The 57,671-nt window shown below is 63.2% G+C and carries 49 protein-coding genes and 4 pseudogenes (1 of these 53 running past the window's edge); 16 read left to right on the top strand and 37 right to left on the bottom strand.

From position 1 onward, the window contains the following. Positions 1-567 carry the 3' portion of a CoA transferase gene (locus tag ABH939_RS29485; RefSeq protein WP_151097191.1) on the top strand. The gene continues 1,773 nt to the left of window position 1, outside the view, so the window shows 567 of its 2,340 coding nt (coding positions 1,774-2,340); its start codon lies beyond the left edge, outside the window; the stop codon is at positions 565-567. A 53-nt stretch (positions 568-620) separates the two neighbouring features. Then, positions 621-1,739: an MFS transporter gene (locus ABH939_RS29480; RefSeq protein WP_159419704.1), complete on the top strand. Its 1,119-nt coding sequence runs from the start codon at positions 621-623 to the stop codon at positions 1,737-1,739. Between the two features lie 187 nt (positions 1,740-1,926). On the opposite strand, the gene ABH939_RS29475 is transcribed toward ABH939_RS29480, so the two are convergent. The 8 genes from ABH939_RS29475 to ABH939_RS29440 all read right to left on the bottom strand — a co-directional run bounded on the left by ABH939_RS29475 (position 1,927) and on the right by ABH939_RS29440 (position 9,614). Further along, positions 1,927-3,381, bottom strand: coding sequence for an aldehyde dehydrogenase (locus ABH939_RS29475; protein WP_151097195.1), 1,455 nt, complete (start codon positions 3,379-3,381; stop codon positions 1,927-1,929). A gap of 22 nt (positions 3,382-3,403) precedes the next feature. Then, positions 3,404-4,504, bottom strand: coding sequence for an NAD(P)-dependent alcohol dehydrogenase (locus tag ABH939_RS29470; protein WP_151097197.1), 1,101 nt, complete (start codon positions 4,502-4,504; stop codon positions 3,404-3,406). Positions 4,505-4,544: 40 nt separating this feature from the next. Continuing rightward, positions 4,545-4,865 carry a 2Fe-2S iron-sulfur cluster-binding protein gene (locus tag ABH939_RS29465; RefSeq protein ID WP_054780820.1) on the bottom strand — a complete coding sequence of 107 codons (321 nt, stop codon included), beginning with the start codon at positions 4,863-4,865 and terminating at the stop codon, positions 4,545-4,547. Continuing rightward, positions 4,862-6,097 (bottom strand): NAD(P)/FAD-dependent oxidoreductase, encoded by a 1,236-nt coding sequence (locus ABH939_RS29460; protein WP_243580664.1) that lies wholly within the window; start codon positions 6,095-6,097, stop codon positions 4,862-4,864. The genes ABH939_RS29465 and ABH939_RS29460 overlap by 4 nt, the downstream gene beginning before the upstream one ends. After that, positions 6,094-7,419 (bottom strand): cytochrome P450, encoded by a 1,326-nt coding sequence (locus ABH939_RS29455; RefSeq protein WP_151097200.1) that lies wholly within the window; start codon positions 7,417-7,419, stop codon positions 6,094-6,096. Before ABH939_RS29455 ends, ABH939_RS29460 begins: the two co-directional genes overlap by 4 nt. Before the next feature lie 156 nt (positions 7,420-7,575). Then, positions 7,576-8,490: a LuxR C-terminal-related transcriptional regulator gene (locus ABH939_RS29450; protein ID WP_054780819.1), complete on the bottom strand. Its 915-nt coding sequence runs from the start codon at positions 8,488-8,490 to the stop codon at positions 7,576-7,578. A 192-nt stretch (positions 8,491-8,682) separates the two neighbouring features. Next, positions 8,683-9,123, bottom strand: coding sequence for a MaoC/PaaZ C-terminal domain-containing protein (locus ABH939_RS29445; protein WP_243580663.1), 441 nt, complete (start codon positions 9,121-9,123; stop codon positions 8,683-8,685). A 2-nt stretch (positions 9,124-9,125) separates the two neighbouring features. Beyond that, a complete protein-coding gene (locus tag ABH939_RS29440) occupies positions 9,126-9,614 on the bottom strand; it encodes a MaoC family dehydratase N-terminal domain-containing protein (RefSeq protein ID WP_054780818.1) in 489 nt (162 codons plus the stop codon). Between the two features lie 144 nt (positions 9,615-9,758). On the opposite strand from ABH939_RS29440, the gene ABH939_RS29435 reads away from it, so the two are divergent. Next, on the top strand, positions 9,759-10,934 hold the full coding sequence (locus ABH939_RS29435; protein WP_151097202.1) for a CaiB/BaiF CoA-transferase family protein: 1,176 nt from the start codon (positions 9,759-9,761) through the stop codon (positions 10,932-10,934). Positions 10,935-11,627: 693 nt separating this feature from the next. On the opposite strand, the gene ABH939_RS29430 is transcribed toward ABH939_RS29435, so the two are convergent. The 3 genes from ABH939_RS29430 to ABH939_RS29420 are packed head-to-tail and all read right to left on the bottom strand — an operon-like array spanning position 11,628 to position 15,066. After that, positions 11,628-12,650: an NADP-dependent oxidoreductase gene (locus ABH939_RS29430; RefSeq protein ID WP_151097206.1), complete on the bottom strand. Its 1,023-nt coding sequence runs from the start codon at positions 12,648-12,650 to the stop codon at positions 11,628-11,630. Further along, entirely contained in the window at positions 12,644-13,399 is a 756-nt protein-coding gene (locus ABH939_RS29425; protein WP_151097208.1) for an SDR family NAD(P)-dependent oxidoreductase, read from the bottom strand. Before ABH939_RS29425 ends, ABH939_RS29430 begins: the two co-directional genes overlap by 7 nt. Continuing rightward, positions 13,396-15,066 (bottom strand): acyl-CoA synthetase, encoded by a 1,671-nt coding sequence (locus tag ABH939_RS29420; protein ID WP_151097210.1) that lies wholly within the window; start codon positions 15,064-15,066, stop codon positions 13,396-13,398. The genes ABH939_RS29425 and ABH939_RS29420 overlap by 4 nt, the downstream gene beginning before the upstream one ends. A 191-nt stretch (positions 15,067-15,257) precedes the next feature. On the opposite strand from ABH939_RS29420, the gene ABH939_RS29415 reads away from it, so the two are divergent. Further along, positions 15,258-16,058: an enoyl-CoA hydratase/isomerase family protein gene (locus tag ABH939_RS29415; RefSeq protein WP_054780813.1), complete on the top strand. Its 801-nt coding sequence runs from the start codon at positions 15,258-15,260 to the stop codon at positions 16,056-16,058. 686 nt (positions 16,059-16,744) lie between these two features. On the opposite strand, the gene ABH939_RS29410 is transcribed toward ABH939_RS29415, so the two are convergent. Both ABH939_RS29410 and ABH939_RS29405 read right to left on the bottom strand, forming a co-directional pair. Continuing rightward, on the bottom strand, positions 16,745-17,947 hold the full coding sequence (locus ABH939_RS29410) for an NAD(P)/FAD-dependent oxidoreductase (protein WP_151097212.1): 1,203 nt from the start codon (positions 17,945-17,947) through the stop codon (positions 16,745-16,747). Between the two features lie 4 nt (positions 17,948-17,951). Then, complete coding sequence (locus ABH939_RS29405) at positions 17,952-19,004, bottom strand: amidohydrolase family protein (protein WP_151097214.1); 1,053 nt, start codon at positions 19,002-19,004, stop codon at positions 17,952-17,954. Positions 19,005-19,220: 216 nt separating this feature from the next. Between ABH939_RS29405 and ABH939_RS29400 the strand changes: the two genes are divergently transcribed. Then, on the top strand, positions 19,221-20,024 hold the full coding sequence (locus ABH939_RS29400) for an IclR family transcriptional regulator (protein ID WP_256083120.1): 804 nt from the start codon (positions 19,221-19,223) through the stop codon (positions 20,022-20,024). Positions 20,025-20,078: 54 nt separating this feature from the next. Here the strand turns inward: ABH939_RS29400 and ABH939_RS29395 are convergent, their stop codons facing one another. Next, positions 20,079-21,143 (bottom strand): extradiol ring-cleavage dioxygenase, encoded by a 1,065-nt coding sequence (locus tag ABH939_RS29395; protein ID WP_054780809.1) that lies wholly within the window; start codon positions 21,141-21,143, stop codon positions 20,079-20,081. 171 nt (positions 21,144-21,314) lie between these two features. Here ABH939_RS29395 and ABH939_RS29390 point away from each other — a divergent pair. Next, positions 21,315-22,167, top strand: a pseudogene (locus tag ABH939_RS29390) (2-keto-4-pentenoate hydratase). A 392-nt stretch (positions 22,168-22,559) separates the two neighbouring features. On the opposite strand, the gene ABH939_RS29385 reads toward ABH939_RS29390, so the two are convergent. The 3 genes from ABH939_RS29385 to ABH939_RS29375 all read right to left on the bottom strand — a co-directional run bounded on the left by ABH939_RS29385 (position 22,560) and on the right by ABH939_RS29375 (position 25,700). Continuing rightward, on the bottom strand, positions 22,560-23,426 hold the full coding sequence (locus ABH939_RS29385; protein WP_054780807.1) for an alpha/beta fold hydrolase: 867 nt from the start codon (positions 23,424-23,426) through the stop codon (positions 22,560-22,562). A 37-nt stretch (positions 23,427-23,463) separates the two neighbouring features. Continuing rightward, the gene (locus ABH939_RS29380; protein ID WP_151097216.1) at positions 23,464-24,435 is read right to left on the bottom strand and encodes an alpha/beta fold hydrolase; all 972 of its coding nucleotides are present in this window, start codon (positions 24,433-24,435) and stop codon (positions 23,464-23,466) included. 65 nt (positions 24,436-24,500) lie between these two features. Continuing rightward, positions 24,501-25,700, bottom strand: a complete 1,200-nt coding sequence (locus ABH939_RS29375) for an NAD(P)/FAD-dependent oxidoreductase (RefSeq protein ID WP_191908623.1) — start codon at positions 25,698-25,700, stop codon at positions 24,501-24,503. Between the two features lie 181 nt (positions 25,701-25,881). On the opposite strand from ABH939_RS29375, the gene ABH939_RS29370 reads away from it, so the two are divergent. Then, positions 25,882-27,540, top strand: a complete 1,659-nt coding sequence (locus ABH939_RS29370; RefSeq protein WP_243580660.1) for an FAD-dependent monooxygenase — start codon at positions 25,882-25,884, stop codon at positions 27,538-27,540. Positions 27,541-27,584: 44 nt separating this feature from the next. Here ABH939_RS29370 and ABH939_RS29365 read toward each other — a convergent pair whose 3' ends face one another. Next, positions 27,585-27,908: a non-heme iron oxygenase ferredoxin subunit gene (locus tag ABH939_RS29365; protein ID WP_054780805.1), complete on the bottom strand. Its 324-nt coding sequence runs from the start codon at positions 27,906-27,908 to the stop codon at positions 27,585-27,587. An 88-nt stretch (positions 27,909-27,996) separates the two neighbouring features. After that, entirely contained in the window at positions 27,997-28,854 is an 858-nt protein-coding gene (locus ABH939_RS29360; RefSeq protein ID WP_243580659.1) for an alpha/beta fold hydrolase, read from the bottom strand. Between the two features lie 175 nt (positions 28,855-29,029). On the opposite strand from ABH939_RS29360, the gene ABH939_RS29355 reads away from it, so the two are divergent. From ABH939_RS29355 to ABH939_RS29345, 3 genes are read left to right on the top strand one after another with little or no spacing between them, the layout of a single operon-like run. After that, the gene (locus tag ABH939_RS29355) at positions 29,030-30,442 is read left to right on the top strand and encodes an FAD-dependent oxidoreductase (RefSeq protein ID WP_191908624.1); all 1,413 of its coding nucleotides are present in this window, start codon (positions 29,030-29,032) and stop codon (positions 30,440-30,442) included. A 49-nt stretch (positions 30,443-30,491) separates the two neighbouring features. After that, positions 30,492-30,995 (top strand): nuclear transport factor 2 family protein, encoded by a 504-nt coding sequence (locus tag ABH939_RS29350; RefSeq protein WP_151097221.1) that lies wholly within the window; start codon positions 30,492-30,494, stop codon positions 30,993-30,995. Further along, complete coding sequence (locus tag ABH939_RS29345; protein ID WP_151097223.1) at positions 30,992-31,891, top strand: SDR family NAD(P)-dependent oxidoreductase; 900 nt, start codon at positions 30,992-30,994, stop codon at positions 31,889-31,891. Before ABH939_RS29350 ends, ABH939_RS29345 begins: the two co-directional genes overlap by 4 nt. Before the next feature lie 76 nt (positions 31,892-31,967). Here ABH939_RS29345 and ABH939_RS29340 read toward each other — a convergent pair whose 3' ends face one another. From ABH939_RS29340 to ABH939_RS29315, 6 genes are all read right to left on the bottom strand, one after another. Next, positions 31,968-32,981: an NADP-dependent oxidoreductase gene (locus tag ABH939_RS29340; protein ID WP_151097225.1), complete on the bottom strand. Its 1,014-nt coding sequence runs from the start codon at positions 32,979-32,981 to the stop codon at positions 31,968-31,970. Positions 32,982-33,120: 139 nt separating this feature from the next. Beyond that, the gene (locus ABH939_RS29335) at positions 33,121-34,431 is read right to left on the bottom strand and encodes an ABC transporter substrate-binding protein (protein ID WP_151097227.1); all 1,311 of its coding nucleotides are present in this window, start codon (positions 34,429-34,431) and stop codon (positions 33,121-33,123) included. A gap of 162 nt (positions 34,432-34,593) precedes the next feature. Then, on the bottom strand, positions 34,594-35,712 hold the full coding sequence (locus tag ABH939_RS29330; RefSeq protein WP_151097229.1) for a branched-chain amino acid ABC transporter permease: 1,119 nt from the start codon (positions 35,710-35,712) through the stop codon (positions 34,594-34,596). Continuing rightward, entirely contained in the window at positions 35,712-36,602 is an 891-nt protein-coding gene (locus tag ABH939_RS29325; protein WP_151097231.1) for a branched-chain amino acid ABC transporter permease, read from the bottom strand. Before ABH939_RS29325 ends, ABH939_RS29330 begins: the two co-directional genes overlap by 1 nt. Positions 36,603-36,614: 12 nt before the next feature. Continuing rightward, positions 36,615-37,325, bottom strand: coding sequence for an ABC transporter ATP-binding protein (locus ABH939_RS29320; protein WP_151097233.1), 711 nt, complete (start codon positions 37,323-37,325; stop codon positions 36,615-36,617). After that, complete coding sequence (locus ABH939_RS29315; protein WP_151097235.1) at positions 37,322-38,086, bottom strand: ABC transporter ATP-binding protein; 765 nt, start codon at positions 38,084-38,086, stop codon at positions 37,322-37,324. The genes ABH939_RS29320 and ABH939_RS29315 overlap by 4 nt, the downstream gene beginning before the upstream one ends. A 450-nt stretch (positions 38,087-38,536) precedes the next feature. Between ABH939_RS29315 and ABH939_RS29310 the strand changes: the two genes are divergently transcribed. Beyond that, positions 38,537-39,511 (top strand): zinc-binding dehydrogenase, encoded by a 975-nt coding sequence (locus ABH939_RS29310; protein WP_054780795.1) that lies wholly within the window; start codon positions 38,537-38,539, stop codon positions 39,509-39,511. Positions 39,512-40,112: 601 nt separating this feature from the next. Here the strand turns inward: ABH939_RS29310 and ABH939_RS29305 are convergent. The 4 genes from ABH939_RS29305 to ABH939_RS29290 form a co-directional block, all read right to left on the bottom strand. Beyond that, the gene (locus tag ABH939_RS29305) at positions 40,113-41,429 is read right to left on the bottom strand and encodes an aromatic ring-hydroxylating dioxygenase subunit alpha (RefSeq protein ID WP_151097237.1); all 1,317 of its coding nucleotides are present in this window, start codon (positions 41,427-41,429) and stop codon (positions 40,113-40,115) included. 153 nt (positions 41,430-41,582) lie between these two features. Continuing rightward, positions 41,583-42,323: a dienelactone hydrolase family protein gene (locus ABH939_RS29300; protein ID WP_151097239.1), complete on the bottom strand. Its 741-nt coding sequence runs from the start codon at positions 42,321-42,323 to the stop codon at positions 41,583-41,585. A gap of 91 nt (positions 42,324-42,414) precedes the next feature. Continuing rightward, entirely contained in the window at positions 42,415-43,974 is a 1,560-nt protein-coding gene (locus tag ABH939_RS29295; RefSeq protein WP_191908625.1) for a long-chain-fatty-acid--CoA ligase, read from the bottom strand. A gap of 120 nt (positions 43,975-44,094) precedes the next feature. After that, positions 44,095-44,928 (bottom strand): IclR family transcriptional regulator, encoded by an 834-nt coding sequence (locus ABH939_RS29290; RefSeq protein ID WP_151097243.1) that lies wholly within the window; start codon positions 44,926-44,928, stop codon positions 44,095-44,097. A 332-nt stretch (positions 44,929-45,260) separates the two neighbouring features. Between ABH939_RS29290 and ABH939_RS29285 the strand changes: the two genes are divergently transcribed. Beyond that, positions 45,261-45,386: a hypothetical protein gene (locus ABH939_RS29285; protein ID WP_256083121.1), complete on the top strand. Its 126-nt coding sequence runs from the start codon at positions 45,261-45,263 to the stop codon at positions 45,384-45,386. A gap of 282 nt (positions 45,387-45,668) precedes the next feature. Here the strand turns inward: ABH939_RS29285 and ABH939_RS29280 are convergent, their stop codons facing one another. From ABH939_RS29280 to ABH939_RS29265, 4 genes and pseudogenes are all read right to left on the bottom strand, one after another. Then, positions 45,669-46,007, bottom strand: a complete 339-nt coding sequence (locus tag ABH939_RS29280; RefSeq protein WP_243580658.1) for a hypothetical protein — start codon at positions 46,005-46,007, stop codon at positions 45,669-45,671. A 56-nt stretch (positions 46,008-46,063) separates the two neighbouring features. Next, a pseudogene (locus ABH939_RS29275) lies at positions 46,064-46,225 on the bottom strand (hypothetical protein); the annotation flags it as partial. A gap of 443 nt (positions 46,226-46,668) precedes the next feature. Beyond that, entirely contained in the window at positions 46,669-47,472 is an 804-nt protein-coding gene (locus tag ABH939_RS29270) for an SDR family NAD(P)-dependent oxidoreductase (RefSeq protein ID WP_151097247.1), read from the bottom strand. Then, a complete protein-coding gene (locus ABH939_RS29265; RefSeq protein ID WP_054781261.1) occupies positions 47,469-47,993 on the bottom strand; it encodes an aromatic-ring-hydroxylating dioxygenase subunit beta in 525 nt (174 codons plus the stop codon). The genes ABH939_RS29270 and ABH939_RS29265 overlap by 4 nt, the downstream gene beginning before the upstream one ends. A 174-nt stretch (positions 47,994-48,167) precedes the next feature. Here ABH939_RS29265 and ABH939_RS29260 point away from each other — a divergent pair, with 174 nt between their 5' ends. Then, positions 48,168-49,445 (top strand): acyl-CoA dehydrogenase family protein, encoded by a 1,278-nt coding sequence (locus ABH939_RS29260; protein ID WP_151097249.1) that lies wholly within the window; start codon positions 48,168-48,170, stop codon positions 49,443-49,445. Between the two features lie 253 nt (positions 49,446-49,698). Here ABH939_RS29260 and ABH939_RS29255 read toward each other — a convergent pair whose 3' ends face one another. From ABH939_RS29255 to ABH939_RS29240, 4 genes and pseudogenes are all read right to left on the bottom strand, one after another. Beyond that, positions 49,699-50,457 (bottom strand): SDR family NAD(P)-dependent oxidoreductase, encoded by a 759-nt coding sequence (locus ABH939_RS29255; RefSeq protein ID WP_054781252.1) that lies wholly within the window; start codon positions 50,455-50,457, stop codon positions 49,699-49,701. Then, positions 50,454-51,614 carry an acyl-CoA dehydrogenase family protein gene (locus tag ABH939_RS29250; RefSeq protein WP_151097251.1) on the bottom strand — a complete coding sequence of 387 codons (1,161 nt, stop codon included), beginning with the start codon at positions 51,612-51,614 and terminating at the stop codon, positions 50,454-50,456. The genes ABH939_RS29255 and ABH939_RS29250 overlap by 4 nt, the downstream gene beginning before the upstream one ends. Then, positions 51,611-52,534: a crotonase/enoyl-CoA hydratase family protein gene (locus ABH939_RS29245; RefSeq protein WP_151097253.1), complete on the bottom strand. Its 924-nt coding sequence runs from the start codon at positions 52,532-52,534 to the stop codon at positions 51,611-51,613. Before ABH939_RS29245 ends, ABH939_RS29250 begins: the two co-directional genes overlap by 4 nt. A gap of 162 nt (positions 52,535-52,696) precedes the next feature. Beyond that, positions 52,697-54,228: pseudogene (locus ABH939_RS29240) on the bottom strand (AMP-binding protein). A 130-nt stretch (positions 54,229-54,358) separates the two neighbouring features. On the opposite strand from ABH939_RS29240, the gene ABH939_RS29235 reads away from it, so the two are divergent. From ABH939_RS29235 to istB, 3 genes and pseudogenes are all read left to right on the top strand, one after another. Beyond that, positions 54,359-54,733: an SDR family NAD(P)-dependent oxidoreductase gene (locus tag ABH939_RS29235; RefSeq protein ID WP_151097400.1), complete on the top strand. Its 375-nt coding sequence runs from the start codon at positions 54,359-54,361 to the stop codon at positions 54,731-54,733. Positions 54,734-55,317: 584 nt separating this feature from the next. Continuing rightward, a complete protein-coding gene (gene istA, locus ABH939_RS29230) occupies positions 55,318-56,574 on the top strand; it encodes an IS21 family transposase (protein WP_151097255.1) in 1,257 nt (418 codons plus the stop codon). Positions 56,575-56,645: 71 nt separating this feature from the next. Further along, positions 56,646-57,401, top strand: a pseudogene (gene istB / locus ABH939_RS29225) (IS21-like element helper ATPase IstB). Positions 57,402-57,671 lie beyond the last annotated feature (270 nt).

Below are 57,671 nucleotides of genomic sequence, written 5' to 3'. Positions count from 1 at the left end.
ACGGGAAACGACCGGCCGGGGACCGTACCGCAGGGTGTCTATCGCGGTGCCGACGGTAACGAATTCGCAATATCGGTCGTGGACGACGAGCAATGGTCCGCCCTCGCCGCGCTGCCGTGGGCCAAGACATGGGCAGACGAGCGATTCGCCGACGTGGCTGGTCGCGACGCGCTGGGCGCCGAGCTCGACGGTCTGCTGCGGCAAGCCTTCGCCGAGCTCGACTCGGAACAGATTGTCTCCGACCTCAGGGCAGCCGGCGTCCCCTCGGCGCACCTTGAGGTCGGAGACAAGCTGGTGCGGCACCGCCAGCTGCTCGCCCGTGAACGGGTCGTGGAAATCAAGCACCCCGTCATCGGGTCGCAGGAATACCTGGCGGGACCGGTCCGGTTCGTCGAGGGACCTGATATGGTGCCGCGTGATCCGGCCCCTCTGTTCGGGCAGCACAACGACGAGATCCTGACTCGGCTGGGTCGCACGACGGAGGAGATTGCTGCACTTCGCGAGGACGGACTGATCTCGGATTCGCCGTTCAACGCTCCATTCGACCGCACCGCGTCCTTGCAGTGATTGTCAGGGAGCCTTGCGAGCAACGGCTTTGGACGGTTCCATACGCCACGACGGTGGCTGCGACCGCGCTGATCTTCATCTCGATCGGCATCACGATTCCGGTGCTGCCGTTCTTCGTGACCGACACCCTCGATGCCGACGAGAGTGCCGTGGGTCTGGTGTTCGCAGCGGCCGCCGTCTCGGCAGTGCTGTGCCGTCCCGCGCTTGGTTGGATCGGCGACAACCGGGGTCGGCGAATTCTTCTGCGCCTGGGCTCGGTCCTGTGCGCTGCGGGTCTGCTCGGGCACTTGCTCGCCTCCGACATGACGAGCTTGGTGGTGGCCCGCCTTGTCGTCGGGGCAGGCCAGGCCGGCGTCATGGTCGCCGCTACGACCTTGGCGATCGACCTCTCGCCGAAGGGTCGTCGGGGCGAGGCGTCGAGCTATCTGTTCATCGCGCTTCAGGTTGGTTTGGGGACTGGCCCGGCGATCGGTGAGGGCTTTCGGCATTTCGGTGCCGATGCCGTGTGGATCGCCGCGACGGCCACGTGCCTACTCAGCGCCGGCTTCGCCTCGACGCTTCCCCGCGTCCGGCGCCGCAGTTCGAACGAGCGAGCGGCCGACGGTAAGCGTGTCAACGTCGACTACGGCGTCGCGATCCGTATCGGGCTGCTTGCCGGGCTCGGAACGCTGGGCTTCGCCGGCTACCTCGCGTTCCTGCCGCTGTATTCGTCGGAAATCGGCGTTGCCAGCACCGCGGGGATCTTCCTGCTCGCCTCCGGCACCATCGCCATTGTGCGCTTGTCCGCCGCCAAGGTGCCCGACCGGCTCGGCGCACGACGCGTCGCGCGGGCGTCGCTGGTCATGCTGACAATCGGCTTCATCGTGATCGCCGCATGGCACAGCCTCCCGGGTTTGCTGGTCGGGACGGTTGTGATGGCCGCTGGGATGTCCTTACTCGTGCCGTCATTGGTGCTGAGCGCGACAGCGGGTGTGTCCGAGGGCGAGGAGACCCGCCGGATGAGCGCGTTCACCCTGTTCCTGGACCTGGGTGCCGCGCTCGGCCCAGCCATGCTCGGCATCGTCGCGACAAGCGGATCGTACGCCACCGCGTTCGCGGTCTGCGCCGGCGCAGCCGGCGTCGCGCTGGTGCTGCTCCTGCGGTGGGTCCCGGCAAGGTCGCAGGCTGGTTAGTTCATGTCTCGGCAAGTTCAGTATTCAGGTTACGTCGTGTATGAGTCGTTGATCTCGCCATTGGGCGCGTCGTCGCACCCCTTAAAGTGATCAGGGACGGGATTCGGCAGCGATCGACGAGGCCACCGGCCCCAACTGGCGCCCCCGGAGGCACGAACATCTCGCGACTCGGGGCCCACCAGTGAAGTCAGTTCGACATCGGATCGCGGTAGATAGACTTCACGACTTGGTACGACTGCAGCGCTTCGGGCCCCATCTCACGCCCGAGGCCGCTGTTTTTGACACCGCCGAACGGCGCGGTCGGATCCTGCGCGTACGCATTGATACCGATGGTGCCCGTGTGCACTCTGCGGGCGATGGCCTCACCACGTTCGCGGTCGGCGGTCCAGACCGTGCCCCCGAGACCGAAATCGCTCGCGTTGGCGATCGCCACGGCCTCGTCGTCGTTCTCGTAGGGGATCACGGCCAGCACCGGACCGAAGATTTCCTCCTGGGCGATTGTGGACCCATTGTCAACGTCGGCGAACACTGTCGGCTGGACGAATAAACCGCTGTCGAGACCCTTGGGACGCCCGCCGCCAGTGACGAGCCGGGCTCCGTCGGAGACTCCCTTGGTGATGTAGCCCTCGACACGGTCGCGCTGCGCCTGCGAGACCAAGGGGCCCATCTGTGTCATCGGATCGAGCGGATCGCCGACAACGACTGATTCGGCGAATCCGACGATCGTGTCGAGGACGTCCGAGTACCGGCTGCGCGGCACCAGTATGCGGGAATTCATATAGCAGATCTGCCCGGCATGGATGAATGAGACGTTGAAGAAGGCCTCGAGGTGAGCTGACAAGTCCGCATCGTCGAGGACGATCGCTGCCGACTTTCCACCGAGCTCAAGCGTGACCGGACGCAGGAGTCGACCGCACGTCTCCGCGATCGCACGGCCCGCATCCGTCGAACCGGTGAAGGAGACCTTGTCGATACCTGGGTGTCCGACGAGGTAAGCCCCGATGTCCCGCCTGCCGGGCACGATGTTCAGCACCCCGTCGGGAAGTCCCGCCTCAATTGCGATCTCACCCAGCAGTTGGGCGTCGAGCACCGTCTCGGGCGCCGGCTTGAGTACAACGCTGCAACCCGCGGCAAGGGCTGGAGCCAGCTTTAGGAACGAGATGCCCTGCGGCACGTTCCACGGGACGACCGCAGCCACCACTCCTACCGGCTCACGGATCACCCTGCTGCTGCCGCCGAACATCCCCGGTCGCAGTTCCTCTTGGGGCAGGTCCTTCATCATTTGCGCGTAGAAGCGCACCATGAGCGCCGGAACCGCCGCTTCGAGAGCGTTAGCGAGCGAGATGGGCATGCCATTCTGCACCGATACACGCTCCGCCATGGTGTTCCCGTGCTTCTCGAGCGCTGCGGCAAATCGTTCGAGGGCTGTGCCCCGTCGCTCCGCGTCCCACTGAGACCAGCCAGTGGGATCGTCGAACGCCCGTCGGGCAGCCGCAACCGCACAATCGACATCATGGGTGTCAGCTTCCGGCACCAAACCGACCGTCTGGCCGGTAGTGGGAGAGGTAACGACGATCGTGCTGCCGCTGGACGTCTGACGAAACTTTCCGTCAATGTAGAGCTTGTCGTAATCGATAGTCATGGGTGTCCTTTGGTTCGGGGTATCAGGGAGTGAGGACAACCTTGAGAACGTCACCGCGATGCTGCTGCGCGATGGCCTCGTTAAGTTGTTCGAACGGGAACGTGGTGATGAGCTTCTCCAGCGGGAGTTGTCCGCGACGATGCATCTCCAGGAGCTCCGGGATGAAGGTGTCCGGGTTGCTATCACCTTCGACAACGCCGATGATCCGAAGTCCCAGGCCTTGGCAGTAGAGCAGCGGAAGAGGCAGGGTTGCCTCCGGGTTGCTGGGCACGCCCAGCAGTACGACCGTCCCCCGTTGTGTCATCGAGAGCACCACCTCGCCGAGGACGTCGGCGATGGCCACCGTGTCGATTGCGTAATTGACGCCGGCCGGGACGATGGCTCGCACCTGCTCCGACAATGGCCCGTCCGCAGGGTCAAGGACATGGGTGGCTCCAAGCTCGAGAGCGAGCTGTCGTCGGATCTCATACGTCTCGAGCACGATGACGGTCTCCACGCCGCGCGCGGCCGCAGCCATGACGGCTGAGAGTCCGACCGCCCCTCCTCCCACGACCAGCAGGGAGCTGCCGGGCTGGCAGTCCAACGAGTTCAGCACCGAACCTGCGCCAGTCTGTACCCCGCAGCCCAGCGGACCTAACAGCTCAAGCGGAGCATCGTTAGCCACCTTGACCACGTTCCGCTCGTGAGCGATCGCATGCGATGCGAAGGACGACTGACCGAAGAATTCGGACCCGAGTGGCGCACCATCTCTGGTGATCGGGGAGGTACCGTCGACCCGGCCACCGCCGAAGTTCAGCGGGGCGAAGCTCGGGCAGTACCCCGGAGCGTCGTCTTTGCACTGGGGGCATATGCCGCAGCTATTGAAGGACAGGACCACCTTGTCACCAGGTGCGACCTTGGTGACCGCGTGACCGATTGCTGTCACGGTGCCACTGCCCTCGTGTCCCAGGACCGCGGGGAACGGGAACGGCAGATGGCCGTGTCTGACAGCCAGGTCGGTGTGACACAGCCCCACTCCTGCGATCGCCACGACGACCTCGTCGGCGGCGGGTTCTGCCAGTTGTACCGTCTCGATCGTGAAGTCGGCACCGATTTCGGAAATGACTGCTGCTGTGATGTCCACGAGGTGAAAACCTTTCGCGCTACTCTGATGGTGTGGTTGGTCAGTTGTTGCTGTCTGGAACCATGACCCCGATCTCCGGGCATTCGCCGCGAAGTATTAGCTGGCACGCCAGCCTTGAGGTGGTCCTGGTGCCCTCGGTGAACTCGAGGAGTTCGCGCTCCTCGTCCGACGGCGGGTCGAAGGCCGCAGCGCATTCCGGGTCAAGGTAGACATGACAGGTCGCGCATGAGCAGCTCCCGCCGCAGTCGGCCACGATGCCCGGCAGATTGCTCTGCACCGAGCCTTCCATCACGCTCTGCCCGTCGCTCACGTCGACCTCGTGGACGGATCCGCTGCTGAGTCTGTAGCGAACTATCGTCATGCGCGCACCTGCGGCTGGGTCACGATCGCTTGCGCCGGGCTCGTTGCCGTATTGGCGAGCAGCGTCGGGTCTATGACCATCGCGCTGCCGATAAGTTTCTTGGCTGCCATGAAATCTCCTGAAGAGTTGACGGTCTCCGCTGCGGTGACGATGCCGTCAGCGTGGTGATAGGCGGCGAACCGGCCCACACCCGGATCGTTGCGCAGCACCACCGAGTCACCGGCCCGTACGACACCGGCGATCTTGATCTTGAGGTCTCCCTGGTCCGACCAGAACCACGGCACCTCGGAGGGGGGTGGGGCGCTGCCCATGATCACGGAGCAGGCCTGCCGGGCCTGCTCCGTGCTGCTGGGAATGCTCTCAAGGCGAGATCGACCGGGTAACATGCCGACGGGACGCCGGGTGACGTCGCCGATCGCCATGATGCTCGGATCGTCCGTGCGGGCACTGTTATCGACCAGGATGCCTTCGGAGCATTGAAGCCCTGCTGAGACGGCGAGGTCGTCGAGCGGCAGGGCACCAATGCCGACCAGCACGACGTCACAGTCGACCGAGGTTCCGTCGCCGAGGACGACCGACGTCACCCGACCGTCGCTGCCCTCGAAGCAGGTCACCTCGACGCCAGTCACGATGGTCGTACCGGCGGCACGATGGTGCTCGGTCAGGAATGCTGAAAGCTCGGCGCTGGCCACGCGGGCCAGGACTCGTTGCTCACGCTCGAGGATCGTGACCTCGGCGCCAGCGCCGACGGCCATGGCCGCCACTTCCAGGCCGATGTAGCCTCCGCCCACCACGACCAGTCGACATCCGGGTTGCGCTAGGAAACCACGGAGTTCGCGGGCGTGCCCGAGGGTCCGAAGCGTCAGGACACCCTCGAGCTCGGCGCCCGGCACGTCCAGCGACCGCGGCACGGCACCTGTGGCCAGCACCAGGTGGTCGTAGCCGACCCGCCGACCGCCCACCTCGACGACTTCGTGTCGCACTCGGTCGATCCGGTCCACCACGGTCCCCAGTCGTAGGACGATGTCATGGTCGCTCCAGAAATGGTCGGGTCGCAGTGGCTGCTCCGCCTCCGGCTCGTGGAGGTTTTTCGACAACGGCGGCCGGTGGTAGGGGGCGTCGTCCTCCGCCGACATCACCATGACCTCGCCGTCGTATCCGGACTGCCGAAGCAGAGCAGCCAACGTCACTCCTGCGTGCCCGCCGCCCACGATCACCACACGATCGGTCAACTTAGTTCCAGCCGTACCGGCAGGTGCTTGAGTCCGCCCACGAAGTTGGTCTGGATGACCTTGCGATCTCCGGCTGGCTGCAGGCTGCGGATCCTTGGCAGCAGCTCTTCGAGCATGATGCGGAGCTCCTGCTTGGCCAGGTGCTGCCCGATGCACATATGCGGCCCGTAGCCGAAGGCGATGTGGCGATTAGGCTTGCGTGTCATATCGAACACGTCGGGATCCGCAAACACCTCGGGATCGCGGTTTGCTGATTGGAACAGAAGCATGAATCGGTCCCCTGGCATGATCTTCTGGCCGCGGAGCGTGTACTCGCTTAACGCCTGCCGGGTGAAGCTCTTTACCGGCGAGACCCAGCGGAGGCCCTCGTTGACCAGGTCGGGAACCAGCGAATGATTGGCCTGCACCTGGGCGAGCAGATCGGGCTGGTGAGCCAGCATCTCGACGATTCCCGACAGAGTGCTCGACGTCGTGTCGTGCCCGGCCGTGGCGATCGCCACGAACCAGCCGTAGGCGAACGACTTGGGGAAGTACTCACCATCAGCTTGGCGTGCGTTGGCGATGACCGTCGCGAGATCGTCCTGGGGGTCGACTCGCCGACTCTCGACCACATGGTCGAAGTAGGTGAAGTAGTCCTGCAATGTGGCGGCGAACTGGCGCGCCGAAGAATCCTCACCACCTGCCTCGACGTCCTCGCGCACGTCATCGGGATCGGAGGCACCGAAGAAGTCCTGGGTCAGTGCCATCATCCGCGGCTCGTCCTCGGCTGGGACACCGAACAACGACATGATGACATGTAACGGATAGTGGATCGCGAAGCCTTTGACGAAGTCGATCTCGTTGACGCCAGGCTTGAGGAACCGGTCGATGCCGTCCAGGGCCATCTCGCGGATCCGGTCTTCCCACTTCTTCAAGTTGATGGGGCGGAACCAGTCGGCGGCCACCCCACGGACCGCGGTGTGCTCAGGTGGGTCCATCGACGTCAGCACGTCCAGTATGCGCAAGCTGCCTCCGTTTACCTCCCGGAAGTAGTCGTCGCCGACCTTCGGCAAGAGTGTCGAGTTGTGCGAGCCCTTATCTTCGCCCCCGCCGTTCGTGAAGATCTCGGGCTGCCGCTCGATCTCCATGATGTCGGCATGCTTGGATACCAGGTATAACGGGTCGTACCCCTCGACGTGGACCTGGGCCAGGGGTGCGTTCTCACGCAACCACGCATAGGCCTGGAACAGCGTCGTGTCGTCGCGATGACCTTCTGGCAGCACCACCGTGCGTGCGATCTCATCCGGGACGTCATGAACTGTGGGAATGTCGAAAGTCGTCATGTCTCTCCGAGGTTTCTGGCGAGACGGCATCGCGTCGACGGTGCCGCAGGTCGCGTGGAGGCGGCCTCACTCCACACTGACCGAACGAGACGTGAATCACATCTCTCTCTATGGGGGAGATTTATCCCCTCTACCGGCAGAGCCGTGGCGGTGAGCTCAGGCCAAAGGGGCGCACGCCTCGGCGTCCGCGCACACCCCGCAGCATCCAGCCGCCTCCTGGGTTGCTAGGTGCCGAAACCGCGAGACCGCTTGGTCCCGCGAACTCACCTCAAGCTTGCGCAGAATGCTCTTGACATGGGTCTTGACGGTGCCCACGGAGATAAAAAGCCGTTTGGCGATCTGCGGATTGGTCAAACCTGGACCGATCAAGCGCAGCACGTCCAGCTCACGACGGGTCAGCCCCGCAGGCGCCTCTGGCCCGAACATGGGGTCTCGTTCGATGATTGGCAAGGCGCACCGAGGTCCGAACACCGCTCCGCCCATGTCGGTGGGGCCCAGCAGCTGAGTCTTTCCGACGACCTGCTGGTGGTAGTGGTGCACGCGCTCCCGGAGGCTTGCGTGTTCGAGCACCGCCCCCATGCCTTCAGCGAAGAGCGCCAGGATCGCCCTGTCGAACTCGGCGACGGCAGGCGTGTCGCCGACGCGGTCGACGTGGATCATGCCGATCACCTCGTCTCCCACGATGATAGGTGCCACGACGTAGGTTTCCGTTCTTGTGAGGTCGGCCAACCTTCTATGCACGTCAGCACGGGTTCGTGCGCCAGTGACAAGCAAAGCCGCGCGGTCCCGGATCGCTGCGGATTCCGGATCCTCGCGACCTATCTTTCCCGGCACCGCCTGACTGAGCTGGAGGACCGCGACGGCGATCTCGGTGTTATCCGCGGCGTAGGCCGAACGTGCGATCCAATGCTCTTCATGCAAGCGCGAGACCATGGACCGGGTGTACCCGAGACCGGCCAGTCGCTGCGGCGTCTGTTGAACAATGTCCGAGACCGTCGAGAGTTGGCGCAGATGCCGCAACGATCCGTGGACATGGGCCACCGTCCAAGCGTGATCGAGTTCCATGGCCATATCCGCACCTCTTCCTGGTCGAATCCTGCGGTGTGGCAGGGACTCGACGCCAGCACCTGTCACACCGTTCCGCACTCAGCGAGCACAAATCAACGTGGATCGTCCGAGTGCCGCTACCTTCCGATAGAACAAATCAGGTCCAGGGTCTGACAACCTTCAGGCGGTTCCACGGAGCGGAATAGACCGCGTGAGTCAGTCCCCGGACATACCTTGACAACCCACGATGCCCGACCCGACGAACACCACAGCACCATCCTGGCGCGCCGTCGCGACCTTCACCATGGCGCGCTGCTCACCGTCCTCCTCCAACAGTTCGGTAACCGTTGCCGTGACCGTCAACGAGTCACCCGGCCACACCTGCGTCACGAAGCGGCCACCGAAAGCCCGCAAGTTCTGCGGGCCGAAAACATCGGTCAGGATGCGTCCCGTCATGCCCATCGTCAACATGCCGTGTGCGAACACACCTGGGAAGCCAGCGATCTCGGCAGCATAGGTCGCATCGGTGTGCAGGGCGTTGAAGTCGCCGGAGGCACCGGCGTATTGGACGATCTGCGTTCGGGTGAGGTTCTCCACCAGAACCTGCTTGTGAGTGTCTCCCACTGCAACGGTCATGGAGGTCTGCTGCTCGATCACGGTCAGTTCTCCTTGGGCTGGTGCTGTGTAGAGACACCGACGACGCGAGCCGTCACGACGAGTTCGGCCGCCGCATCGTGGTAGTCAGTGATGATCTCGAAGAAGCGCAGCTCGCCGCCGCGCCGGCCTAGCTTGGTCCAGGTGTCGCCATCGCGGACGGTCGCCGTCAGAACGTCGCCCACGAGCAGGGGTCGGTGGTAGACGAAGTGCTGCTCACCATGCAGCATCCCGCCAGCGGTGTCCTCGTCGTCGGGGCCGTAGCCGGTCGCCTCACGCCCCGATCCGAACCAGGGCCTGTCCGGGTGCGGGCGCAGCGGATAGTCAGGGTCGAAGTGCGCGCTCGCCTGAACATATGTCGGCGGCGCCGGGATCGCGTCCAGGCCCGCAGATATCGCGACTTTCGGGTCCGTGAAGACCGGGTTGACGTCGCCGAGCGAGCGCGCGAACTGCAGGACCTGTCCTGCCTCGACAGGGAATCGGCCGATGGCCATGGGTGCCTCCTCGTGGAATTCACATGGACTGTGGCACGGAACGACTACGCAATGCCTCAAGTTTTCCACGGGTTGGAAAGTTGCCGCACCCGGCGTCGACCACGCCACTAGCGTGCCATCAACCCAACAGGAGAGGTATACAACATGTCAGGACCCATGCAGGGAACACGCGTCGTAGAGCTGGGGATCTGGGTAGCAGCGCCCTCGGGTGGGGCAATCCTCGCCGACTGGGGTGCTGACGTCATCAAGCTCGAGCCGCCGACCGGTGACCCGCTGCGACAAATCCGCCACGTCCTCGGGCCGGATATCGTGGACTGTCCGTTCTTCGACGCCGACAACCGCTCCAAGCGCAGCGTGGCCCTCGACCTGCGAAGCTCCGAGGAACTGGCCTCGGCGCTCGAGTTGATCGACAGCGCCGACGTCTTCCTGACCAACATCCGGCCCGCTGCCCTCGAACGCCTCGGCCTAGACAGCCGCACGCTGCTCGAGCGCAAGCCGGATCTGGTCTATGCGATCGTCACTGGCTACGGCCTTGAGGGCCCTGATGCGGCCGCCGGTGCCTACGACATGGGGGCCTACTGGGCCCGCGGTGGAGTCGCCGACTCGTTGACACAGCCCGGCGGCGAGACCCCGATCCAGCGCAGCGGCATGGGTGACCACGTCACGGGCATCACAGTGGCCGGCATGATCAGTGCGGCACTGCTTCACCGCGAACGGACGGGTGAGGGCCAGCTCGTCTCGACGTCGCTGTTGCGGGTCGCAGCTTGGCAGATCAGCAGCGACATCAACATGCGTCTGATGCTCGACCGCGAGCCGACCCGCAACCAGCGCACGACCGAGGCCAACCCGGTTTGGAACAACTACAGCGCCGGCGACGGCAAGAAGTTCTGGTTGATGGGTGTCGAGGCCGACCGGCACTGGCCGAAGCTACTGCGCCTGGTTGACCGTCCCGAGTGGGCCACCGAGCCGCGCTACGCGACTCCTGCCCTCCGGGGCGAGAACGCCGTCGAGATCATCGCCCTCCTCGACGAGATCTTCGTGACCCGCACTCGGGCTGAATGGGGTGCGTTGTTCGACACTGAACGTGACTTCTTCTGGTCACCTGTCAACACCGTGGATGAGGTCATCTCCGATCCGCAGACCCACGCCAGCGGCTCGATCATTGACGTACCCAAGGGTGACACGACTGTCGCAATGGTGGCCAGTCCGGCCGACTTCCATGGCACTCCTGCGGCCCCGAGCAGATTTGCTCCCTTGCTGGGAGAGCACACCGACGAGCTGCTGACCGAGCTGGCATCTCGCCGCGCAACGACACGATGATCCGCTCCCCGGGTCGTCGTGCTGGCCGAGCACAGTGTGGGTGCCGCGTGTCGTCGACCATCCGGTTCTTATCCCTGGTAGCGGGCAAATCCGCATACCGATGCTGGCCTGCGGCATCTGCGGCTCCGACGACCACATCATCGACGGCTCGACCGTCCCACCGATTCTCCCCGTCGCCCTCTGTCATGAGGCCTCCGATGTCGTAGACCAGCGCGTTTCGAGGTCATAGGGCTGCAGGTAGGTGATCGCGTGAGGATCAACCCCATGATCAACTGTGTCTTGCCGGCCGTGCGCGACGTGACGCGCCAACCTCCGCCGCGCGTTCACAGTGATGGTGGGTTACCGGTATCGACGGGGCCAACCCTCTCTTCCCGTCCGGCAACGTCATCGCCCTGCCCGACTCGGTCGGGTTCGCCTCCGGGCGATCGTCGCAGCACCCCTACATGCGATCTCCCGGGCTGGGATCCGTCCCGGTGACACCGCCGCGTTGTCCGAGCTCGTCGGCTCACTGGGTGTAGTAGAGAAGGCCACACGCTTGTGGCCTTCGGGGGCCGTTGCGTCGCAGTCGGTGTGGGGGCGGAGCGGCTAGGCCTCACAGTCCTGCAGGAGACACTGGCTTGCCCGCTGCGGGATCGCTCTGCCGCCACGATCCTCGTCGTCATCACCAACCAGCCGAAGAAGCTCAAGCCGCAATCAACGGGTCAGGCGCACCATCGTCTTACCAGCATTCTCCCCGGCGAGGAGCCCCAGGAGCGCACGTGGCGCGGAGTCGAGCCCGTCGTATGGGTTCTCCAACGGCAGCAGCCGACCGTCCGCGAGCCAGCCATTCATCACCTGGCTTGCGAACGGCCACCGGTCCATCCAGTCGAGGACGATAAAGCCCTCCATGCGGATACGGCGAGAGATCAACGCTCCAGGAACGACCTCGGCGAGTCGACTCTCCGGGTCGTACGTGTAGTGAGTCACCGAACCGCAACATACGACCCTCCCGTTCTGGTTCATTCGTCGCAGCACCGTCTCAAGGATGCGTCCACCGACGTTGTCGAAGTAGACGTCGATCCCTTTTGGACACGCTGCTTTCAAGTCGGCCCGGAAAGTCTCGCTGCGATGGTTCACGGTCGCGTCGAAACCGAGGTAGGACTCGAGCATCAGGTTCTTCTCGTCCGAACCGGCGATACCGACAACGCGAGCACCTCGGATGCGCGCGATCTGGCCCGCGAGATGCCCCGTCGCCCCGGCTGCAGCCGAGACGACGACGGTCTCGCCCGGTGCGACCGCACCGACCTCGGTGATGCCGAAGTACGCCGCCATACCACTGACGCCGTGCACGCTGATCTGGTGCGTGAGCTCACCGTCTACTACAAGTGGGGTTGCGTCAGCTGCCGGGACGGCCGCGTACTCCTGCCATCCCGCGTCGCAGAACACGATCGTGCCTTCGGGCAGGCTGGTGCCGTTGGCGTCGACTACCTCGCACAACCCATAGCCCGCCATGACTTCGCCGGCCACGAGGCGCGGCCGATACGTCTCTACGTCCATCCACGTGCGGTTGGCGGCATCGACTGAGATGATCAGCGTGCGTACGACGATCTCTCCGGGGCGGGGGACCGGTACAGCGCCGCAGGCGCTGGTGAAATGGCCCTCCTCCAGCGTCCCGTCGGGCAGGGTCGCCAAGATGATCTGGTGATTGGACACCGCGATGTGCTTTGTCGTCACCATGGCCGACCTCCGTTCACGAATACGACCTCACCGGTCGTATAGGACGCTGCCGAGGACGCGAGATAGACAGCCGCGCCGGCCATCTCCTTGGGACGTCCCAGCCTCCCCATCGGCACAAGCGACAGTAGGTCGACGTGTGCCTGGTGGGCTGGCTCACCGTCAGGACTGACGGTGCCCGGGCACAGCGCGTTGACCCGGACGTCGGGCGCCAGCTCGCCCGCGAGCTGGCGCGTCAGCATCCACAGCGCTGCCTTGCTGACCCCATAGGCGCCGATGCCAGGAGACGGCAAGAATCCTGAACCCGAAACCACGTTGATCACCGAGGATCCCGACCGGCCCGCCATGAGCGGCACGAGCTCCCTGCACAGCCGGAACGGCGCGATGACGTTAGCCGCCAGCACGTCGTCCCAGACTGTGTCTTCGAGGTCGAGCACCGGACCCAAGACCCCGCCCGACGAGTAGGCATTGTTGACCAGCACGTCGATACCTGACCATGTCGCACGGGCGCGCTCGGCGATCAGTGTCGGCGTATCGCCGGCCGTGACGTCGGCGACGACGGTGACAACCTGTCGCCCGGTCCCAGCACGCAGTTTGTCCGCGAATTCCGTCAGTGCGCCATGGCGACGCGCGACCAGCAGGAGATCTGCCCCTGCTTCGGCGAAGGCTTGAGCGATTGCGGCGCCGATACCTTGGCTCGCGCCCGTCACCACGGCCACCTTGCCGTCGAGTCGAAACATCCGGTCAGTCACTGCCGCACACCCGCAGTCTGCTGGCGTAGCTCGTGGCGTTTGATCTTGCCCGAATCCGTGCGCGGCAGCTCTTCGACGTAGTCGATGATCTTGGGGTACGCGTGGCGTCCGAGGTTGTCGCGCACGTTCACGGTGACCTCGTTGGCGACCTGCTGCCGGTCGACAGTCCCGTTGAGCACGATGACCGCTCGCACGACCGAGCCACGCGCCGGATCGGGTGCCGCCACAACGGCGACCTCTGCAACCCCGGGGTGCGCCAGGATAAGACTCTCGACCTCACTGGGGCCAACGTTGTAGCCGGAGGTCACTATGAGGTCGTCATCTCGTCCGACGAAACAGTAGCGACCGTCGTCATCTCGGCGCACGACATCGCCGGTCAGGAAGAGGTCGCCGCGCCAACGCTCCTTCCAGAGGTCGTCGCGGTTCAAGTAGCCGGTCGCGCCCTGGTACTCGGGGTTACGCAGCGCCAGGACGCCCTGACTCTCCTGTTCAACGCCCTCGCTATCCACGAGTGCGATGTCGAAGCCGGGGACGACGGTCAACGCGCCTGGCATGTCCGGCTTCTTCGGATCGGCGAGGTTGGCCAGCACCATGGCGGACTCACTCTGGCCGTAGCCGTCCTGGATCATGCTGCCGGTCAGCTCCATCCAGGCCTGGGCGAGCGGCGCGTCGAGCGGCTCACCCGCACTGGTCGCGCCGCGAATGCTGCTTGAAATACCCCGGCGTTGGGCGAGCGGGACGAGGCGACGTAGCGCGCTTGGCGCGGCCGCGATATAGGTGACCTGCTCCTCGTCGAAGATGCGCAGCCAGGCGGCCGGGTCGAAGTCGCCGCTGTAGACCACGCGTGGGATGCCGAGCGACATCGGTCCGGCACCGGTCGTGTAGAGGCCGTAGGACCATCCGGGTGCCGCCCCGGTGAAGAACATGTCGTCGGGTGTGAAAGCCCATGTGTGCCGGATAAATGGCTGGATAGTGAGGATCATCGAGTGCGGCTGGATGCAGCCCTTTGCCGCGCCGGTCGTGCCGCTCGTATAGATCAGGGTTGCCGGGTCGGAGGGCGCCGTCTCGACCATGCCGAAATCAGGAGCGTGGCCGTCGATCTCCGCCCACAAGCTCCGGTCGCCCTTGACCAGGCCCCGGCCTGCTTGGCCGGCCACGGTATAGATCTGGGGGTCGACCGTCAGCAGAGGCAGCGCGTCCGCGAGCTGATGCCGGTAGCGGTAATCGACCACGACTGCTGCCGGCTGGGCACCATTGAGCCGCTGGACGAGGGCATCGGTGCCGAACCCGACGAACAGTGGCACGTAGACCATACCCGAACGCCAGGCAGCGAGAGCCCCAATGAAAGCCTCTACTTGCTGGTTGACCAGGGATGCGACCCGGTCACCGCGCACGAGTCCCGCGGCCTTCCATGCCGAGGCCAGTCGGCTCGACGTCCGGGCCAGCTCGGCGTAGGTCCAGCGGTCACTGCTGCCGTCGGGGTGTCGGACGATCATTGCGAGGCGAGCTCGGTCGCGGGCCCATCGGTCCGCACACTCGTGCGCCGTATTGAGTCCGCGCTCGATGGGCCAGTCGAGTCGCGCCTCGGCGGCTCTCCAAATCTCGGAGCTTGAGAATCCACGCTCGGCGTGGAGTTCGGCGTGCAGGTCGTCGCGCACTGCAGACATAGATTTTCACCTCAAGGTCGAACGGCAGGAAGCTCACCGAACCACCCCACATCACGCCGCGCACCACCGTGTTCCACGCCTCGGAACCGTAGGCGGTTGGGCACGCAATCCCCGGCTTAGACTGATGACGCCCTGACCAGCATCGCGGTTGACGCACCCAGCAGTGTGCAGTAGGGAGAGGAGACGGTGAGATGTCCGGACAGATAAGGTTCGAACACACAGGACGCGTCGCGTGGATCACGATCAGCCGGCCCGAAGCCAAGGGCGCGCTGACTTTCGACATGGTCTCCGCGTTGCATGGCATCGTCGCCGACCTACGCATCCGGGCGGAGGTCGAGGTCGTGGTGATCCGCGGCGAGGGTACCGACTTCTGCGCCGGATCGGACATGGGCGACATCACAAGTATCCTCGGGGCGACTGCCGAAGAACGCCGGTCTGCTTTCGACGCGAGCATCTCCGGGACGATCCAGCCGCTGCTGCGTGACCTGCTCGCGCTGCCGCAGCCCATCGTTGCCAGCACGCGCGGCCATGCGATCGGCATTGGCGTCATGTTCATGCTTGCCGCAGACCTCGTGATCGCGTCCGATACGACGACAATCTCCCTCCCACAGCCCCGCCTTGGGCACTCGCTCGACCACGGTGAGAGCTGGCTCCTCCCTCGCCGCATCGGACCGTCACGCGCGCTGCAGATCTGTCTGCTCGGCGACGTCGTCGGGGCCGAGGATCTTGAGCGGTTCGGAATGTTTAACTGGCTCACCGATGATGCCGACCTAGAGAACCGGACCAGGGAGGTCGTCGACGGTCTCCTCTCCGTCGCCCCGAACTCGCTATGGCGCACCAAGGCTTTGCTGCGCAACTCGGTTGACGCCTCGTTCGAGGAGCAACTCCTGATCGAGCGCGAACACGCCGCCGCAGGAGCCGCGACCGAGGATTTTGTCGAGGCGATCAAGGCTCAAGTGCACCGTCGCGCTCCGGTATATACCAACAGCTGATACCGCGTGTTTTGTCGTATCTCCTTGGGGCAATTGGCAACATCGGTCCCGATCTGCTGCGTGAGCTCGAGGTCACCGTTTTCATAGTCCATCACCTCGTCCCAGTGGGACTGCCGAAAGAGATAGCGCAGAAAGGTGGGCGGCTGCCGCCAGCCCGCCAACGTCTCCAGCCGCAGGCTTTGCCACGATGACGCGTGCTGCTTGAGCACGGCAGCGACCGGATCGGGCGAGGTCGCCGCGAGGTTCTGACCGAACGACGCACCGGACGACTATGTCCTCAAGCACGAGGAAACCCTTGCTGCTCGGCACGGATCTCGACGTAGTAGGCCAATCGGGATTGAGGTCAATATCGGGGACTATGTCGGCATAGAAACGGACCTCCTTTCGCAGCGCCATCCACACGTGCTCACCACGCCTCGCCGATCCCGGCATTGACATGGACACTGCCCGGACCAAGTTCGCTGCCAGCGCCAGCCCAGTCGGGCCGAGGATGCGGCGTCGAAGAATCATGATCCCTGCCACCTCTACGGCATCGATTCCGGGAAAAACCCGGCGAGCACCGACTTAACCCACGCGGTGTCAGATCGTCAGAGTAGGAGCAATACATCATGGAGGTTGGTCCCGCCCGATGATAGGCACGGCCCGGTGACTGTTGCCCGGGTATTCCGGTTCCACGGAATGCCCCATTAGACCCGCATGTTCAGCTTCGACAACAACGGCTCGCTCTGCAACTCGCGCTCGGCCAGCATGGCTCGCCGCATCAAGTCACGGTCTCCGGTGATTCGGCGGTAATGCTCCAGGTCGGCCTCGAGCCCAACCGGGTCATGGCTGTCGAAAATCAACTGTTTGCGCTCCGAGGAGACTGGCGACGAGATCTCGGTGAAGACCCGCCGTCGGACATCCGAGTAGTGATCAAGCATGTCCTCTGGGACGTCTCCGTGGATCACTGCGGCCAGCGTCTCCACGAGTAGGGCGGAGTCGAAGAATCCTCCGGCGACGCCATAGCCGCTCGACGGGTTGGTGACGTGGGCAGAGTCGCCGACCAGTAGCGCGCGGCCGACGCGGAACCTGTCGGCGACACGCTCGTGCATCCGAAAAGCCGCCCATGCCGTGACCTGTGGGTCGACGTCGTCGGGCAGCGAGGCACGGAGGACGGCGGGCATTCGATCTACGATCGAGTGATCCGGCAGTGTCAGGCTCTCGGCGTACGTGTAGCGCCACGGCACGGGCTCGCCGAACTGCGCAACCAGCGCCCCGTGCATTGGGTCCGCCCGGGCGACGGAGGGCCCATAGCCAAGCGTCGCCAGGTCGAGGTCCAGGTCCGTGGCGACGAAGCGCTCGGGCCACGTCATACCGGGGAAGGCCAGCCCGAGCTGACGCCGGATGATGCTGTGGGCGCCGTCGGCCGCCACAACCCATGCAGAGCGGTAGTCACGCTCACCCGCCGGACCAACTGCCGACACGGTGCAGCCGTGCCCATCCTGCTCGAACGAGCGGGCCGACGTATCCCACTCGATCCGGACGTTGGACATCGCACTGAGCCGGGCCAGCGCGATCTCGCTGAGCGCGTCCTGCCCGAGGTGGAGCGTGAAGGGGTGCTCAACGGAGTCGTCCAGCACGCTCAGATCAAACACGAGTTCCTCGCCGGTCCGTGGGACCGCCAGCGTCCAGCTCCGTTGAACCAGTCCAGCTGACGTCGCGGCGGCTAACAGACCGAGCCTCTCGAGTTCCGCCATGATCGACCAGTGGAACAACATTGTCCGCGGCGCGCGGACGACGGTGGTCGCGGCCTCGAGTACCGTGACACCGACGCCAGCCTGCGCGAGGCCCAGTGCCGTGAGGAGTCCAACGGGTCCCCCACCGACGACAGTGACGTCGTGCGTCGTCATGGTGCTATGTCTCCGCGCCCGAGGTAAGATTGCTGCCTCGGACAAGATCTAGAGCATTGGTCCCCAACACCCCGAGGGCTTGCTCCGCCGTCAGGATTCCGACGTCGACCGCATCGCGGACCTGCGCCTGCTGACCTTCTAGTTGGCCGGCGATGAACGGGTGATCAGTGCCGATCATGACGTGCTCGGCGCCGAAACGCCGGACTAACAGCCGCAGGTGCTCGGCATCGAAAACGAGGGTGTCAACCCACAGTCTGCGGGCAAGGTCGTCATGGTCGGTCTCGGTGTCGCCGCCGACGACGGCACCGAGGCGCAAGCGCGGCAACGACCAGGGAAAGGTTCCGCAGCCGTGCGACATCACGACCCGCAGTTCGGGCAGGTCGCGTAGGACTCCCCCGAACACCAGGGCTCCCGCGGCGAGCGCCGTGTCGGTCAACATACCGAGACCGAAGTCGTACGGCTGACCAGTACGACGCAGCGCTCCATCGCCGCCTCCCAATGGGTGCACGTAGACGACAGCCCCCAGCGCGGCAGCCGCCTCGAAGAGCGGGCGTACAGCCCGGTCGTCGAGCTCGCGGCCTGCCAGTCGGCAGCCTATCTCGACACCCCGTAACCCGAGCGACCTCACGGCGCGCTCGAGCTCGACGACGGCAGCGTCAATGTCCTGGACCGGCAGCGTGCCGAGACCCAACAATCGACCGTCAGCGGCGGCTACGTCCTCTGCGATGCCGTCGTTCATGGCACGGGCGAACTCAATGGCCTCTTGCGGAGGCGCCCAATCGGTCAGCGTGATCGGGACTGGCGACACAAGCTGCACATCGATACCTGCTGCGTCGAGCTCAACGACCCGGTGGGTTACGTCCCAGAGGGCAGAGCGAACCTTCCGGAACTCGCGGTCACCGAGCATGATTCGGCCCGAGCGGTCGTCGTCGTGGACAAGGCGGGGCCACCGTTTGTCGCCCGTACGCGCCGCGAGATCGTCGAGCCCCCGTGGGAAGTGATGTGCGTGGACGTCAACCGTCGTTCCGCGGTGGGTACCTGAGGCAGCGGTGCACATCCGAATGGCTCCTAAGAGAGGACGTAAAAGACAACCAGAGAGTCGTCGCACCGCATGTTAAACACGGACCTACACTGAAAAACAGTCTTTGTTCCAGCCGGCGGAATATCTCCGTGGTCGCGCGAAGCCGCGTAAAGTGCACAGAGTCTGCGTGGGTAAGCTGGGGTGAACCACGTCACGTTGCGAGTGCCGTACAACCCCTCGGAGTTGCACACTGTGAATGACCCTCTCGCCCATGGGTCTCGGACCCCCGAGCCGCCATCGATTCTGTCCAAGGCGTTCGACCTCCTCCGGGCCTTCAACAGTAACGAGCGTGTCATGACCCTCAGCGAGCTGTCTCGCGCGTCGGGCCTGCCCAAGTCCACGGTGCATCGGCTGATCGCCCGGCTGATCGACCTCGACGCCATCGAGCAGCACCGCTCCGGCTATAAGCTGGGGCTGGGCCTAATGGAACTTGCGGTCAACACACCGGCTGGCAGCATGCGTGACGTGGCGATGCCCTACATCGCCGCGCTTCACCGGTGGTCGGGCCAGACTGTCCACCTCGCGGTGCTGCGACGGTACGACGTCGTCTACCTGGAAAAGCTCGCTAATCCCGCCGCCCCACCCGGTCTGTCCGGTGTAGGCGTACGCCTCCCGGCCAACTGCACAGCCATCGGTAAAGCATTGCTGTCCTGTGAGAACCTTGAGGACCTTGAAGCGTTCCTCCCCTCGCCCATGCCGACGCTAACACCGCACTCGATCACGAACGTCGAGGAATTCATGATCGAGCTGCGCAAGGTCCGCAACAGCGGCATCGCTTACGAGCACAACGAGGCGCAGCTCGGCCAGGCTTGCGTCGCAGCCCCGATCGTGGTACACGGCTTCGCAGTCGGCGCGATATCTATCTCCCACCAGGTTGACACCGATGCCGGTCAGAAGATCGTGAACGCCTTGCGCGACACCGCGGCGCAGATCTCCAAGGAGGCCCGCGAGGGCCTGGCCCAAGGGCGGGCGCACTGGTTCCCACGCGAGCTCTGACGCACGGCGGCGCCGGACCCCGGACAGGATGACGGCGCCGACGGACGTTCCGCCTCAGCGATAGATCGCGAAGGCCTTGTTGGAGTTGAAGACCTCGGTCTCAACGAACTCGCTCCACTCAAGCTTCATATCGAGCTCCGACATCGCACCCAATAGACAAAACCAGTTGAGCATCTCATGCTGGCCGGCCTCGACGACCTCACGCGTCGTGACACTCTTCCATGCCTCGTAGTCGCAGGCGACCATCGCGTCGTACAATGCGCGGTCGGCCACGGTGTCCGGACGCAGGTGCCAGTCCTTGTCGTTCAGGAAAGCGTGTGACCAGCTCGCCGAAGCGATCAAAGCAACACGCTTATCGCTGGCGCGCGCGGTGCGGCCGATCGCCTGACCAAACTGGAAACAGCGCAACGGTGACGGTCCCGGTGGATCGAGGTTCTCCCCGGCCTGGATGTCAGCGAAGCGGGCAATGCCACCCTTGCGCGCTATGACGTGCTCGCCGTAGCAGTTGACCGCCAAGGGAATCACCGGATACGGGAACTCTTTACCGACGTTGTCGTAATCGAGAAAGATCTGAGTGTTGCCGAACGCGTGCGGAAAGTGTATCCCCTCGCGCTGCTCGTACGAGTACGCGATATCGATGCCGTCGTTGAGCACGGAAGCCGCGATCTGCTTGGCAAACTTGGGGTCGCCCTTCATCGTGAACCGTTCCTCGTCCGGCAGACCCCAGACGTTGGGGACGTTAAGCATCTTCAACACTGCAAAGGGCTCGACCGAGGTGTCCTCATACGCCAGGACGCAGAAAGACGGGATGACTTCCTCCCGAAAGTTCTCGTACTGGTCGTCGCCCCACACCAGTACGACGTCGGGTTCGAAGTCGTCGAGCGCGGCGCGGACCGTGTCGAGTCCCTCACGCAGCTGCGCCCGGTGACTGGCCGCGGCAGTGGTCCCCTGGTCGTCGCCCCATTCCTTCTGCGCCAATGCCGACCAGTTGGCTGGGTCTTTGCGGTCCTCTGGGATATCTGGATCCTTCAGAACGCTCTTCATCAGGTTTGCCATGTGCGTGTCCGCACCGGCCAGCATCGGATAGTGGGTCATACCGAGACCTATCACTTCTGCCATGTGTGTGCTCCTTCTAATCGCTGACACCGGCGCGGTCGAGATTCGTCGATGAGCGCCGATGATCCGGGCGCACTCGTATTAGAGACCTGTGGCACGCATCGCGCCACGAGGAGTTCTGGTGCTCGGAACCCTGCGTTGGCAACGGGATCCAGCGATCGAAGGATGATCTACATGGCATTCTCCCGTTCGGCATCTAATGAAGCCGGTGACGATCAGCGTCGTGACGATGCAAAGAACGCCGCTGTTGCACGACTCCAGCAAGTAGAAGCGACCGGCATCCCCTGTGCGTCGCTCCGCGACCTCATCGGGTCCGAAGACATCCCCCTGGCCTACCTAGTGCAGGAACAGATCGTGAGCGCCCGCGTCACCGACAACAACGGGCGGGTAGAGCGCAAGATCGGGCTGACGTCACCGGCCGTGCAAGCACAGCTCAAGGTCGACCAGCCCGACTTCGGTACGTTGCTGCACGACATGCTGGTCACACAGGCCGAGCCCGTTGCAAACGATCGGCTGCTCCAGCCCCGGATCGAGGCCGAAATCGCCTTCGCGCTCGGGGCCGACATCGACGACCTCGCCCCCTCCCTCGGGACCATCGCCGCTTCGATCCAATTCGCTCGTCCGGCGTTCGAGATCGTCGACAGCCGCATCGCAGGGTGGGACATCGATTGCCGACACCGTCGCCGACAACGCTTCCAGCGGGCTTTTCGTACTCGGCAATGCCGAGGTATCTCTGTCCGACTTCGACCCTGTCGCGGTCGAGATCACAATGACCCAGGACGGCGAGACTGTGTCGTCCGGCAACGGTACAGCCTGCCTCGGTAATCCTCTCATCGCCCTGCAGTGGCTCGCACGAATGGCCGCGAGCGTCGGCGACCCGCTGTGTGCAGGCGAGATCATCCTCAGCGGCGCCCTCGGCCCGATGGTCCCTGCACGGGTCGGCTCGACCTATCACGCGACACTCACCGGCCTCGGTGAAGTCCGCGCATTCTTCGGCCCCGCCAGCACATCAGGAGCATCAACATGAGTTCTTCGAAGGTGGCCGTCATCGAATCGGGAAATATGGGCACCTACACTGTTGATCAAGGTCCAATGTCTCTGTCGACCCTTCGAGGTTGGTGCCATGGTCGGTATCAACCCAGCGCGACGGCGTCGCGCGCGCTGCTGGCCCGGGGTGCCGATCACCTCGGATGGCTTCGAGGACATCGCCGTCGTGTTTGATGCCACCTCGACGGGGCCCACATCAAGAATGACGCACGACTCACGACTTATCAGTGCGCGAGTGGTCGTCCTAACGCCCGCAACGAAGGCCTGGGTCCAGTGCAATACCGGACCCAGGTCCTTGAAGATTAGGCGTCTACTTGGGCAGTCCAACTTCCGGGGATCAGTTCAGATCGCCCCCGTTCGTCGTATAGGACGTCAGTTGTTGGTGACGAAATCCGTGATGATGCGGTTGAATTCGTCGGCATGCTCAATCTGCAACCAGTGGCCGCAACGGTTGATGATGTGCGCGCGCGAGGTCGGAACCGCCGCCAAAAAGCGCAGGGAGTGTTCGAAGCTCACGACCCGGTCGTCACGGCCGTGTAGAGCGAGCGTCGGCACCGTCAGTTTTTCCAATTCCGGCAGCAGTCCGAAGTACGGATTAGGTGGCTGTGGGCTGTCCCATAGCGTGTTCCAGCTGTCGAGGTGCTCGGTGTGAGCCAGAGCCGCAGCCGAGCGCAGACCCGCGAGTTCGTCGGTGGCCATGGACTGGTCAAAGCACATGATCTGTACGAGCCTTTTCATATTCTCCGGGGTGGGCTCGCGGTATGCATGGAATAGAACCTTCAAGCCCTCGGAAAAGCCGCCGCCGGGACTGAAGAGGTCGAGGCCAGGGGCGGGCGCGCCCATCGATACCAGGTGACTGACCCGCTCGGGGAAGCGCACCGCAGTAGCGACGGACGTCATTCCGCCCATCGAGTTGCCGACTAGTGCAGCCTGCTCGATCCCGAGCTCGTCCATTAACGCGATCACATCAGCGGGGTGGTCGCGGCCGATCGTGTCGTTCTGGGTCTCGCTCTCGCCCCACCCCGGCATGTCGACCGCGTGGACGTGAAACCGCCGCGAGAGCGGCTCGATGTTAGGGCGAAAGTTACTCCATCCGGTCGCGCCTGGCCCGCTGCCGTGCAGCAAGATCACGGGATGACCGGCACCGGCCTCGTAATAGTGGATCTTGTAGCGACTGGTCTGGATAGTTCGGCTTGCGCTCTCTGCGGTGACTGAGACCTTCTCTGTGGCAATACTCATAATGCCGTTCCCTTTGGTCGAAGACTGGAACTGGTTGTCAGACTTGAGCAACAAGCGCCGGAAGCTCAGGGCGTAGTTTGGATACCCCTGCCGCGTCCGCGCTCTGCCGGGAGACCTGGCCGTCCCGGAAGAAGTCGAGGAACACGTTGTTGAAGATTTCCGGCGAGTCGGTCTGCCCTTGGTGACCTGTCTCCTCGGGATAGAAGAACTGAACATTCGGCAGCACCTTCTCCTGCTCGTAACCCCACTCGACCGGTGTCAGGACGTCCTCCGTGCCGTAGAGGTAAATACCTGGAATCGTGAGCTTGTCGAGTCGGCCCTTGGTCGACAGGCGCGCCTCGATGTTGGGGTTTTCCCACGGGACTATACGGCCGTACTGGAGGAGGCCGGGCCAGAATTGAGCATGCGCCTTCTTGCCTCGCTCGGCGGCTGCGTAGCGCATCTCGATCAGGTCATCGTTGATCGCCTCGCCGCGGAAGATGATGGCACTCATCATCGAGCGCATACCCTCACGGGTGCCGTCGTACTGCGTCAATTCAATCTTGGCCGGTGGCTTGAGTCCAGCCGGCACCACGTCGCCGATGTCGCCGGCGATCAATGCGAAGCTCAGCACCCTCTCTGGATGAGCCACAACGTAATTGGCCGTGTTCATGCACCCCATCGAGTTGCCCGCAAGGTGGAACTCATCGAGGCACAGAGCTGTCGTGAACTCGTGAATGAAATCGACATAGCTGTGGACGCCTTCGGGCCAGAACTCCTCGCGGTCGTCCGACAGCCCGAATGCGGGCATGTCCGGGCAGTAGACCCGAAAACCGTTAGCACCCAGGAATGGTGCCATGAAGCGCCACCCTGCGGTACCCGACGAACCCGGTAGGCCACCATGCAGCAGGACAACGGCAGGGCCCGTGGTGCCGGACGTCATGTAGTGGGCCTTCGCACCACTGGCGAGTCGAATCCAGCGACTCATCATTCCCGGAACTTCGATGAGTCCCTCTTCAGTCAACGCCATGTTCACTCCTTGATCGATGTGGACCGCACGCGGACGCGTCCGGATCAGTCGTATGTCTGGTCGGGTCAGACCGGTGGAATATTCGCCAGGCCCAGATCGAGGTCGGCTACCGCGACGCGTTTGGTCACTGCCTTGCGGCACTTCATGAGCATCCGCGGGTCGTCCACGACCAAAGCTCCGGTCACGACACCGGCCTCGTCCGCATATACTGCGACGAGCCCGGACTCGACCGTGCCGTGTGAGATGGCCGCGGTCCCGTCACCCGGGCGGCCGACGATCTGGATCCGGTGGCCGTACTGGTCGGACCAGACGTACGGCACCTGCGCTTGCGGGACAGACGTACCCATCACGTCGGCTGCGATGATCCCGGCATGCTCATTGGCATTGGTCCAGTGTTCAATCCGCAGATCCGAGCCGTAGAAGCCGTGCGTCCAGCGGGCGACGTCACCGGCCGCGAAGATCCGATCGGTACCAAGGACGTGCAACGACGCGTCGCACTCCAGGCCGTTGGTGATCGGCAGGCCGGACGACACCAACCACTCGGTGGCAGGAGTCGCCCCGATACCCACGACCACCAGATCGGCGGGCAGAACCCGACCGTCCTCGAGAGCCACACCCGAGACATGACCCTCGCCGACGAAGTGGGAGAACTGCGCACCCGTGTGGACGGTGACACCATTGACCTCGTGCAAGCGTGCGAGCTCGGCACCTACTTCAGCTCCGAGGACATGGGTTAGTGGGACCTGCTGAGTCTCAATAATCGTCACACGAGTGCTGTATGCCCTTGCCGCCGAAGCGAACTCGGCACCGATGAATCCCGCACCGATGACGACGACGTCCTGCGCGCTCGTTAGGCCTGCCCGCAGTGCGACGGCGTCCTCAGCGTTACGCAACGTGTGGATCCCGGTGAGTGCATCCGCTCCTGGCAGTGTTCGCGGGGTGACGCCGGTTGCGATCACCAGGTCATCGAAGGGGAATGTCGTGCCGTTATCAGTAGTGACGACGCGTGCATCGGCGTCGAGCGCGACAGCGCGAGTTCCGAGATGCATCTGGATGTCGAGTGCCTCCAACTCGGCCTCAGACAACAGCGGAACGGGCTGGTCGGTGCCGTCGGGGAGCAGCATCTCCTTAGACAGCGGAGGTTTGTCGTAGGGCTGGTGAACCTCTTCGCCCACGACTGTGATGGCGTCTTTGTAACCCTGCATGCGGAGGGCCTGCGCCGTGCGGATTCCCGCCACGGACGCGCCGATTATCAAGATGGACACGGCGCCAGTGTCATCGGGGTCATGGGGTCGGGCAATGAGGCATACCGCTGGCTGGAACCGGGGCGGGCACGTTTCGCCCGTTGGAACATCGTCTGGGTCTCTGAGCGCACGCCACCCCAAACTGTGCGGGCGCATCATCGGTGCGCGATCGAAGTCACCGCCAACCATGGAGCACACCATCGTGAACGAGTTCGATGTCGTCGTCGTCGGAGCAGGACCAGTCGGGTTCACCTTGGCCATCGACCTGGGCAGGCGCGGTGTCCGAACGCTGCTGGTCGAGAAGGATCCGACAACCAAGGAGTGGCCCAAGATGGACCGCTCCAACGCGCGCACGATGGAGTTCTACCGACGTCTCGGTATCGCCGACAAGGTCCGCGCGGCAGGCTACCCTGCCGACGGCTCGATGGATGTCTTCATCGTGACTCGGTTGTCGGACCCGCCCCTGGTCAAGCTCAAGTACCCGAGCGTCGCCGAGCACCGCGCGACGATCGCGGCGACGACCGACGCCTCCGAACCGCTCGAGCCGTACCAACTCGTCGCCCAAAACGACCTCGAACCTGTGCTCAAGCAGGTCGCCGAGTCCACCCCGAACGTCACGGTGCGCTTCGGCTGCAACCTCGTGGACTTCGCACAGGACAACGACGGTGTGACCGTGACCCTCGAAGACCCCGAGGGGACAAGAAAGACGGTTCGCGCGGGGTACCTCGCCGGCTGCGACGGCGGCACCAGCACAGTCCGCAAGAAGCTCGGAATCAAACTTGAGGGGCAGGGAAGCATCCGCCAGCTGCGTCAGGTTACGTTCCACTCCGACGAGCTCTACGACAAGATCCCGATCGGCAAGGGACGCCACTACTACGTCGCCGACGCCGAGGGCAGCGCCTTCGTCGTACAGGGCAGCCGCAAGGACTTCACCCTCAACATCGGGATCGACGAGGACGCAGACCTCACGCAGGCCGTGCGCGACCGTGTGGGCTTCGACTTCGACTTCACGGTTCGTAACTCGACGAGCTGGAAGCTGCACCTCCTGCTGGCCGAGCGATACCGCGACGGACGCGTGCTACTTGCTGGCGATGCGGTCCATCTGGTGATCCCCACCGGCGGCCTCGGCATGAACACCGGCGTCGGTGACGCGATCGACCTGGCCTGGAAGTTGGCCGGGACGGTCCAGGGTTGGGGCGGACCGGGTCTGCTCGACAGCTACGAGACCGAACGACGCAAGGTCGGCGCCCGCAACGTCAAGGCCTCAGGATGGGCCGCCCAGGGCATGGGCCTGTGGCGTGAGCTCGTGACGCCTGAGATCACCGAGGACACGCCCGCCGGCGCGGCACTGCGGGCCGAGGTCGGTGCCGCGGCGAACGTCCACCACCGTCGCGTCCACGAGATGATCGGCGTCGAATGGGGCTACAGCTATGCCGGCTCGGATTTGATCGCCCACGAGGACGACAACATCACCGACTGGGACACCACGACCTACACTGCGCACACGCGTCCGGGGGTTCGTATCCCGCACATCTGGCTCCAGGACGGCCGTGCCATGCAGGACGCCCTGGGCCAGGATTACACGTTCATCGACCTGACCGGCTCGTCCGACACGAGAGCCGTCGAAGCGGAGTTCGCTAGGCTGGGTGCACCTCTGGAGATCCTGCGGATCGACGACGCGAACGTCCGTGCGGCCTACGAGTGCCCGCTTTTGCTGGTGCGGCCCGACCTGCACGTGTTCTGGCGCGGTGAGATCCTGCCCGATGACGTCGACCGCTGGGCCGAGCAGGCGGTTGGCCACCTCACGCAGGCCGAGCGCGATGCCAAGGCGCGAGAGGATGTCGCCTCCAGCGGCAGCTAAGCCGGGCAACACCCGCGGGTGTTGCCCGGCGTGGGCCTGCCACGTCAGGAGACGACGAAAACTTGACTCCCGTCGATCTCGACCAGATAGGTCGCAAGCGCTATGGTCGCCGGCAGACATAACGGCTTGCCGCTGGCCAGTTCGAAACGCGCCATATGCAGCGGGCAGACGAGCTCACTGCCCTCAATCTCGCCCTCACTGCCGAGTGACCACTTCTCGTGGGTGCAACTGTCCGCCGTTGCGAAGAACGTCCCGTCCTCGGCCCGATGCAGGGCGATCTCGCCACCATCGAGGGTCATAGACTCGCCCGGCATGAGATCATCTACGGCGCAGGCTAACTGGCGCTTCATTGTCTGCGTGTCTTCCATCGGGTGTCGACCTCCTCGTCATCGGCCGGAAATTCTCTCGGCAGACGCTCAGTCTGGTTCGGTACCCGGAAACCCGACAGGGATCGTTTCACTCGGCGGAAACGTCACGAGTAAGCAGCACCCTCAGCCCGGTGACCAGCGCGATCGGCTGATCGAGCATGACGTGGTGCTCCGCAGCGGGGATATCGATGACCCGGGCCCTGCCCCCCAGCCGCTCAACGATCATCTCGCCCATCGCGGCATCCACCAGCCCCCGCTCCGGCCGGAGCAGCGCGACACGGCATTGAAGCCGAGACAGCTCACCGGGACGCAGCGGCTCGTGGGCGAAGATCGCGGGATCGAACTTCCACGCCCAGCCACCGTCGACCTGTCGGACGGAGTGCTCGGCGATATGGTCGAAAATGTACGGCTCGGTGTCCTGTTCAGGGATAACCCGGAACCTCGCCACGACCTCCTCACGCGTCGCGAAGACTTTCTGTGGCCCGAACGCGACCTTGTCTCGTGCCGCAGCCTCCTCCGGTGTGGCCTCGTGGATCGGTGTGTCGATGATGATCGCGCCCGCGAGGTCGGTGCCATGCCACGTCGCGGCGGCGAGGGTCACCATGCCACCCATGCTGTGCCCGATCACGACGGGCGGTGCATCGAAGGAGTCTCGGGTGACGGCCATCACCTCGCCCGCCCATGCCTCAAGCGAGTATGTTTCCCTGCGATCACTGTCGCCATGGCCGCTCAGGTCCAGCGCGACGACGCGGTGTGTGGTCGCGAGCATCGGCGCGATGTGGTCCCACCAGCGGGCGTGCGCCGCGCCGCCGTGCACCAGCACCACGCCTGGCGCCCCGCGCTCACCCCAGGATCGACAGGTCACCGTGATGCCGCCGACGTCGAGCGCGTGGACGACGGCGTGCTGCGCCAGAACCCGCTGAAACCATGCTGGAATGACTGCCACCGGAGCAACCGGGCTGGGAGAGAACATAAGCAAGGACTAACAGGTCGGCCGCCCTGTGATGCAGCTCGGTTTCGCCCTCCGGAACATTCGGTGTCGAAAATCCTTGACTGCGAGCAGCATCGGCGGCAGTGACGCACGCCATTCCATCAGATCCGTCCCGATCAGGAGTGAACCGATGAGCAACCACGAGTCGCAGCCCGCCACATTCGACGTCATCGTCGTCGGAGCCGGCCTGGCGGGGAACACAGCGGCACTGTCCGCCGCCGAGAGCGGCGCCACGGTTCTGCTACTAGAGAAAGGCGTGCAGTACGGTGGCTCGTCGGTGAAGGCTGGCGGCGGGATGCTGTTCGCCGGCACCGGCCTCCAGGCAGCCGCCGGCGTCGAGGATGACAACGAGCAGTTGCGCTCGTCGATCTTTACCGCCGGGCGGGGTAAGAACGATCCGGCGCCCGTCCAGGTTTACCTCGATCACCAGCTCGACACCTTCGAGTTCATGCGTGGCCACGGCGTCGACTTCACTTTGACGATAACCGGCACCGACGCGGTCTCACGCATGCATGCGGCCCCTCAGGGCCACGCGACCAAGGTCATGCACGAGAAGTTCATGGCGCTCGACCACACCTACTACTGGTCTTCCAGCTCTGCTCGACGGCTCGTCCAGGACGCGGAAGGACGCATAACCGGCGTCGTCCTCGACCGTGCCGAGCAGGAGGTTGTGGTGCACGCCTCCGCTGTGATCCTGACGAGCGGCGGGTTCGCCCGCAGCCGCGAACTGCTCGAGACCTTCGCCCCTCAGTGGGCCGAAGCGACGAAGATGGGCGGGGTAGACAATACGGGTGACGGGCTGCGGATGGCATGGGCCGTCGGCGCCGACCTCGCTGACATGGGGTACGTCGAAGCTTCCTTCGGCGCGTCGATCAAGAACTACCCAGACCTGTCGGAGGACCCCCACAACGAGCCTCGCCTGCTGTACCCCAACTCCCAGGGCGCCATCATCGTCAATCGCGACGGCAAGCGTTTCGTCGACGAGAACCTCAATTACAAGATCATCAGTTCGATCTGCGTGCAGCAGCCCGAGGGAATCGGCTTCCAAGTGTTTGACGACTCGATGATGAACCGCTCCCAGGTCGCACCGACGCCAGCGGACTTCAAGTCCGCTCTGGCCGACGGATATGTCATCGCCGCCGACACAGTCGAGGAACTCGCCGAGAAGCTGCAGATCGAGCCGTCCAAGTTGCGCGCCACGATCGATGCCTACAACGGCTTCGTCGACGAGGGCGTCGATCCCGAGTTCGGCCGATTGCTGAGCGACTACGGCAGCGCTCAAGGCGGCCACCTCGACACAGCGCCCTACTACGCGTTCCCCTGCCGCTCGGGTCTGACCACGACCTATTGCGGAGTCCGGGTCGACGAGCAACTGAACGTCGTCGACGTGTTCGGCGAGCCGATCCCGGGGCTCTTCGCTGCCGGCGAGGTAGTCGGCGGCTTCCACGGCGCTACCTATCTCAGCGGCACCGGGCTCGGCAAGGCCGGTGTCTTCGGCCGAGCCGCGGGCTTGTACAGCGTCGCCCAACTCCCCCGCTCCTAACGCCTGATGCCATACCACCGCCGACCACGATGTAAGGACGAAAGAGACCATGACCGAGCTCAAACCAGACTTTCACGAGGTCCTCGCCAGAACCGAAGGCCCCAAGGCAACCCTCGACGTGTTCCGCCGCTGGAACGAAGCCATCGACGCGCAGGATCTTGAGGCTGTCCGTAGCTGCATGACCGACGACATCCTGGTTGAGATCCCGTTCAGCGAGTCGGGGCAGGTCGAGAAGGGCAAGTTCCGCTCTTACTCCGGCATCGACGCGGCGACCGAATTCTGGGCCGTCGCGTTCAACGCCGAGGGCGAGAGCGCCGGGCCCTGCAACTGCGAGATCACACTGTCTGCGGACGGCATGACGGTATTTCTCGAGACGTACGGCAAGCTGACGATGGCCACCGGCCGTGACTACCGCAACCGCTACATCATGAAGATGGTTACCGAGAACGGCCTGATCAAGCACGTTCGCGAGTACTACAATCCGATCCAGTCCGCGTACGCGTTCGGCCGCCCGATCGCCGGTCACATTACCGTCGAATCCCTCTCCGCATGAGCACCGCCGAGCATCGTTTCGACGGTCAGGTCGCCTTAATCACCGGGTCGGGAGCAGGACTGGGACTGGCCCACGCGCGACTGCTGGCCGAGCGGGGCGCCAAGGTCGTGATCAATGACATCAGCAGCACCGACGACGGCCGATCGCTGGCCGAAATCGTCTCCGAACAGCTGCGCGACGAGGGTTTGACGGCCGTCTCGGCCCCTGGAAACGTCGGTGCCGAAGCCGAGTCGATCGGTCTCGTCCGGCAGACCGTCGACGCCTTCGGACGCATCGACATCCTGGTCAACAACGCCGGAGCCGGCGGGACCGGTACCGCCCAGGAAGTCTCGACAGAGAGCTTTGTTGAGACTCTGAACGTCCATCTGCTCGGAACATTCTGGACAATGCGGGAGGCCCTGCGGCACATGCGTGGTCAGGGATATGGCCGGATCGTAAACACGACGTCGGCTCTCGGCGTGTTCGGCGCGCCCGGATCGGCGCCCTACGTGACCGCCAAGGCCGGCGTCGTCGGGCTCACGAAGGCCGCCTCGCTGGACAACCGCGACCTCGACATCCGGATCAACGCGCTGGCGCCTGTTGCGGCGACCGGATACGCCAAGGCGTATTTCGAGAAAAAACCCGATCTCGACGTGCGGTACCTACAAGCGTCGATCGTCTCCCCAGTAATGGCCTATCTGTCCCACGCATCGTGTGAACTCACCGGCCAGACACTGGCCGCCGGCGGAGGACGCGCAGCCCTGCTGTTCAGCGCCGCGGTACCTGGACTGTCGAGTCGGACGCTCTCGATCGAGGAGGTCGTGGCCGGACTCGACCAGGTCACCGCCACCGAGGGGTTCCGCATCCTCGACAGCTCGGTTGAACAGTACGATCTGCTTCCCCGCTTCGGTGACTGAAGGCGACTCCCGTGCCGAGAATAACTTTCTCGGCACGGGAGTCATCGATGGCGGCGGAGCGGGTGAACGTCGAGACTCAGGAGTCTGGACCAACCCGCACCATCAACTTGCCGACGTTGCCTCCGCTCAGCAAGTCGACCAGCGCGGACGGGGCCGACTGCAGGCCCTCCCGGACGTCCTCGAGAACCTTCACATCGCCGGCGGAAACCCAGGCCTCGAGGTCGGAGAGTGCGGCGGGAAACGACTCCGCGAAGTCGAAGACAATGAAGCCCTGCATCGCGAGTCTCTTCGTCACGAGCACGGTGGGAACATTCGCTGGACCTGGAGATCCAGCCGGACCGTCGTACTGAGATACCGCACCACAGCACACGACTCGACCGTGCAGGTTCATATTGTGCAGGGCAGCCTCCAAGATACGACCGCCGACGCTGTCGAAGTAGACGTCTATCCCACCTCCGCACTCTTCGGCCAAGTCCTTCTCGAAGGACGCGCTTCGATGGTTCACCGTGGCATCGAATCCCAGCTCGGCTTCAAGCAAACGATTCTTTGCGTCGCTTCCTGTGATACCCACGACCCTTGCTCCCGCTCGCCGTGCGATCTGGCCCGCCACCGATCCAGTGGCTCCGGCGGCAGCGGACACGACCACTGTCTCGCCACGGCGTGGCGTGCCTAGCCCGTGCATCCCGAAGTAGGCTGTCAGTCCGGTGGCACCGAAGACGGACATGTGGTGCGTCAGTGGTCCCCGCACATCGACTCGCTGAACCGACGCTGCCGACAGTAGAGAGTACGTCTGCCACGCTCCCTCACAGGACACGATCGTGCCCGGTGTAATTCCCGTGCCGTTCTCCGCCACGACCTCGGCCAAGGTGTACCCACTCATCGGTTCGCCAGCCCGCAGTTCGTCCCGATAGGTCGACTGCTGCATCCACGCGCGGCTCCCTGGGCTGATCGAAAGTAGAATCGTCCTGCACAGAACCTCACCCGGACCCGGCTCGCCCGGCGGAGGAAGAGTTATCTCACGGAAGTGTCCGACGTTAAGCTTCCCCCGTGGCCGGTCGGTGAGAAGAATCGCGCGGTGTGAATCAGTCATATGTCTCATCCCTAATGTGCAGCGCGGTGGGTGTCAGACCCATGGGCCCGGCCAGTAGCTCAGTGATCCGGCGGATGATCGTCCGCCGGATCACTCTGCGATGACGCTCGACTAGCCCGTCGTCTGCCCTTCGAACCGACTAGCCCGTCGTCATCTGCCCTTCGAAGTCATACAACTTGACGTTCTCGAACAACTTGGTATCCGAGTGGTAAGCAGTCAGATAAGACGCCTCGATCGCAACCTGGTCATCGAGGCCGTCAAGCTTGAACCGCACACCCGGCATGAGGAGGGTGGGTTGGAAGTCCAAGGTCGTGTACGCCGACATCATTCCAAGCCTGCTCAGGCCCAGCGGCGACTTCGCCGCAACCTTGGCCGCTTCGAAGAAGGGCTGCGGGTAGAGAAAGCCACCCAGCGTCGTCGTTGTGATCGGTGTATTGGGCGAGGCCTTCTTGATGGACTCAATGGCAGCGACGACGACCGGGTCGTTGACGAACTCACCTCGGGTAGCGTCCTTCACATACGTCGTGACGTGCCAACCGTCGGCTGCCGCACCGGCGACGTCGAACGTCGTGCTCGCGCATACCGACGTCATGTAACGATCCGCCTCCCAACCCTGATTGGCGACCTCCTGCATCGTCGACGCACATTGAGCAGCCGTTGGAACTGCGATCAGCACGTTGGCCCCTGTAGAGCGCAGCGTCGTGATCTGCGAGGAGGGTGACCCGGTCTCGGTAGCTTCGATGGTCTCGGTCTTGATGATCTTGCTCTTGCCGGCGTACTTTTCGAGATCGCTCAGATAATCTTTGCCCGACTCGTTGTTGGCATACAGCACTGCGACATTCGTACCGTTGGGATGGTTTTCGTTAATGCTGGCCATAATGATCCGCGCGTCGAGTGCAGACGGCTGGGTGAACGCCGACGTCCACGGATACTCGGTGGGATTGTTGGCGGATTTGCCGCCCGAGACCCCAGGCAACAGCGGCACACACTCCCCGCCGAGGACTCCCCGAACCGCCGCGACCTGAGCCGTGCCGATGACGCCGGTCATCATGTCAACACCGTCCTTGTCCAGCAACGTCTGCGTCGCGGTCAGTGCTTTGTCGGGTGTGAATGCGTCATCGCTCTGGACCAGCTCGAATGTCGCGCCGAGACCCGAGGTCTCATTGAATTGACGAAACGCCTCCTTCATAGCCGGCCCGATAACTCCCAAGGCGGGTGCAACCGGTCCCGTCTGCGGGATCGTGTTCCCGACCTTGACCGTCGCGCCGAATGGCTTGGTCGCGTCGGTTGGGCAGGAGGCTAGGTCGATACCGAGTGCCTCCGCTGCCGAATTCGCCTCGCTGGATACGTCCGTGACGCCTTCGCTGCCGCTGCTCGGTGAACTACAGGCTGTGACCAGGAAGGCAAGAGCCATCACTGCTCCCGCCAAGTGTTTGTGATGTGTGAACATGTTGTGCTCCTTCGAAGACTGGTCCGGGAACGGACCGGGAGGTTGCCAGGTTGACCATGTGGTCCTGTCAGCAGTGCGCCCTCATCAAGCGCACTGAGCGAATGGGTCCCGCGACGTGCACCTGCGGTGCCCCGAGAAATCTGTGTGGTCAGACGCGGTCCGTCATGGCCGACGCACGCCCGACATCTCTTCCGAATCAGCCAGCACTGCGTCTGGATCGAAGACCCCAGCGTCCCCCATTCGACCGTTCTCGCTGAGGTTCACGCTGGACGCGGGCTGTGACGGCTCAACTACAAGGAACCTTGCGCCTAGCCTCTTGAGACCGCCGATGACGCCATCACGGAGAGTGAAGACCATGACGATGATGAGGACACCGAAGACCACACCGGCAGCGGGGCCCTCGGTGATCTCGCCCGTCCACAGCGGCAGGAAGTAGATCGCGAAGCCGCCGATGATCGGTCCCCAATAGCTCGCGCGACCACCCAGGACCATCGCGACGAGGAGGTAGATCGTGAACAGCAGCGAAAAGCTGTCGGGGGTTAGAATGCCGGTATCGACCGCGAAGATCCCGCCGGCGAGTCCGGCGATCGCAGCCGAGATCCCGAACAGCACTGTCCTCACAACTGTGCGGTCGACACCCATGACGATCGCGGCCGACTCGTTGTCGCGAAGGGCCACGATGGCGCGCCCAGTCCGCCCCCGCATGATGTTCCAGACAGCCAGGCACGCCAGCAGCAAAGCGACGACTGCCACGTAGTAGAGCCAGATCACCTGACCGGAGCGACCGGAGAAGTAGGCGATGTCCGGAGCTTCGAACTTAATGCCGAACAAGCCGGCAGAGCCTCCGGTCAGTGACTCGAACCGGCGTACGAGACTCGGGAAGATCACGCCGATGGCCAGCGTTACCAGTGCGAGGTACATGCCCTTGAGCCGCAGAGCCGGCAGCCCGACCAGGACACCCACGATGAAACACACCAGCATGCCCATTACGAAGGCCAGGGGGGCCGACCAACCGTAGTCGGTCACCAGGATGCCGGTCGTGTAGGCGCCGAATCCGAAGAAAGCCGCGTGCCCCAGCGATATCTGCCCGCCGAATCCTGACAGCAGGTTAAGGCCGACGGCGGCGATCGCCAGAATGAGTGCACCGGTGATCTGGTCGAGCCGGTAGGGCGCAACGACGTACGGCAGCGCGAGGATGACGACGACGACGAGGATGATGCGACCGAGGGTGAGCCCGCGGTGTGCGGCCGTGCCTTCGTGAACGGTAATCGGAAGTGCCATCAGACTCTCTCCACTCGCTTGGACCCGAAAAGCCCGGACGGTTTGACCATGAGGACCCCGAGCAGCAGCACGAGTGCCACGGCCAGTTTGAGGTCCGAGCCGATGAAGGACACGTAGCCACCCGCGAGACTTTCGAGCACGCCGATGATCAGCCCGGCCAGGACCGCGCCACCCGGAGAATCGAAGCCACCGAGAGTGGCCGCTGCGGAGGCGTAGATCAGGAAGTTGAACATCATGAACGTCGTCAGTGTCGTGCTGGGCGCCACGAGCGGACCCAACAGTCCACCGACGGCGGCAGCCATGATCCAGCCCAACGCGTTGATCCGGTTGACCCGGATGCCCAGCAGCTTCGCGGATTCGGGGTTGCTGGTCGCTGTGCGCATCGCCAGGCCCAGCTTGGTGTACTTGAACAACGCGAGGATGCCTGCAAGAACGAGTCCCAACAGCACCATCATCAAGAGCTGCTGATAACGCAGCCGCGCGCCGAAGATAGAGAGGTAGTCGTCGGGGCCGGAAGGCAGCAGGCTGGGGAAGGCCAGCGGCTCGCCTCCCCAGATCAATCCCGCGGCTGCGTTGAGTGCCAGGAAGATTCCGATTCCGACCAGCAGAATCGAGTAGTCGGCGTCGTCGCCCAGCGGCCGCACGAGTACTCGCTCGATCAGTCCGCCACCGATCGCACCTGCTGCGACGGCCAGGAGGATCGCGAACACGACCGGGACACCTATCTGGGTGAAAGCGAATGCGATGAAGGCGCTGAACATCGCCATCTCCCCCTGGGCGAGGTTGAGGTGCTTGGTGCTGCGGTAGACGCATACCAGCGCGAGAGCGAGGAAGGCGTAGATCACACCGTTGTTGAGCCCGTCGATGATGCGGGCGATTAAGAGGTCCATGAGTCAGTTCTCCTAGTACCCGAGATATGCGGCGCGGATGGCGTCGTCACCGGCGAGTTCGGATGCCGGTCGAGATGAGGCGATCGTGCCTACCTCGATCAGGTAGCCGCGGTCGGCGATGCCGAGCGCCATGGTGGCGTTCTGCTCGACGAGCAGGATGGACATGCTCATCTCCTTGCTGATCTGCGACAGCGAGACGAAAAGTTCCTGTGTGAGCTTGGGCGAGAGGCCCAGGCTCGGCTCGTCGCACAGCAACAGTTGAGGACGGCTCATCATGGCGCGAGAGACCGCGAGCATCTGCTGCTCGCCACCTGACAACAGGCCGGCCTTTTGCTTGCGCCGCTCCGCCAGGCGCGGGTAGGTGTCGAACCACCGCGCGATGTCGTCGGTGATCCCCTTCTTGTCTGAGCGCACGTGCGCTCCGGCCCGAAGGTTTTCCTCCACTGTGAGGTCTGCGATCGTGCCACGTCCCTGCGGGACCTGCGCTAGTCCAAGTCGCACGATCGCGTCGGGCGATGCTGTGGAGATTTCGTTTCCGTCTAACGTCACCCGCCCACGTCGTTGGATCATGCCGGAGATGGCGCGCATGGTCGTCGTCTTGCCTGCGCCGTTGGCTCCGAGAATGACGACGACCTCCTCCTTCTCGACGGTCAGGTTGATCCCGTGCAGGACATCGGCGGCACCGTAGTTGGCGTAAAGGTCCTCGACTTCGAGAAGACTCATGCGGCGGGTGCTCCTAAGTAGGCCGAGATGACCTCGGGGTGTGAACGGACCTCCGTGGGTGTGCCATCGGTGATCTTCTTGCCGAAGTTCATTGCGACGACCAGATCGGAAATTCCCATGACCATCGCCATATGGTGCTCGACCAGCAGGATCGAGAGATCGAACTCGTCGCGGACGCGCGTGATCGTGCTGGACAGCTCGTCCACTTCACTGTGGGTCAGTCCACCGGCGGGCTCGTCGAGCAGCAGCAGCTTGGGTTTGGCGGCGAGCGCCCGTGCCAGCTCGAGCCGCTTGAGGGTGCCGAAAGGCTGGTCGGCAGCAGGTAGGAAAGCGAGATCCGCTAGACCGAGGACCTCAAGTAACTCGAACGCCTCGCTCCGGAGCTGCTTCTCCGCCTTCGCCTGACCGAAGCGGAGCAGAGACCGCACATAGCCTCCCCTGCCACGGGAATAGGCGCCGGCCATCGTGTTCTCAAGGAATGTCAGCGACGGAAACAGGCCGAGGTTTTGGAAGGTGCGCGCGACGCCGTGACCTGCGATCTTGTGAGCCGGCACGGCGAGGAGCTCCTCACCATCCATTTTGATGCTGCCCGAACTCGGCTGGTAGATCCGGCTGACACAGTTGAACAGCGTGGTCTTGCCGGCGCCGTTGGGTCCGATCAGGCCGCAGATCTGGCCGCTGCCGATCGTGAACGAGAGGCCGTCGAGGGCCTTGATCCCGCCGAAGTGCATCGAGACGTCGTCGACGACGAGTTCACTCATGGCGTTCTCCTCGTAGCGGTGGCCAGGGACTGCTTCATGTGGTCTCCCGTGGTTCGTGTGGCATAGTGCGCGGCGCTTAGGTAAGCGAAGGCACTCTGGCCATCCACCTAGCGTCAGTGTGATGTGGGTTACAGAGAGGTGTCACAAACGGTTCCACCGGATGGAACAGGACACCGCGGGGACTGTTTTTGCTACTGCGCCCGACGCGGAGCGGCCATCACAGGACGGCGCTTCATCGGAACTCCCCGGCATGCCGGTGGCTGCCGGACAAGGAGTCGACCGTGTGATCGCCTGAAGCCTCCCTTGAGACTTCCGTGACGCAAAGCACTAATTCCGACATGTGGAACGGTCGGGCATCGCAACCATGCGCCGCATATCACGCTCCGTCGATGTTTCGCACCGTGGAACGCCTACCGCCGATCTCTCCCGCGATCGGGCAGCATATTCCCAATGAGAGCTATGCGTATGATCGCCGCCGGACGACCCATGGAGTTGCGGGACATTCCGCTGCCGCACGCAGCGCCTGGCTGGGTCGTGTTGCGCGTCGAAGCCGCTGGCCTGTGCCACTCCGACTTGCATATTCTCGACGGCTCGCTGACCCACACAATGTCCACAGAAGAGGGTGAACTGCTCACCACCACCGCCCCGATCACGCTCGGTCACGAGATCGCCGGGACGATCTTCGAACTCGGTGACGGGGTCCCCTCCCGATTCGCGGTAGGCGACCGGGTCATCTCCGGCGGACCGATGATCCCTCGCGCTGCGCCGGGCCTGACGATCGACGGCGGATTCGCCGAGTACGTCACGGTGCCACACGAGAAGCTGCAATTTATCCCCGATGGTGTCGGCTTCGACGAGGCCGCAGTCTCGACCGACTCGATCGCCACTTCCTACTCGGCTGTCCGAACCACCGCCGGCGTCAGCGCCGGAGAAACCGTCGCGATCATCGGACTGGGAGGTCTCGGTCTCAACGGTGTGCGGACAGCAGCGTTGCTCGACAGCACTGTCTACGGCGTCGACATCAACCCGTTAACATTCGAGGCAGCACGCGCGGCTGGAGCCACCGACTGCTTCACCGAGGTCGAGGCGTTGCGTGACGTTCGGCCGGATGTACTCGTCGACTTCGCCGGCACCGGATCCACAACAGAGCAAGCCCTGAGTGTCGTGCGTACCGGCGGGCGGGTCGTCGTGGTCGGGATGGCCGCGACCGCCGTGACGGTCGACACGCACCGTCTGATACTGGGCCGCCAGACCCTGCGTGGCTCCTTCGGTCGGACCGCCACGGACATGACGGAAGTCCTCGATCTGCTCGCGCATGGGCAGCTGCGACCCGAGACAACCGTCGTCGACCTGGCCGACCTCAACGAGGCGTACGCCCAACTTGAGCGTGGCAAGGTCGTGGGACGGCTCGTGACCCACCCGTGACGCCGGTCGATCACCGTTCCGTCCTGAGGAATCCGGACCGATTCCAACCGTCACGGCCCTACCTTACGGGCGCCACTCTTCCCCTTAGAGAGCCTGAACCCTGACGTCCGTCCCTCTATGTTCAGCGCGCCTCTGCCACGTTCATCGGCGTGGAAGACGCCTCGATCTGGTACAGCGCAGACTACGGCCCCATCTACATTCGTGCCGGCGCCCACGTCCAGGGCGATGCGGTGTTACATGGCCCATCGAGCCCTCTGACCAGGCGGGGTCACTCACGAGTGCGTCGTCCATGGCGCCGTGATCGAAGCCTGTGTCCTGATCGGCAACGGCTTCACGATTCTGAACTGAGCGCGTATCGGATCGCACTGCCTCGGTCGCTGCCCACTCGATAAGTCCCTACCGGGCGCTGAATTCGCACCCAACTCGCTGATCCGCCATGTCGTCAAGAAGAAATCCCGGGGGCAGTGATCGACGGTAACCCCGGCGTATATGTCGAACTTGCCGCGCGACACCTCGGCGCCATCCTGCATCGATGGAGGCATCCCAAACGGCGATGCCCACCAGTCGCGACTGGTGGGCATCTGTGTCTCTCTTGAACAACTTAGGTAGTGGGCTGCTGCTCCGGGACCCTGCGGGGTGCGGTGTAGCTCGCAGGCGGCGGATTGTGCTGCTCACCGGGCAGGACCTCCCCGGTGATCAGGGCGTTCCAACGCCGCCACCATGCCCGCATCTGCAGCTCGTCGGATCCTACGGGCTGGTCCTCCCCTGCCATGCCTCGCGAAACGTCCGACCATGGCAGCTCCTTAGACGAGGCGAAGGACCGTTGGCAGGTCTCGAGCGCCTCGACATCGTCAGGGGAGGCTAGACCGCCCGGACCCCAGAACGTCAGGAAGTTGTCAAGACGCTGGCGCTTAAGCTCGTCGCCCTCCTCGGGCGGGATGAGCTCCCAGGCCGAGACCTCCATGTAGTCAGGTGCGAGAGGGTCGATCTTGCGGACCACGACGCCCATGACCAAATCGATGATGACCAGGTTGGGGAAGATCACCAGGTTGCGGGACCCGGACATCCGATCGAGCCATTCGTCGCCGTACTTCGCGCGGAACTCTTCGAAGCGCGAGTCCCTCTCGGCAGTACCCTCCTTGGAGAGCGGGCGTCCGAACAGTCCACCTGTCGCGGGTCCGCCTGCGATGACGGCATGTCCGTTGCCCAGATCGAGGCCGACGGACTGCCCCAATTTGGCGCTGTCGATCTCGACCCCCGACGCCATCACCATCTCGAAATAGCGCTGGTGTGTCGAGACCGCATGATAGCCATCGACGCTGTTCTCTACGAGCAGCTTCCAGTTGGCCTTGACCGAGTACTCGTGCGTGCCCTCGAGGACCCGCATACCTTCCTCGGACTGGTCCGCGACCAGATCGATGAAGTCAGTTGCGCCGGCAAGGTATTCGACCAGCGGCTCGACGTCGGGGTTGAAGCTCACGAACACGAACCCGCGATAAGAGTCGACCTTCGCTGGGGCCACTAGGCCAGGGCGCTCGAAGTCCGGACCATACGACGTGTCGCCCGGCATCGAGACGAGTTCACCCCCGGAGCTGAAACTCCAGCCGTGGTAGAAGCACGTCATGAACCGGGCATTGCCCTCAGGTTCGCGGCAGATCATCGCGCCACGGTGCGGGCAAGAGTTGATCCAGACCTGGATCTTGCCCTTGGAATCACGACCGAAGATCAACGGACGACCCGCGACGTTGCGTGTCTTGAAATCGTTTGGCTTCTTTAGCTCGGTCTCGTGACCGATGTAGAGCCAGACTTGGTTGAAGATCTGGTCGCGCTCCTTGGCAAAGACCTCCGGATCGACCATTGCCTGGCGGTTGACCCGAAACCTCGGCATCTCACGATCGTCGTCGATGAACTGCGACATCAGCACACTTCCTTTGCATTCTCGGTGCTCTGAATGCTGCGGAGACCAAATTTCCGCAACATCGATGCTGGTCAACGTGCCTTGTGTCACACGGCACTGGATAGGGGACGTTCCGATTGGCGGAACCCTCCGTGGGAGTCGAATGGACCCGTGTTAGTCACTCATGGCTTCTTTGAGGGACCAGATCTCGGCATACGGCGAGGAGCGCGGCACGACCCGCAGGTTGAACCACTCGATGATGCGCTGCCAGGAGTCAAACATCGCCGCGTGGCCCAAGGCATCAGCCGACTCACGGAAGAAGTCACCGTCCACTCCGGGATAAGTCACAAGCTGTGTGTAGGCCGGCGAAGGATCCGTCAGCCGCTCGGCCAGGAGTCGGACGGCCTCAGCCGGCGCGGCCTCGTCGTCGGCTCCGAACATCCCCAGCCAGGGCGTCGAGACCGGTCGAGCAGCGTGGAGCAGCGCGGGCCGGACGCAGTTGCCGCGGGTCATGCCGACGGGCGAGACACTGATGGCAGCGCCGAGGTCTAGATCTGCAGCTGCACGCAGGGCGATCCGGCCGCCGAAGCCGTAGCCGACTACGCCGATCTGCTCCTCGCGCCAGCCTCGCGCCCCGAGGTGCGCCACGAATGCACGCAAGACCGCCAGTGCACGGTCGTCGCTGAGGAGCTCCGGGTCGATAGCCGTCACATTCGCGGCGAGCGACTCGTAGCCGTGCTCCGCCAGCCTGTTCATCAGCTCGACTGACTGGTCGCCCAGCCCGTCCGGCTCGCACAGCAGGATCACGGCGCCGCGGGGAGTGCCAGGCAGGTTGATCTGCGCGATCTGCCACACACCCCCCACGGCCGTGACGTCGGTATACGTGGGTGTGATCATGGGAACGGCTGTGCTCATCGGCGCTGACCCTCTCGTCTACTGTCCATCGATCGTGTCCCACCGGACCACCGCAAGTCACGGGACGTTCTAAACGTCGGAACTCCGTCGGTCAGCCGATGTGGCGTTCGACGTCGTTCCAGTACGGCAGGCGCAGCACGCGCTTGAGGATTTTGCCTGAGGGATTGCGTGGCAACTCGTCGAGAAACTCGACGGACGTCGGGCACTTGTAGGCAGCAAGGTTGGCCCGGGCATAGGCGATGACCTCGTCCTCAGTCAGCGTCGCACCGGTGTTCAGAACAACCATCGCCTTGACCGTCTCACCCCACCGATTCGACGGGACGCCGATCACGGCGATGTCGTTGATAGCAGGGTGCTCGATCAGGATGTTTTCGATCTCGATCGGGTAGACGTTCTCCGCCCCGCTCACGATCATGTCCTTGAGCCGGTCACGCAGGTAGAGGTAACCATCGCGCATCGAGGCACCGTCGCCGGTCCTGACGAAGCCATCGTCCGTCAGCGCGTCTCGCGTTGCTTCCTCATTCCGCCAGTATCCGTGCATGTTGGTTGGCGCCTTAATCCAAACTTCGCCGACGACGTCGTCGTCGACGTCGTCGCCCGTCGCGGGGTCAACGACACGCAGAGTGACGCCGGGAATTGCCCGGCCGACCGAAAGGATCCGATCGGGGTGCTCGGGGTCGAGGTGGTCCTCAGGGAGCAGATTGGTGGCGCTCTGCGTTTCGGTCAGACCGTAGATCTGCAGGAAGCGGGCATCGAAGATTTCCAGGCACCGTCGCAGCAGCTCCGGTGAGATCGGTGAAGCGGCGTAGGCGATCGTGTCCAGGCTGGAGAAGTCGTGCTGGTTTATCTCGGGCGACTCGATGAGCATCTTGAGCACGGCCGGGACGAGCGTCGTCATCGTGATCCGCCACCGCGCGATGAGCGACAACAACGTGGCGGGAGCGGCATCGCGGGCGATGACGCTGTGGGCGCCCGTGCGGATGCCCAGCATCCCCAGACTTGCTCCCGCCGAGTGGAAGACCGGCATTGAGATCAGCAGAGTCGACGTCTCGTCGACGCGCAGCACCTCAGCCATGCCCTCCGTCGCGAGCACGGCGCGATTGCTGAACAGGACGCCCTTGGGCAGGCCCGTGGTACCCGAGGTATACATCTGCATCGCTGTCTCGTCGGATCGGACGGGTACAAGGGGATCCTTCGCGACGTGTCGCTCGAGCCAGTCCTCGTAACTCTCCAGGCCCGGCGCCTTACCGATAACGACGACCTTCTCGACCGTCGTCATTTCGTCACAGAACTGCTCGTACTGCTCGACGAACTCTTCTCCCAGAAACAGCACCTTGGCCGTGGAGTGATTGATGATCTGCAGCATCTCGCGGGGCGCGAGACGCCAGTTGACTGCTGCGGTCACGGCGCCGGCCATCGCGGACCCGACGGTGATCTCGAAGAACTCCAGGTTATTTTTGTCCAGGAACACGACTCGGTCCTGCGGTCCGACGCCGGTCTCAGCGAGCCCGTGTGCGAGCCGGCTGGCCCGGTCGTGGAGCTCGCCCCACGTAAGGGTCACGTTGTCGCAGCTCATACAAGGTGCATCGGACCTCGTGGTTGCCCAGCGACGGACGTACTCGGCAATGGATGGGTCGATGTCGACGGACACAGGGAACTCTTTCAGTCGGAGGGAGTGGAGGTGATTCGGAAAGTGCCGTACGCACTCGGCAATGGACGGGTCGGTGTCGACGGATATACGGGTTAGCGTCGACGGAGACAGGGACCTCTTTCAATCAAGAGGGAGCAAGTGAGCGATTCGAGCAGCAGCATCGACCGCGAGCCGGCCTAAGGCACCCAGATCGGTGTCGCCAACGCGCATCACAATTGCAGTCGGAACACTCAGCGAGACCGCGGCAATGGCCACTCCGGCGTGCAGTACCGGCGCAGCAACGCAGATCGTTCCGTGGCATGCCTCTTCTCGCTCGATCGCGTATCCCTCCGTCTGTGCTTTGCCCAGCTGGTCGACGAACTGCTTGCGTAGGGAGACCGAGTACGGAGTGACCCGGGTCAGCGGCTGGCCGATGACGTACACGACCGTCGCACGCGGGCTATGTGCGAGGATCGCTTTTCCCAGTGCCGTGCAGGTAGCCGGAAAGCGGCCGCCGACTCGGCTCGGCAACCGGGTTCCGGCCGGCCTGGTGATCTTGTCGAGATAGAGCACGTCGCGACCGCTCAACGTAGCCAGGTGAACGGCGTCGGCGTTCGAGCGCTCGAACAGCCAGTTGAGCGGTCCGGGCGCTACGTCACGCAGCTCGCCGAACTCCGACCAGCGGGCCGCTTCGCTGAGCTCGAAGAAGCTGCCGCCGACGCGGTAGCGCGAGCCGGTGCGTCCGACGAAGCCGTGCTCCTCGAGAGTTTTGAGCAACCGGTGGGCCGTGCTCTTGGGGACACCGATGTCTGCCGCGACCTCGGTGACGCCGAAGGAGTTTCCGCGAGCTTTGGAGATGGCCTCGAGCAGTGCCAGCGCCTTCGACGCGGAGGACTGTGCGATGGTCTCAGTCGGTTGACGAGGTGCGTTGACCTCCTGGCCGAGCGTGAGTGGTTCTATCATGTCGATGCTCATGTGGGCCCTCTTCCTCACCGCTACCACCTACCCAGAGCATGCTGGTGCGACGGGAGCGTCGCTGTCAGTTCAGCCGAGTCGGTGTGATGTAAGTAACGCCGTAGTTAGTGGTCATGGTGGGATCAGCGTCCGATAAATGGCACCCAAGGTTCCGACCGCTGGAACGCCTGCGCACCGCCCGGGGCCCATATCGCGGTCACCATGCGTACCGTCCCGACCGCTGGAGCCGGTGGCCCGCACTGTAGATCCCGTCCGGCTCCACGTTGGCAAACCTAGAACGACATCGAGTGGGCCTGTCCCGGGCACTATCGCCTTGCAAAAGGTGATTTGCCGTGACGACACATAGCGACGAGCCGACGCTGCGCCGCGGGGAGCTGGCAACCGCGGAGCTTGAAGTGGCGGCACCAATGGTGATCAGCAGCGGTCCGAACGGCGCACACGATCGTCGAACTACTTGACGGATACTTCTACGGTCCTGGCCGGACGAGTCAAGGGTAGGTCCGGTGCAGACTGGATCGTTATCAGATTGAACGGGGCTGGCGTCTTCGACGTACGTCTGGTCATCGAGACCGAGGACGGATCCCCGTCTATGCCGAGACGCGCGGGCGTACGACCTCACGGGCCGAGAATCCACACGCTCTCTCTGCCCAAGACTTTTCGAGACCGCCAGTCCCCTCTCATGCGTAGCTAAATCGGACGGTAGTGGTGACACGGGCCGACTCGGACGGCATGCGCCTGAGTTACACGATCGTGGCCCGCCGCCACCAGCTGAGCCGAGGTCCACCCTCAAGGTGTGACGAGCAGCTTGCAGTGTGGCTGGTTTCCTGGCGCTTCCACCTCTCGGCGACATCGGCAAGGGCCGTACGCTCGGACTCGACGTGGATTCCACCGGTGAGCGCCAGTTGACTCAGGTCGCCGAAGGCCCGCGCCCTGACATCGATCGGCACCATGCCGATGCTGCAGGAGAACAGGTCTCGCTCTTTGAGGGGGATCCCGCGGAGTTCGACGGTCCAGCCGGCTCGCATCCCGAGGTTGACGATTCGGCCGCCCACGCGGGTCGCCTGGATGCCGGCTGCCATAGGCGCGCCGAACAGAGAGTCGACGGCGAGGTCGAAGCCCCCCCTTCGGAGGCGCCGGCGAGTCTGCCCTCGTAGGCCTCGTCGAGCGTCACCACAGCGCCTGCTCCGCGATCCTGCACGGCGTCCAAGGTTTCTCGGTCACGACCAGCAGCGACGACACGGCGCGCCCCGAGAGCCTTGGCAGCCTGTACGGCGATCTGGCCGACACTGCCCCCCAAGCACCAGTACCGACTCCCCGGGCGGGATTCCAGCCTTGTATGTCAGTGCGAGCCAAGCGGTCGTACCCTCTACATCGAGGCAAAGGGCTTGTTCGTCGGCGATGTCGTCTGTGAGCTGCTGGACTTGCCCTGCATGCGCCACAGCCTGCTCCGCTAACGCCCCGTGGGGGTGCAGTGCGGGATAAAGGTAGACCCGCTCACCGTCGGACGTTCTACCGACCGCTTCGGTCCAGGGAACGAACGGCGTCGGGCGAATGCCCGAGGCGTATATCCAGGTCCGCCGGATTGAGGGCGGCGGTCGAACTATGCACGAGAACTATGCACGAGAACGCCGTCCTTACCGGTGATCGGTTCGGGTCTCTCACCGAGGACCGGCGCAGCTCCGAGTTCGGCGATAATGGCAGCACGCACATTTTTCTCCTTGCTCGGTCCTATTGGTTTGGTCAGTCCTGCTGAGGCCTCCACGGCCAATACTTTGCAGTGGCGCCCCCATCAACCGTGATGTTGCTGCCGGTGATCATCCGGGCATCGTCCGAGGCAAGGAACACGACCGTTGGCACGTAGTCGCTCGGCGTCGGCAGCCGCTTCATCGGGAATTGGGCGGTGAAGTCCATCGGGTAGGCGCTGGGCTGGCTCGTCATCGCGGCCATCCGCGCCACCAACTTCGGGTCCTCCGGCTGCGTCGCAGTCGGGGTGAAGCCGTTGACACGGATGCCATACTCGGCGAGCTCCATCGCGACCGAACGGGTGAAGTTGATGAGTCCACTCTTACCGGTGCTGTAGCCAATATTTCCAGGCTGACCCTGCCACGCCGCGGTTGAGAGGACGTTGATGATGCTGCCTGCGATCTGCTGATCGATCATCACCTGGCCGACCGCTCGAGTAAACAGGAAGGCCCCACCCAGGATGATGTCGATCTGACGGCGGTACTCCTCGAGAGGCATTGTGAAGAGCCCCTTCTGGTTGAACCAGACTGCATTGTTGACCAGGACGTCGATACGCCCCCAACGCTCCAGCGCCTGGGCGACGACGTCCGCCACATGATCGGGATCGGTGACGTCGCCGGTCACGGCGAATGCCTCACCGCCCGCGTCCTCGATGCGGTTCACGGTCGCTGCCGCAACCTCGGCCGACATATCTGTACACACGACCTTGGCCCCCGCGGCAGCCAGCCCGGCGGCCAGCGATCCCCCGATGTTGGCACTGGCACCGGTGACGATCGCGACCTTGCCTTCGAGACGGTTCACAGGATGATGCTGACCTTGCCGTGAGGGCGAAGAGCATCCAAGGTCAGCACGGACTTGCGCTCGACGTACCTGAGGACCTGTTCGGCATCGTACTCGAGGATGTGGCGGTACTGGCCGACGTACGTGTCGATGACACCGTTACGGACGCGGTAGACGGCGAAGTTGGCTCGGACGCGAATACGCCCGCCGTCACCGTGCGTCGCCCGGATATTGGAGATCATCCGGGTCGTCCGCGAGTGTGGGTATTCCGCGTGAGCAGCGCGGGTCAGCAACGAATTGACACGCTGCTCCAAAAGGAACCGATCGTCCTGCACTAGGAACAAGTCTCGGCTCGGGTCGCCCTCGGGGCGGTCGGTGGCAGGAATGAGGTAGTGGGCATCTGCGGTGAAGAGCTCAAGCCACTCGTGCAACCGCCATTCGTCGAGTACCTGTGCCTCGTCGAAAAGGAACTGCTCGATCTGGCGGAGCTGCGTATCCGACACGGACAGCACGGGTCCGGGGTCCACCTGGACATTACTCATCGTCAACCTCCTGTTGTCTCACGGACCGTCAGTCTCTCGGACCGATCGAGCGTCGGCCAGACCACGTTCCAAGGTTCGGAACCTCCACCCCAGGCACCTAATAAAGCAATTGATTGTGCTTTTAATTCAATTGACCTAACGTCATTGCGATACTCGACTGAACGGACAGCCAACATGTGGAGCTTTGAGAACGATCCCGAATTTCAACCTGAGCTCGACTGGATCGACACTTTTGTGCGCGAAAAGGTCCAGCCACTGGACTACTTACTGGGCAGCCAGTGGAACATTCATGACCCCGAGTTCACCCGCCTCGTCCGGCCGCTGCAGGCCGAGGTCCAAGCTCGCGGCCTGTGGGCCTGCCACCTGGGCCCCGAACTAGGCGGCAAAGGCTACGGTCAGCTCAAACTCGCACTGATGAACGAGAAGTTCGGCATGTCGCGCTTCGGCCCGATCGTTTTCGGCTGCCAGGCACCGGATTCCGGCAATGCCGAAATCCTCGCGCACTACGGCACCGACGAGCAGAAGGAGACCTTCCTCTACCCTCTGCTGGCGAACGAGATCGTGTCATGCTTCTCGATGACCGAACCGCAGGGCGGTGCCGACCCCCTGGTCTTTACAGCCCATGCCGAGCCTGACGGTGATGAGTGGGTCATCAACGGCGAGAAGTGGTTCGCCTCCGAAGCCGACCACGCGGCGTTCTTCATCCTCATGGTGGTGACAGACCCGGACACCGAGAATCCGTACCGCCGCATGTCGATGTTCATCGTCCCCCGCGACCTGCCCGGCATCGAGAACATCAAGAATTACGGCTTCTACGGGGAACGCGACGATTCGCACGCCCACCTGCGATTCAAGGACGTCCGTGTCCCGAAGGAGAACATGCTCGGTGGACCAGGCGATGCCTTCGTCGTCGCCCAGGTCCGGCTCGGCGGTGGCCGCATGCATCACGCGATGCGTACCCTCGCTCAGGCCACGCGCGCTTTCGAGATGATGTGCGAGCGCGTCGTCTCGCGCGAGACCAAGGGCGAGCAGCTCTCACAGAAGCAACTTGTGCAGGAGAAGATCGCCGACAGCTGGGTCGAGCTGCGCCAGTTCCGTCTGCTGATCCTCGAGACCGCATGGCTGGCCGATCAGGGCAACGACTGGAAGGCGATCCGCAAGAACGTCTCGGCGGTCAAGGCGACGATGCCGAAACTCCTGCACGACATCTCCTCCCGCGCCTTGCATCTCCACGGGTCGCTAGGGCTGACCCACGAGATGCCGTTCGCGGAGTGGGTCGTCCACTCGTTCCATGTCGGCCTCGCCGACGGCCCAACGGAGGTCCACAAAGTCGTCGTCGCCAAGGAAGTCCTGCGGGATGTCAAGCCGGCAGTGGGCATGTTCCCCGCTTACCACAAGGCCGAGATGACACGCCGCGCCCACGAGCTCTACGACGCTTCCGAGGTGTTGTGACACCAGATTGCCTCGGTCGTTCCGCCAGACTTCCCGGTGAACACAACTGCATGAGCCGCTCGACTGGTGAACCGGTTCGGTCTGTTTCGCTTCAACCAACGAGACGCGACCCCTAGACGGGTGGTTTCGCCGATTACGGATGTCGGCCCTGACTGACATCCGTAATCGGGATACTCGGGATGCGCTCGTTCTGGTCTGTGCCGGCTCATGGGTTCTACCTGTAGTGGCCGAGCACACGCCCAATCCGCGGAGATCAGCGTGGGTACTGGCCGTCATCTACCTTGATGACGGTGCCAGTGACATACTGGGATGCCGGTGAGACCAGATAGAGAAGGGTGCTCTCCAGCATCGCTGGATCCCCGAGGCGCTTCCGCGGGAACGAGGTAGTGATGTCGCCCACCCGATCCAGCATCGCGTCCATCATCTCGGATGCGAACGCTCCGGGAGCGATTGCATTCACGTTGATACCGTATGCCGCCCACTCCACCGCGAGAACCTCCGCCATACGACTCATCGCCGCTTTCGTGACCGAGTAGAGAGCAGCTCCCTCTCCGCGATAGTCGAATGCCGACATCGACGACACGTTGACGATCCGACCCTCCAGCCCGGCCGCAATGAGTCGCGAGGCGACCGCGGTCGCCAGCAGCCACGGCCCACGAATGTTCGTCTCAAGGACCGTGTCGACCAACTCCAACGGCATTTGATGTGCTCGTCTTGCGTCCGGCACACCTGCATTGTTGACCAAAATCTGTGGCGGTCCATAAATTTGGGTAATGTGCTCCATCGCGGCCTCGATTGCATCGGGGTCGCGGACGTCGAGTGTCACCGGGAATGCGGTACCGCCCTCGGTCTCGACCCGAGCCACTGCGTCGGCCAACCGGTCTGGACGACGCCCCGCCAACCCGACAATGGCACCAGATCGTGCCAACGTCTTCGAGAAGCCGAATCCGAGCCCTGTGGCTGCCCCGGTGACGAGTGCAACCTGGCCGTCGATCCCTACGTCTACGGTCACGCCGGCCCTACCAGGGAACGGCCGATGATTTGCTTCATGATCTCGTTGGTTCCGTCGAAGATTCGTTGAATCCGAGCATCCTGGTAGGCCCGTGCGACGGGGTACTCGATCATGAATCCATACCCTCCGCGAAGTTGCAGGCAGCGATCGACAACTCTGTTCTGGAGATCTGCGGACCACCACTTCGCCTGTGCCGCATCGACATCGACATCGACTAAATCGACAGCATTCAGGGCGAGGATTGCCTGATCGACGAAATTTCCGCCGATATTCACCTCTGTCTGGATCTCGGCGAGTTCGAACTGCGTGTTCTGGAAGTCGGCGATCCGTTGGCCGAAGGCCGTTCGGTCTCGCACGTACGTGATGGTCTCGCGCAGAATCGATTCCGCGACGGCCAGAGCGTGGACCGCGATGCTGAGCCGTTCCAGGGGCAGCTTGACCTTCAATTGTCCGAATCCGCTACCGATTCTGCCGAGTACGTTCGCCTCGGGAACGAACACGTCCTCGTAGACCAATTCGGCGGTGTCCTGCGCGTGCAGGCCGATCTTCTGAAGTTTGCGTCCACGAATGAATCCCGGCATGTCTCGCTCGACCACCAGCAGGCTGAAACCGTTCACGCCGCCTTCTGGATCGGTGCGCGCGACGGTGATGACAATGTCGCTCTGGATACCGTTGGTGATCAGTGTCTTCGAACCATTGACAAGCCAGCCGCCTGCGACTTTGGTAGCGGAGGTGCGAATCCCCTTAAGATCACTGCCGGTTCCAGGTTCGGTCATGGCGATCGCGCCGATCAGCTCACCTGTCGCCATCGACGGCATCCACCGAGCGAGCTGGTCCTGGTTGCCGAGCTCTTTGATGTACGGGATGGCGATGTCATCTTGGAGCGAGAAACTCGACGAAAGCGCGGTGGCGTGCACCTTGGCGAATTCCTCCATGACTACTGCGCGGAAACGGTAGTCGGTTCCGCCACCGCCGCCGTAGTTCTCCGGTGCTGCAAGACCGACGATGCCCTGTTTACCGGCAGCGATCCACGTGTCGCGATCGATGAACCGCTGTTCGTCCCAGCGATTAAGATGCGGAACGACCTCGCGCTTCACGAACTCGGCCACTACCTCACGAAATGCTTGGTGGTCTGCGTCGTACAGGTGCCGTCTCATCGTTGTCCTCGCAGTTTGGTCGCGTCGAAGTCGGATTCGGGGAGAAGGTCAGTCACGACGTCTGGCATGTGTGTGGACACGTGGTCGGGGAACTTCGGTGGACGCTTATCCAAGAACGCCGCGAAGCCCTCTCGGGCGTCGGCACTCACTCCGCGCACGTTGAGAGCGTTCGTTTCCGCAGTGTGAGCAAGCATGGGATGCGGCGCGCCCAGCATGCGCCACACCAGTTGCCGTGTCAGTGCCGCCGATACGGGAGAGGTGGATTCCACGATTTCCCGGGCGAGCTCGTATGCCGCCGCGAGCAGGTTGTCGGGTGCGTGAACACTGCGTACCAATCCGTTTTCGTGAGCCTCGGCAGCGGGAAACACCCGGCCGGTGAGCATCCATTCCATGGCTACCTGAATCGGCACGACCCGGGGGAGAAACCATGTCGAACACGATTCGGGGACAACCCCACGGCGATTGAACACATATCCGAATCGTGCCCGATCCGACGCGAGTCGTATATCGGCAGCCAGGACCATCGTTGCGCCCACGCCGACAGCGGCACCGTTGATCGCGGCGATGATCGGTTTACGGCACGCGTACATCCGAAGCACCACTCGACCTCCACCGTCTCGTCGCATTGGGAGTGTCTCACCGTCGACCTCGTATTGTGTTCCTGGAGGGGCAGTTACGCTGGTACGCCACGCGTCGAACGCGTCCGCGCCGTCGACGAGGTCCATTCCCGCGCAGAACGCACGCCCCGACCCGGTGAGAACGATCACCTGTACGTCGTCGTCCGCGTCACACTGGTCGTACGCGGCGATCAGTTCCGCTTCCATCTCGTCCGTGAACGCATTGAGACGGTCCGGACGAGCAAGTGTCACGGTGGCGATTCCGGTGGCGATCGACAGTGAGATCGTGGTGAATGTCTGCATAATTCAGGAAACCTCCATGATGGCGACGGTCGGTATGCCGGCGCTCCCGCAGGGTGTCGAACTCTCGACACCGCAGAGATGGTCCAGCAGCCCCGGCACGGGCGTCACTGAAACGTTCCGAATGTTGGAAAACGTTGATGTGTAATACATTCCGAACTCGTTTCAGTCCGCAGACGCCTGGGTCAGGTAGCGCTCCTTGATTTTGCCCTTCACCAGCTTGCCCGTCGGTGTTCGAGGAAGATCCTGGGCGAAATCGACCGACGTGAGGGCCTTGTACTTCGCGATCCGCTCGCGCACGTAGTCGATGAGCTCTTGTTCCAGCTCGGGAGAGGGGACGAACCCCGTTGCGAGCTGCACGATGCCTTCACTGCTTCGCCTATGTCCGCGTCGGGAACTCCGACGACACCAACATCCAGCACTGCGGGAGGGAGCGTCAGAATGTTTTCCGCTTCCTGCGGATGGATGTTCGCACCGCCAGAAATGATCACCAACGCACGACGGTCGGTGAGATACAGATATCCGTCAGCGTCCAACCATCCAATGTTGCCGGTGGTGGTCCGCTTCGGGTGCTGCGTATGTTGCGCCTGAAGGGTCTTCTCAGGGTCATTGTGATACACGAACGGAATCATGTCGCGCTCGAAATAGACCAACCCGGTCTGACCCGAATCCACCTCGGGGTGATCCGGGAGGGAATCGTCGCACACTCGAAGGATCCCGAGAGATGACTTGCCGACCGAACCCAGGCGTACGAGCCATTCGTGTGAGTCAAGCATGGTGATGCCGTGAGTCTCGGTCACGGAGTAATACTCCTCGAAGACAGGCCTCCACCAGCGGCTCATCTCCTGCTTCACCTCGACTGGGCGCGGTGCGGCGGCATGGATCGCAACGCGCATGCTCGAAGTGTCGTAACGCTCGCGCACCTCTCGCGGAAAACTTGAGCATGCGGACGAACATCGTCGGTACCCACTGGCTGTGAGTGACCCCGTGCTTCTCGATCACGGCCAGCGCGCCCTCGGCGTCGAACTTGCGTAGAAGAACGACGGTTCCACCCAGAGCCTGTATCATCGCACAGAACCGCAGCGGCGCTGCATGATACAGCGGGCAGGCGAAAAGTAGACATGTCGGCGCCGAGCCCATAGCGCGATCCGAACACGACAATAAGTGGGTGACCCGGCTCGCTTACTTGATGGTCGGGCAGCGGGGCACGAATCCCCTGGCTTTCCGGTAGTTCCGGACGAATACAGCATGTCCTGTCCGGCAGTCTGATCTGCAAGCGGTTCCGTCGACGCTTCGGCGAGTAGTTCGTCGAGATCGGAGTATCCGGGAATCTGCCCGCTGATGGACGCATGCAGAGTGAGATCCGGAGGTTGCTCGGCAATCCTGGCACCGAGTTCGGCCTTAGCTGCGGACACGAAAATAGCTTCCACACCGCTGTCGTCGATCACGTGTAGGTGCTCGTCGAGAGCGAGGTAGACGTTGAGTGCAGTGAAGTAGAGACCACAACGCATTGCGGCCCAGTAGATCTCGAAATACCGTGGCGTGTTCTCTGCTAGTACAGCGATGCAGTCCCCCTGTTTCAGTCCGGCGTCCCGCAGGACGTGAGCCAACCGAAGCGACCGTTCCTCCAAGTCTGCGTAGGTGAGAATGCCACCGGTGTCAGCCACGATGACAGCGGCTTTGTCTGGATTTGCGATGGCGTGGGCTCCTGGGTAGGGATCGCAGGATCGCCCCGATTCTCGTCCGCCGGGACCATTTGTTCCATCGACTGGAAACCTTCGATACTCCGACGCGCTTCGACAAGCAATCTGAGAGAATGCCGACTTCATACCCTCCACCTCATGTCCCGGATCTGCTCCCCGCTGGCCTCCTGCGCGGACATACGGCGTTCATCACTGGCGGAGGCAGGGCATCAATCTCGCGATCGCACGAACCTTCGCACAAAGCGGTGCGTCCGTATCCATCTCCGGTCGAACCGAGCGCAAACTGATTGCCGCAGCTGACGAATTGAAAGCCCTCGGCGCCCGTGTCTGTCGTTCTGTGGCAGATGTTCGTGACGCCGAAGAAGTGGCTGCGGGCGCTCACTCGTACAGCCGAAGAACTGGATCCGGAGACCACGGTCGTCGCCGGTGCCGCAGGAAACCTTTTTCACACCCGCAGAAAAGATCAGCCCCAAAGGTTTCGGACCGTAATCGATATTGATCTGATGGGTGTCTTCCACACAGCTCACGGAGCGTTCGATCAGCTACGAAAGATATCACCCAATTTGCCGGTTCCTGAAAAGGCTTGCACATCCACTAAACGATCGAGGGCCAACGACGGACGAATGCCACCGATGCTTGTCTACTTGTCAGGTTTGCGGAATTCCTTCGATCAAGCACGGCGTGTCAACGTCACTCGAAGCTGATTCTGGTTCAGGATGGTGCACAAGGTTCAGAACGTATAAGTGCCAGACAGAAGGAGGCCGTGCCATGCCGATGCCCAGTAAGGGTGACCGGACGTCACTGACTGTCCGACTCCCGTCAGAGCTGATTGAGACGCTCAAGACACAGCGGAGTTCGGCAGGTGCTACGTCTCTGAGCCAGTACGTCGCTGATCTGATCGCGATCGCTAGTGATCGCGAGGATCTCGCACTTGAACTCAATCGTGAACTAAATTGTGGACATGAGCAGGGGGTTCTTCCTCTGACTGCGTAGCTGCTTCGCACTGTAACTGCTTGTCGACGACGGCTCAAGAATGACCCCGTAGCGACGGATTGGGATTGACCCCTCTCCGATGCTAGGAGGGTGATATCAGTGGAGGATTGGGCAGAAATCCGTCGTCTGCATCGCAGCGAAGGAATACCGATCAAGGAAATCGCACGACGGATGGGCATCGCCCGGAACACCGTGCGCACCGCGTTACGCGCGCAGGGCCCTCCGAGTCGGGAACGTGGTCCGCGTGGCTCACTCGCCGATGGAGTCGAGCCACAGATCCGGCAATTGCTGTCCGAGTATCCGCGGATGCCGGCGACGGTAATCGCCGAACGGATCGGCTGGGAACATTCGCTGACAACACTCAAGGATCGGGTGCGACAGATTCGGCCGGAGTACCAGGGCATCGACCCCGCCGACCGAATCACCTACGAGCCGGGCCAACTCACCCAATGCGATCTCTGGTTCCCGGAGACGAGAATCCCGGTCGCAGCCGGGCAGGAACGAATCTTGCCTGTGCTGGTGATGACGTTGGCGTTCTCACGGTTCATGACCGCATCGATGATTCCGTCGAGGCAGGGCGGGGACATTCTCTCGGGCATGTGGACCTCGATATCGCAGGTCGGTCGAGTGACCAAAACGCTGTTGTGGGATCGGGAATCGGCGATCGGCGGCACTGGAAAGGTGACCACCCCGGCGGTGGCGTTCGCGGGAACGTTGGCCACGCAGATCAAACTCGCTCCACCGCGGGACCCCGAGTACAAGGGCATGGTCGAACGGCACAACGGTTACCTCGAGACCTCGTTTCTGCCTGGCCACCGGTTTGCTTCACCCGACGACTTCAACGACCAACTCGGCGACTGGCTCGAACGCGCCAACTCTCGGATGGTTCGCTCGACCGGGGGCCGCCCGATCGATCTGCTCGACACGGACTATTCGGCGATGCTTCCGCTGCCGCCGGTGAACCCGTCGATCGGACTGCATCACCGAATCCGTTTGGCCCGTGACTATTACGTCAGGATGGACTCGGTCGACTACTCCGTCGACCCGCGAGTGATCGGCAGGTTCGTCGACGTCGCCGCATCACCGAACGAGGTGGTGGTCACCTGTGAGGGACAGGTCGTCGCCTCTCACCGGCGGTCCTGGGCGAAACATGCCGTGGTCACCGATCCGGCTCACGTCCAGGCGGCCGCGCAGTTGCGGCAACAGTTCACCGCCGACCAGCGACGCCGCCGTGACGCCGACCGCCACCATCTCGACGGGCACCGGGTCGCCTTGCGTGCTCTGCCTGACTACGACGCCCTCTTCGGGGTCGATTTCTCCACTCCCACAACGAAAGCGAGAACGTAAGTGGCTACCTCCACCAATTCGAAGACCGCAACACCAACCAAACGGGCAGGGCCATCCGATGGTTGCCGTCGATGATCGCCTACCTCACCCGTGTACTGAAAACCCCGACGATCGGAGCAACCTGGGAAGACCTCGCCGCCCAGGCGCGGGACGAGAACTGGTCCCACGAGGAATACCTCGCCGCGCTGTTGCAACGTCAGGTCGCTGACCGCGAATCCAAAGGTGCCATCATGCGGATCCGCACTGCACATTTTCCGGCGGTGAAAACTCTCGAGGACTTCAACCTCGACCACCTGCCATCGCTACGTCGTGATGTGTTGGCGCACTTGGCCACCGGAACTTTCGTCGCGAAGGCAGAGAACGTGATCCTGCTCGGCCCGCCCGGCATCGGCAAAACACACATCGCAATCGGACTCGGCGTCAAAGCGACCCACGCCGGCTACTCCGTCCTCTTCGACACGGCATCGAACTGGATTGCCCGCCTCGGTGCCGCACACCATGCCGGCCGGCTCGAAGCGGAACTGAAGAAGATTCGCCGCTAGAAACTCATCATCATCGACGAAGTCGGATACATTCCGTTCGATCAGGACGCGGCGAATTTGTTCTTCCAACTTGTCGCATCCCGGTACGAGTTGGGTTCGATCATGGTCACCTCGAATCTGCCGTTCGGGCGGTGGGGTGAGACGTTCTCCGACGATGTCGTCGCGGCAGCGATGATCGATCGACTGGTGCATCATGCCGAGGTTCTTACGCTGACGGGCGATTCTTACCGGACTCGGCAACGACGTGAATTGCTCAGTAAAAACAACCGGGCTGGCAGCGACTAACCAGAGCCAGCGGGGTCAATTCCAATCCGTCGGCAAGGGGTCAATTCCAACCCGTCGTTGACACTGCTCCGTACTTGACCGTTGGAGCAGGCATTCAACTGAATTTATGCAGCACGTGAAAAACGAAAAAACCCCCGGAATCCCGAGGGTTTTTCGAAAGTAACGAGTGACTAGCTGTATGAGGCGCGGACGTTGGTGACGCGGTGCCGGCGGTAAGCGGCGGGTGGTCGTCCTCCGCGTGTTGAATGCGGTCGGTGGTAATTGTAGTGA

The sequence above is a fragment of the Rhodococcus sp. 27YEA6 genome, from assembly GCF_044908235.1.
GTDB classification, from domain to species: domain Bacteria; phylum Actinomycetota; class Actinomycetes; order Mycobacteriales; family Mycobacteriaceae; genus Rhodococcus_F; species Rhodococcus_F qingshengii.
The sequence above is the reverse complement of the archived record's forward strand: the minus strand, read 5'-3'. Positions and strand labels throughout refer to the sequence as shown.

Coding starts and splice junctions, on each gene's coding strand:
- ABH939_RS29435 (WP_151097202.1), top strand. CDS start 9,759: ATGTCAGGACCCATGCAGGGAACACGCGTCGTAGAGCTGGGGATCTGG.
- ABH939_RS29330 (WP_151097229.1), bottom strand. CDS start 35,712: ATGGCACTTCCGATTACCGTTCACGAAGGCACGGCCGCACACCGCGGG.
- ABH939_RS29300 (WP_151097239.1), bottom strand. CDS start 42,323: ATGAGCACAGCCGTTCCCATGATCACACCCACGTATACCGACGTCACG.
- ABH939_RS29245 (WP_151097253.1), bottom strand. CDS start 52,534: ATGCAGACATTCACCACGATCTCACTGTCGATCGCCACCGGAATCGCC.
- ABH939_RS29310 (WP_054780795.1), top strand. CDS start 38,537: ATGAGAGCTATGCGTATGATCGCCGCCGGACGACCCATGGAGTTGCGG.
- ABH939_RS29380 (WP_151097216.1), bottom strand. CDS start 24,435: ATGGCGTTGACTGAAGAGGGACTCATCGAAGTTCCGGGAATGATGAGT.
- ABH939_RS29415 (WP_054780813.1), top strand. CDS start 15,258: ATGTCCGGACAGATAAGGTTCGAACACACAGGACGCGTCGCGTGGATC.
- ABH939_RS29420 (WP_151097210.1), bottom strand. CDS start 15,066: ATGTCTGCAGTGCGCGACGACCTGCACGCCGAACTCCACGCCGAGCGT.
- ABH939_RS29335 (WP_151097227.1), bottom strand. CDS start 34,431: ATGTTCACACATCACAAACACTTGGCGGGAGCAGTGATGGCTCTTGCC.
- ABH939_RS29260 (WP_151097249.1), top strand. CDS start 48,168: ATGTGGAGCTTTGAGAACGATCCCGAATTTCAACCTGAGCTCGACTGG.
- ABH939_RS29465 (WP_054780820.1), bottom strand. CDS start 4,865: ATGACGATAGTTCGCTACAGACTCAGCAGCGGATCCGTCCACGAGGTC.
- ABH939_RS29350 (WP_151097221.1), top strand. CDS start 30,492: ATGACCGAGCTCAAACCAGACTTTCACGAGGTCCTCGCCAGAACCGAA.
- ABH939_RS29320 (WP_151097233.1), bottom strand. CDS start 37,325: ATGAGTCTTCTCGAAGTCGAGGACCTTTACGCCAACTACGGTGCCGCC.
- ABH939_RS29280 (WP_243580658.1), bottom strand. CDS start 46,007: ATGGCAGCCGGCATCCAGGCGACCCGCGTGGGCGGCCGAATCGTCAAC.
- ABH939_RS29365 (WP_054780805.1), bottom strand. CDS start 27,908: ATGGAAGACACGCAGACAATGAAGCGCCAGTTAGCCTGCGCCGTAGAT.
- ABH939_RS29290 (WP_151097243.1), bottom strand. CDS start 44,928: ATGAGCATCGACATGATAGAACCACTCACGCTCGGCCAGGAGGTCAAC.
- ABH939_RS29455 (WP_151097200.1), bottom strand. CDS start 7,419: ATGACGACTTTCGACATTCCCACAGTTCATGACGTCCCGGATGAGATC.
- ABH939_RS29315 (WP_151097235.1), bottom strand. CDS start 38,086: ATGAGTGAACTCGTCGTCGACGACGTCTCGATGCACTTCGGCGGGATC.
- ABH939_RS29395 (WP_054780809.1), bottom strand. CDS start 21,143: ATGGCAGAAGTGATAGGTCTCGGTATGACCCACTATCCGATGCTGGCC.
- ABH939_RS29305 (WP_151097237.1), bottom strand. CDS start 41,429: ATGTCGCAGTTCATCGACGACGATCGTGAGATGCCGAGGTTTCGGGTC.
- ABH939_RS29450 (WP_054780819.1), bottom strand. CDS start 8,490: ATGGCCATGGAACTCGATCACGCTTGGACGGTGGCCCATGTCCACGGA.
- ABH939_RS29410 (WP_151097212.1), bottom strand. CDS start 17,947: ATGACGACGCACGACGTCACTGTCGTCGGTGGGGGACCCGTTGGACTC.
- ABH939_RS29385 (WP_054780807.1), bottom strand. CDS start 23,426: ATGAGTATTGCCACAGAGAAGGTCTCAGTCACCGCAGAGAGCGCAAGC.
- ABH939_RS29355 (WP_191908624.1), top strand. CDS start 29,030: ATGAGCAACCACGAGTCGCAGCCCGCCACATTCGACGTCATCGTCGTC.
- ABH939_RS29405 (WP_151097214.1), bottom strand. CDS start 19,004: ATGTGCACCGCTGCCTCAGGTACCCACCGCGGAACGACGGTTGACGTC.
- ABH939_RS29325 (WP_151097231.1), bottom strand. CDS start 36,602: ATGGACCTCTTAATCGCCCGCATCATCGACGGGCTCAACAACGGTGTG.
- ABH939_RS29265 (WP_054781261.1), bottom strand. CDS start 47,993: ATGAGTAATGTCCAGGTGGACCCCGGACCCGTGCTGTCCGTGTCGGAT.
- ABH939_RS29440 (WP_054780818.1), bottom strand. CDS start 9,614: ATGGCCATCGGCCGATTCCCTGTCGAGGCAGGACAGGTCCTGCAGTTC.
- ABH939_RS29345 (WP_151097223.1), top strand. CDS start 30,992: ATGAGCACCGCCGAGCATCGTTTCGACGGTCAGGTCGCCTTAATCACC.
- ABH939_RS29475 (WP_151097195.1), bottom strand. CDS start 3,381: ATGACTATCGATTACGACAAGCTCTACATTGACGGAAAGTTTCGTCAG.
- ABH939_RS29250 (WP_151097251.1), bottom strand. CDS start 51,614: ATGAGACGGCACCTGTACGACGCAGACCACCAAGCATTTCGTGAGGTA.
- ABH939_RS29430 (WP_151097206.1), bottom strand. CDS start 12,650: ATGGTGACGACAAAGCACATCGCGGTGTCCAATCACCAGATCATCTTG.
- ABH939_RS29340 (WP_151097225.1), bottom strand. CDS start 32,981: ATGACTGATTCACACCGCGCGATTCTTCTCACCGACCGGCCACGGGGG.